Here is a 54,361-nt window from a genome sequence, read left to right as displayed (position 1 = left end):
CCAGGCAAGCGTCGACTAAGCCATGCAGCGTGCGCGGGCTCTCCCGACGGGAAACGAAAAAGCCCGGTTTCAAACCGGGCTCGAACGAACATGCCTATTGACAATGGCTTTCTCATATTAAAAATAGGGCAGAGTCGCTTGCGCAAGTCCGCCCCTAAAACCGTGAAGGTTTTGCTATCTGCAGGCTATTCTACCAACCCGAGCGATTCTGTCAACCTGCGAAGGAACTCGAGCGCGGAGCGAGCTGCGGCGTCGGGCCCCTTGTCGGGCAGCGCCTCGGTTTCGCCGTCGGCCCTGGCGAACATCTCGGCGAGCTCGGATGCGGCGCGCGAGCGTGAGGAGCCCTCGGGTACCAAGCCGGAGTGCGCCACGAGCACGGTCGCGACCTCCTGCATGGCCGTATTCCCCATCCACTTCCTCCTGGTCGCCTTGGGAATCCCCACGGCGGCGACCCTTCGGGAGACGCCGCTGGACGCCGAGCCCCGGGCGGCGCCCCTCTCGGCGAAGCAGTTGATCAGGCACGAGCCGTGCGCGGCGCAGTTGCGGACGGACTTCACGCGCTTGAGGTCGTAGTGGGAGGCCTCGAGGCGCCTGTCGCCCCATCGCCTGGCGCAGAAGCGCACGAAGTCGATGAGGGTGCCGAACGAGGTGAGCTCAAGGAAGGCCCAGGCAGGCATGTCGCCGGAGTACTTCGCGTAGAGGCTCGAGCTGTAGGGGCTGCGGCCGCTCATCTTGAGCTCGCGCAGGCGGTACTCCCTGTTTGCAGTGGTAAGCGATGCCATGTAGTCGGCCACGATGGCGTAGCCGTCCTCTCCACGGTCCTCCATCTCGCGAAGCAGTGTCACCTTCTGGAAATGCTCGATGTCGAGCGTCATGCCGAGCAGGGCGTGGCGCAGCTCCTGGTCGAGCGCCGCGAGCAGGCGCAGCTGGCCGAAGTCGAGGTCTACGTAGCGGCCGTCGCGCGGGCCTCCCTCGTATTTCGAGAAGAGTTTGCGGTAGGATGCGAGCTTGAAGAAGTTGCACTTGTCGCGCAGGTAGTCCGCGGCCTCTTCCTCGGAACACAGTTCGAAGGCTACGCCCTTCTGCTTGAGGTGCTCTATCTGCTGCTCGATCGTGAGGATCGGCTTCCTATCGTGGGGTTCGGCCATGCTCGGTCTCCTGTCATTGATTTGAGAATCCTATTCTACCAGCATGTTTGCCCTGAATCCTGAAGGCCCGTTCGCCAACTCATAAGCAAGCCACCTGAGACTACTCACTTTGTTCACGAATGGCGAAGACCTGCGACCTGGGGTTTTGCAAATGGCGCGCAAGCCACCCGCGTTAATTCACTTGCGATTGCAGCTGGCGGCTTGCGGGCAAAAGGGCGGTTGAGTTTCAAAACGGGCGTTTTCGGCGCCATCGAGCCTCCAAAGGCGACCCGCCGCGCACTTTGGGACAAAAACAAAAACTCAAAGCCCTGAGTTTGAAAAAAGTTTTTGAGGTTGTCCCAGCTTTTGTCCCCGAAGCCGACGAAACGCGACATCGCGTCATTCGGCGGCACGCGTTCCGTGTCGATGCCGAAAACTGGGTGTAACTGGAGTGACGGGACGGCAGAACCGACGCCATCGAGTGGGAATAGAACAGACGTTCGATAAAATAATATAGTATCAGATAGCGGGCACGGTTTCAATCGAATCCGTGCCCGCTGCTGTATGTGTGTTCTTGCGCGCTCAATATGCGCCGTAAAAGCCGTCTTCTTCAACGTCAAAGTGAGCGTGCTTCATTTTTGTCTCTCAAAATCTTATTTTCACGATTTGCATTTTCATCCCGTTGTCACCGACCCTTGCGAGAAACCGGAAAAAGCCGCTGACAGAAGGGTCCCTCAAATCGTTGTAGCCCAGCATATAGCCGCGACTTGTGACCTGCAGACGGCTGTCCCACGTGCCGATTTCCTTGGCGGCATCCGAAACCGCAAAATATGCCCCCACATCCTTGATTCTTGCAGTCTTAAGCCATGTTTTTGCAATCATCTTTACTGCCGTCCGATTGGCAGCATCAAAGACCAGCACACCGCCGGGGAAAGCGTCCGCCATTCCCCGCACCAGTTCCCGGACCTCCTGGGTCAGAAAGTAATAGAACACCCCGGAGGCAAAGAACACCGCACCGCCGGAGGCATCGATTTTGCCAAACCATGCGGTGTCTTTCAGGTCGCAGGGGATATTTTGTTCCCGATCCCCGGCGGGCAGTAGCTGCTGCCGCAAGGCAATCACATCCGGGAAGTCCAGATTGTAGATCTTGCATCTACCGTTGTCGCAGGCTCTGCCGGTGTTGTCCAACCCGCAGCCCAGATTGACCACCGCCGCATTGGGGTGGCCTTTCAGGTAATCCCGCACCTCGAAAGCAAGATCACTCTGCCGCATGGCCACCTCCAGCGCACCAAAGCGCTGCATCAGGCTGCGGGAGTTTTTCTCTGCCTCTGAAAAGTCGTAGTCGATCTGGTCGAGCAGACGAACCGCTGTTTCATCCCTGTAAAGGTTCGGATACAGCTCCGTACACAGCTTTCGGGAATACAGCGGGAGGATCAGCGTCTCCTGCACGGTGTTTTTCTCAATTTTACATTTCATAGGTTCCTTCCTCAGTGAATAAATCCTGTCATAACTGCCGCCAGCACAGCCGCTATGACCGTCATGCCTATCGCCATGTGCAGGATGGATGCAAAAATGCCCGTGCTTGATACCCTTACTTCCGCGCCGTGACGCAGAGCCACCTTTTCTTTTTGCGTATCTGCACCTCGTGAAAACCCGCCTGCTCCAGACACGCCTTTAATTCAATGTCCTTGTAGATGGTCATGCCGCCGATGATCTGTGTCCCCCTCTCGTCTTTGTCCGTATCGCCATTGCTCTCGTTGCAGATAAGAATTGTCCCGCCTGGCTTCAGCGTTCGCCAGACCTCACGGAAGCATCGGGGTAAATCAGGCCAAAAATAGACGGTCTCAAAGGCCGTGGCGGCATCGAAACAGCTATCCTCAAATGCCATATCCGCCACACTGCCTTGCAGAACGGCGCAGCGCCCCTCCTGAATTGCAATTCGGTTGAGCTTTCTAGCCTTCTTCACGCTGACGGGCGAATAGTCGATGCCCTTGACGACGCCATGCGGGCATTTTTTCAGCAGCCGTTTTATGTTCGCCCCGCCGCCGCAGCCGCAATCCAGCACCATGGCATTTGGCGCAAGTCGCAGAAATCGAAGTCCCCACCGCGCCACAGGGCTGTGGCCCAGATTCATCATGGCAACCATAAGTTTTCCGCCGAGGCCCACGGGCTTGCGGGTGTTTTCAAAGAATGACATCCGGCCCCTCCGATTTCGTGCATTCCGCATAGGTCAACGGGAACGAGGCCTTCAGCACCGCGCTTTTCTGCACCGCCCAGCCATTTTGGCGCAGGAAACGTAGGTATTCCTCGCTCGTCCACCTGCTGTGGAGGGGGAATCCCGCCATACTCATGAAAAAGGCTTTTGCCTTACCGGAAACCGAGTTGTCCGCGTGGGTGAAGGTTGGCGCGATGAGCACGCCGTCGTCCTTCAGCACCCGCCTGATTTCTTGCAGGGCCTTTTCCGGATGCGGCACTATGTGAAGCGCGTTGGACGCGATCACCACTTCGAAGGACTTCTGTGCATAGGGCAGGCGGAACATATCTTGTACGGAAAAGTGCAGCTTTGCGGATTGATTGTCCCGTTTTGCTTCAAGGATCATCTTTGCAGAAGCGTCCGTAGCCTCGATGTGCGCCGCCACATTCACGATGCTCTTTGCGATAAGCCCCGTGCCGGTGGCGACTTCCAGCACGGTTTTTGCTTTCACCACCGGCCTGATCAGCTCATACATCTTCTCATACGCCGCCCGGTCCTTTCGCATGAAACGGTCGTACCGACCGGCATTCTTGTCCCAGAAGTCCTTGCGTTCGTGCATGGCTATCGCCCCCAAAAAGTTAGAGCCATCTAACCATAACACACGAATCATGCAGTAAGATAAGGCTAACCTCATTTTCCTGGCTAAGACGCATCTCTTCGGTTTTCGCTTATAGCGGCGCGAGTCAGATACAAGGCTGGAGCTGAAGAAGGAGCTTGACGGACAGGTAGGTCGATACCGGTTCCCGGAACGGTGATCCAGCCAATTACACCAGGGCTCTAGTCATTGAGTGGGAATAGAAAATTCCTTAGTTATGGGGGTGTAAATTTGATTCCCTTTAGGATAAACCCCCATAACTATATAAATTGACCTGCTGACTCCAATGAAGATTGGAGGGTAACGGCCAGGGGTGACGGCCCGGCGAGTGTTATTTTGCGAGCTATGCGCATTGAAAGCGACCTTTCGTGGTATAAACTACTTGCTGGAAGCCGCGGCTTTCAGAGTACGGCTTACGTGTACGTTTAACCTCCGTGGGCGACGGGGTGCCGCAAGGCGTAGAATATCGCCCACCTGTAGGGGCCCGCAGCGATGCGGGCCCCGCTTCGTATGAAGGGGGCGTAGCCGATGAAGATCGTATCCATCCCCAGGACTTCTTCGACCTCGTCGAGGGCGACCGCGAGCTCATGCTTAAGCACAATCGCCCCTGCATCGTGGTGGTGAGGCTGCGTTTCCACGGAAAGTGCAGGGACTTCGCCGTGCCGCTGCGTTCCAACATCGCCCCTAACGTGCCCAAAGACCAGCACTTTGCGTTGCCACCCCGCCCCACGACGCGCCCCGGCTGCCGCCACGGCATCCACTACATCAAGATGTTCCCCATAACCAAGGCCTACCAGCGCCGCTTCAGGACCGAGGGCTCGGCCTACTACGAGACACTCCAGCGCATCATCGACGGCAACACCAAGCGCATTGTCTCCGAGTGCCAGGCATACCTCGACCGCTACGAGCGCGAGGGAAGGCCTCGCTTTGCCGTCGCCATCGACCGCATCGTGGGGCTGCTGGAGGGCGAGAAGTAGGGCACCTCGGCTCAGTCTCGAGCCATGCGGAGTCGCTCCGCATTTTTGAACGCCGCGTGTGCGTCCCAAATACTTGAGAAACAAGCTGTGAAGTGCGGTGGCGCGCCCGTGCCCGCGCATAGCCGTTACCATCAACGTCTACGCGGCGTCGGCTTCAAGTGGAACTGGCGCCGCTGCTGTATATGGTTTGCCTTGCTGCAAATGGCAATCAATGCCCACGATGCTTCTGCTTGCGCTTCAGCTTTCGCTGCTCGAAGCGCGCCTCCGCCTCATCCGCGCGACGCTGGCTTCTTGCTTGAGCCGACTCCCGTTTCATCGCTTCTCTCTGTGCCGCGAGAGTCTGTTGTGCCACATGTTTTCACAATCGGGCAAAAACTCAGAAGGCTCCTCGTGAAAAACGAGGAGCCTTTCTGTTTCCTTCGGCGCGGGCTGATCGGGATCCACTGCCGATCTAGAGGCACTCGGTCAGAATCTGGAACACCTCGCTGCGCTCCAGTTTCTTGGCGCAGCCGCCGGTGAGCACGCAGGTGTCCGCAACCTTGTGCAGCGTCTCGTCGGACGCGTCGGAGCCCATCTCGGCGAAGCTCGTGGGAAGCCCCATCTCGCCGATGAACGTCTGCAGGCGGTCGACGCCCTCGAGCGCCACCGTAAGGTCGTCTTTGCCCTTGGCGTCGACGCCCCACACCTCGCTCGCCCAACGGGCGAACTGCGCGGGCGCCTCGGGGGCCAGGTGGCGGTAGAGCGCAGGGTGGATGACCGCGAGGCCCATTCCGTGGTTGGTGTGGGTGTACGCGCCGTACTGGTGCTGGATCATGTGCGCCTGGAAGTCCGTTGACTTGCCGATCTTGAGCACGCCGTTCTCGGCCATGGCGGAGTCGTATACGAGCTCGCTGAGCGCCTCGAGGTTCTGATTGTCGTCCGCGATGATCCGCATGTTGCGGATGACGTTACGCTGGATGGCGAGGTTAATGTCGTCGGTGACGTTGCGTCCGCGCGGGCTTCCGAAATAGCTCTCCATGCAGTGTGAGAGCGTGTCGAACGCGCAGCTCATGAACTGCGCGTGCGGTACGGTGAGCGTGAGCGCCGGGTCGAGTGCCGCCCACATGGGCATCGCCCCCAGATAGGCGCCCTTCACGTGTGTCTCCTCGTTGGTGATGACGGCCCCGTTGTTCTGCTCGGCGCCCGTGCCGGAGAGTGTCACGATGCAGCCCATGGGGATGAACGAGTTCGGCATCTTGCCGTCGACGTGCTCGAACGTCTCGATGTCTTCGTCAAGCATCGCCTGCGCGGAGACCACCTTGCAACAGTCGAAGGCCGACCCGCCGCCGACGGCGAGAATGAAGTCGACCTGCTCCTCGCGTGCGAGCGCGGCGCCTTCCTGGCACTTCTCGTAGGTCGGATTGGGCATGATGCCGCCGAAGTCCACCACGCGCTTGCCCGCGCTCGTGAGCTTTTCGGCCACGTGGCCGTAGACGCCGGTTCGCTTGACCGAACCTCCGCCGTAGGCGAGCATCACTGTCTTGCCCATGGCACCCATCTCGGCGTCGAGTGCCTGGTCCATGGCCCCCTCGCCGAAGTAGTTCCTGACCGGGTAGTCGTACGTGAATGAGTTCATGGCAATTCCTCCTAGTAAGTTATCAGTGCGGTCTGACCGCTCGTCTACACGTTGCGCACGAGCTCGGACAGCCATTCGATGGTGGCGGGGTCGTGGTGGTCGAAGAACGCGCTGCGCCCGGTGTCGAGCGCGGCGATGGCGACCATCTCGTCGTCGCCCAGCGCGAAGTCGAAGACGTCGAAGTTCTGCTCCATGCGATCGCGGTGCGTGCTCTTAGGGATGCAGACCACACCGCGCTGCAGCAGCCAGCGCAACACGACCTGGGCGACCGTCTTGCCGTGCGCTTCGCCGATGCGAGCGAGGACCTCGTTGCGGAAGAGGTCGTTTCTGCCCTCCGCAAAGGGTGCCCAGCCCTCCATGGCTACCTCCTTGCCGGCCATATACTCCTGTGCGTCGCGCTGCTGGAAGAACACGTTGCACTCGACTTGGTTCACGGCGGGGGCGATGCGGTTGAACGAGATGAGGTTTGCGAGGTGATCGGGGTAGAAGTTAGCTGTGCCTATGGCGCGGATAACGCCCTGCTCGTAGAGCTCCTCCATGGCGCGCCACGCGCCGAAGACGTCGCCGAACGGCTGATGGATGAGGTAGAGGTCGACGTAGTCGAGCCCCAGCCGCTTGAGCGACGCGTCGAAGCCGCGCTTGGCCCCCTCGTAGCTCGCATCCGACATCCACAGCTTGGTCGTCACGAACACCTCGTCGCGCGGCAGGCCGCTCGCACGAATGGCGGTCCCGACCGCCTCCTCGTTGCCGTAGCTCGCGGCCGTGTCGAGCAGCCGGTAGCCGACCGAGAGCGCGTCCTCCACGGCGCGCTGGCATTCCGCGACGTCTGGGATCTGGTACACGCCGAAGCCGAGCTGCGGCATCCTGACGCCGTTGTTCAAGGTGATGTAGTCCATGGTACCTTCCTTCCTCGCAACTTGACGTATCCACCATACGAGGGGCGCCGCGCCGGCGGAAGTTTCCGTTGGTGAGGGTTCTATAACGCTGGGGTGCGCACGGGGTTATAACCCGCAGGTTCTAGGCGTCACCTCAAAAAGATCGGCGCCGAGCTCGTCGGCAATGGCCTGAGCTACGACAGCGGTGTGGCTCTGTGCCGAGTAGTAGGCCACGAGGACGTTGCCGTCTGCAGCGGGCACTGCGGCGGGCTCATCCTCGACAGTCGACTGGTCCTCGGCGGCGGCTTGGTTGGTCCGTTGTCGTCTGAGTGCTACTCCTGCGCGTTGAAATCGGGGCGTATGGCCAGGTAGCCCGCGAGTGCTTCCTCAGTGGCGGTGTAGTAGGTCATGGTCCCGTCGAGCTTGGCAATCTCGGCCATCTCGTCTTCGGTGAGGGAGAAGTCGAAGATGTTCGCGTTGTCGGCGATGTGGGCGGGGTTTTTGGAGCCGGGGATGATGGAGGTGCCCATCTGTACGTGCCAGCGCAGGATCACTTGGGCCGGGGTCTTGCCGTACTTCTCGGCGAGAGCGACGAAGACGGGCTCCTCCAGAAGACCTTTGTCGCCGTGGCCGAGCGGGTACCACGCCTCGATCACCGTTCCGTACGGCGCAAGGTAGGCGCGCAGGTCGCGCTGGGCGTGGTAGGGGTGGCACTCAACGGTCACGAGCTGCGGCTTGATGTCGGCGACCTCGATGACCTCGGCGATCTTGTCTTGCGGGAAGTTGGAGAGGCCGAGGGCGCGCACCTTGCCTGCGCGGTACGCCTCTTCCATCGTGCGCCACGCGGCCAGGTAGTCGCCTACCGGTTGGTGCAGGATGAGCATGTCGACGTAGTCGAGCCCCAGGCGCTGGAGCGTGGCGTCCACCGCCGGCATGACCGCGTCGTAGACGCTCGGCCAGAGCTTGGTGGAGACGAAGATCTTGTCGCGCGCGATGCCGCTCTTGGCGATGGCACGGCCCACGGCGCGCTCATTCATGTAGGCGTTGGCGGTGTCGATGTGTTCGTAGCCAGCCGCAAGCGCGGCGGTTGCGGCTGGCTCGGCCTCGGTCGGGGTCATGAGGAAGGTGCCCAAACCCTCGATGGGCATCTCTACGTCGTTGTTGAGCTTCAGATACTCCATGGTCTCCTCCTTAATGGTGACTTTTCTAATACAAGGCTACGGCGTTTACTGACGTGCGAGAAGTTCACGTTGGAATGATAGATATAACCATGGGGTATATACGGCACATAATGCGTGACAGGAGGATCGATGTACAACCCACAGCTTGACACTTTCATCCGTGTGGCGGAGGCGGGCAGCTTCTCCAAGGCGGCACAAGAGTCCTTCATCACGCCCACGGCCGTCATCAAGCAGATGAACCTGCTGGAGTCGCGGCTAGGCCTTACGCTGTTCCACCGATCGCATCAGGGGCTTTCGCTTACGCGAGCAGGCAGGTCGCTGCTCGCCGACGCCCGCCATATCGTGCAGTACTCTCAAGAATCAATCGCACGCGCCCGCGTCGCCGAGCGTGGAGAAAAGCGCATCATCCGCGTGGGAGTGTCGCTCATGACGCCCAGCACGCCGCTCACGAAGCTGTGGCCGAAGGTGAAGGAACGTTGCCCTGGCATGAGCCTTCAGGTGGTCACGTTTGAAAACACACCCTCGGCGGCGCGCGGTTTGGCGAACCTCGGGCAAGACATGGATATCGTGGCGGGGATTTTCGACGATGCCTTTCTTAAAGAGCGCGGGTGCCTGGGCCTCGAGCTTTCGCGCGAGCCGCTCTGGTGCGCCGTTCCCGTCGACAATGAACTCGCCAAACGCGACATCGTCACATTCGACGACCTCCACAATCACAGTCTTATGCTTATACGCCGGGGCTGGAACGCCGAAATCGACCGCGTGCGCGACGAGATACTCTTGCATCATCCTCAAATCGCGCTCGTAGACTTCCCGCAATATCGGGCGGAGGTGTTCAATCGCGGCGCGAACGAGGACCTCGCGCTTGCGACGCTGCCGTTGTGGGCCAACGTCCACCCCATGCTCAAAACCGTCCCTACCGATTGGGACTGTCTCGTGTCTTACGGGCTGCTTCATTCGCCGCACCCCGCAGACCATGTGCGTGAGTTCCTCGATGCGGTGTCTGCCGTGCTCGAGGCAAAGCATCGATAGGCAATCGCGAACAGATGCGCTTATGCCTATGGGAATAACGGGAACTGGCTTCTGAGCTTGCGTTTTGATACCGTCGAGTACCGCCCGATGTTGTTTCGGCGTCGCCATAGAGCAAAGCCATCAGCGAAATGACGGGAATAACAGCCTCCGAACCTTCTGTTCGGAGGCTTTCTTTTTGCATGTCTGCCTAAACGACTCCTTGCCAAAGCCCCTTGAGCATCGGGCGGCATTATTGAGCGTGGGCGCTATCGTAGGTATCTTTGATCTCTTCCGGCAAATCGTCGGGAATCAGCGCCTTCACTCTATCCTCGTTGCCATCTTGGATCGCCTGCTCGTAGTACCAGCATTTGAACTTCAACATATCCAGCGCACGGTTCATGTTCGCGATTTCCGATTCCATGTGGGCCTTCCGCTCCTCGAACATGGCCTTGCGCTTGGGATATGTCGATGGGCCCTCCGCGCACCATTCCATGAACAGCCGGATGTCCTTGATCTCCATCCCAGCCTTCTTTAAGCATTCGATGACCCGAAGCGCCTCGAGTTCCGTATCGCCGAATCGGCGAATGCCGGATGTCCGCTCCAATTCCGGGAACAATCCCTGCTTGTCGTAATAGCGCAGCGTGGAAACGGGCAGACCGAACATATCCGCCACCTGTCCGATTGTGTACATGGTTCCTCCGGACAAATCTCGAATTTACTCCTTGACCTAAAGTTAGGTTTAGGTATTACCTTTATTTTCGTCAATATATATAAGGAGTGCAAGGGATTTTCGCCAAAGGCGCGCGCTTGCCGGAACGGTTTTCGCCGGCGGCGTGAACGGCGTGGGCGAAATCGCCGGGCATCCCGCTCTGGAGCAGGCGCATCGAATGGGCATGGAAATCTAGGCGCGGCTTAGCTGCGCGAAAGCAGTTTGTACTCAAAACCATCGACAGGAGGAATCAAACATGACGATTAAGCAGACAGCGGGCAGGGATGCCCTGGGGGACTTTGCCCCCAAATTTGCACAGCTCAATGACGATGTGCTGTTCGGCGAGGTATGGAGTCGAGAAGACGGGCTTTCCCTTCGAGATCGCAGCATAGTGACGGTGGTTGCCCTAATGGCGCAGGGCCTGACGGACTCTTCGTTTCAATATCATCTGATGTCCGCAAAGAACAATGGCGTGACCAGGGCTGAGATAGCGGAAATCCTTACGCATGCGGCGTTTTATGCGGGATGGCCCAAGGCGTGGGCGGCCTTTCGCATGGCGAAGGAGGTCTGGGCGGATGACAATGCCGCTGATGCAAGAGCTAAGCATCAAAACGAGATGGCCTTTCCCATCGGTGCCCCCAACGACGCATTTGCGAAGTACTTTATCGGGCAAAGCTACCTCGCGCCCCTTTCCACCGAGCAGGTCGGCATTTACAACGTTACGTTCGAGCCAGGCTGCCGCAACAACTGGCACACCCATCACGCCAAAAGCGGCGGCGGGCAGATTCTCGTCTGCGTGGCTGGTCGAGGGCTTTATCAGGAATGGGGCAAACCGGCACAGGAGCTGTGCCCTGGCGATGTAGTAAATATTCCCGCGGGCGTAAAGCACTGGCACGGTGCGGCGCCCGACAGCTGGTTCTCCCATCTCGCGATGGAGGTTCCGGGCGAGGAGGCCTCCAACGAGTGGTTGGAGCCCGTGAATGACGAGCAGTACCTTAAAGCGACTGACAAGGAGGCTTAGGCATGGAGCAGTTGAAACTGACGCAGGAATGGGACAAGGTGTTCCCCAAAAACGACAAGGTTGAGCACAGCAAGGCGACCTTCCACAACCGATACGGCATCACGCTGGCTGCCGACGTGTACGTGCCTAAGAACGCGGATGGCAAGCTGCCCGCCATCGCTGTTAGCGGCCCGTTTGGCGCTGTGAAGGAGCAGTCCTCCGGTCTGTATGCGCAGAAAATGGCGGAGCTGGGCTTTTTCGCAATTGCCTTTGACCCGTCCTATACCGGCGAGAGCGGCGGTACACCCCGCCATGTGGCATCGCCGGACATCAACACCGAGGACTTCTGCGCAGCGGTGGATTTCCTCTCTGTGCAGGAAAGCGTTGACCCGGAGCGTATCGGCATCATCGGTATCTGCGGTTGGGGCGGCATGGCAGTCAATGCGGCGGCCATAGACACCCGTATCAAAGCTACCGCGGCTATGACCATGTACGATATGACCCGCGTGACCGCAAACGGCTATTTTGACGCCGAGGATTCCAAGCAGGCGCGCTTTGAAAAACGGAAAGCGTTGAACGCGCAGCGCACCGAGGACTATAAAAACGGCAGCTATGCGCTGGCGGGCGGCGTGGTCGATCCGCTACCGGAGGATGCGCCGCAGTTTGTGGCGGACTATTACGCCTACTACAAGACTCCGCGAGGCTATCATCCCCGCAGCCTGAACTCCAACGGCGGCTGGAATGTGACGTCCTCGCTGCCGTTCCTGAATATGCCGATTTTGCAATACAGCAGCGAAATTCGCTCTGCGGTACTGCTGGTGCATGGCGAAAAGGCGCACTCCCGCTATTTCAGCGAAACCGCGTACGGCAAGCTGACGGGGGACAACAAGGAATTGCTCATTATCCCCGGCGCCAGCCATACCGACCTTTACGATCAGATGGACGTCATTCCGTTTAAAAAGCTGAAAGCGTTCTTTGAGGAATATCTGCAATAAGGCGCACCTTGATTCAATACCAAGCCCCCAGCAACGATTCTTCTAGTCATGGTCACAGCATACGACTTCTGACCTGCGGAAACGCGCAGGGATAAAGCCGCTAGCTATGATTCCTTCCTCGAAATGGGTGAAGAGGGGCTGAAATGGCGAATCCATGCCCTCAGCCAGGATGTCTGCAACCTGTAATCCTGCCTGTTTTTGTCCCTGAGACAAAAATGAAACTGCGGGCCTTCGATGGCGAAAAGTTTTCTGCGTTGTCCCACGTTTTGTCCCAAACGCCTACGCGAAGACACACGGCGGGATTCGGTGGCAAGATGGCCAAGACTGACGACCAACCTAGAATCAACTGGATTAGCGTCACTGCAAACGCATGTGAAAGAGTGGGAGTAGTCTGACAGGGTTCTGACCTGTATTTTTGAGTGCCGCACTGTGCTGCTGAGTTTCGTTTTGTACGAGAGTCACGGCAAAGCCGCCAGCGACATTGGTGAGTAAATCCGATTATCGAGCCTCTGTTCCCGCGTCGGAACGGAGGCTTTTTCTTTGGCTATTTACTCCCTTTCACCTGCAATTTCGCGATTTACTCCCCGTGTTTCGAGACGGCAAGGCACGGGGCGGTATTCGGAGGAATGGGAGTAAGGATTTATCCCGAGTGAGTAGACGCGCGATTTTTGTCCCCGAGAACGAAAAGGGGCCGTTTTAGGTCCTTTGAAACTCAAATCGAACTCAATAGGCCTTTTGACGGTCTCTGTGCGGCGTTTTCCCAGGTCGTTAATGGGGAGTAAAGAATCTCACCGTCTCAAGGAAAGCGGGAGTAATCAGGGGAAATGCCGCGGGGTACCGCCGTGTGCCGCCATGTAAGCCACCGCGTCATTTACTCCCCAGGTGCGCCGAAAATGCCTTTGCATGCAATGGGGAGTAAAAACTCAACATACGCAGGCGTGAGCGGCGCTCACCGCCTAGCTTGGCGTCCTGATTCGGTTGCGCTGGTTGCGAAATGCGGGGAGCCGCTACAGCGAGGCTTTCCAGTCCTCGTATTCGTCGGCGTCGATCTCGCCGTTCTCGAGCTGCGCGCGCTTCTCTGCCCACAGCTCGATCGCCGTCGCGGCTTTGGGCGCGTGCGGAGCCTTGGGGTTCAGGGAGAGGCCCGTGCCGTCGGCGGAGGGAACGATGCCGAACGAGTCCTCGAGCCGCACGAGCAGCGACATGAGGTCGCCCGCGGTCTCGACGCCATAGTCCTTGAGGGCGTTGACGGACACGCCGAGCGCCGCGGAGATGGACTCGAGCAGCTCGGGCTTGACGGCGCGGATGCCGCTCTCGTAGTGGCGCACGGCCCCCTCGGTCAGGCCGACGGCCTCGGCGAGTTGAGCCTGCGTCATGCCGCGCGACTTGCGGTACCGCCTTATGTTTTTGCCTACGGACATGCGCCCTCCTCCTGGAATTACGTATCAGCACATCTTATCAGCGTACGTAAATGTACGCAATTCTATTGACAGTACAGATACGTACGTTTACTCTGAATCTGTAAACCGTACGTATTCGTACGCCATTGATTGGAGGAGCCATGGACGAGAAGGTGGCGAAGACGCCGAGGCCGCACATGCTGGACGCCGACGAGGTCGCGGAGCTGCTGAGGATCAAGAAAGGCAGCGCCTACGAGGTGATCAGGAAGATAAACGCCGAGCAGGAGGCGCGCGGGCGCGTGGTTATCCGCGGACGCGTCCGGAGCGACGTCTTCGACGCCCTGTACTTCCCGGAGGTGGACTGACATGCCCGTGTACAAGGATGGCAACAACGGCACGTTCTACGTGCAGTGCTACTACCGCGACGCCCGCGGCTCGAAGCGCCACAAGACGAAGCGCGGCTTCTCCTCCGAGGTGGAGGCCGCAGTGTGGGAGAGCCAGTTCAAGAGCCTTAACGGCGGGGCCATGGACATGACGTTCTCCGAGTTCGTCGAGGTGTACGCCTCCGAGGTGAAGCCGCGCGTACGCGAGCACACGTGGATCACCAAGGAGTACATCATCAACGACAAGCTCGTGCCGTTCTTCGGAGACATGCGCATGTGCGACGTGAGGCCGATCGACCTCATCAGGTGGCAAAACGAGCTCACCGAGCACCGGGACGCCGACGGGAAGCCCTGGGCGCCGACGTACCTGCGCACGGTGAACAACCAACTGAACGCCATCTTCAACCACGCCGAGCGCTACTACGGCCTCACCGACAACCCGGTGCGCAGGGTCGACAAGATAGGCTCGAAGAAGGGCGGCGAGATGCAGTTCTGGACCAAGGACGAGTACCTGAGGTTCAGCGAGGCGGTCATGGACAAGCCGCTGTCGTTCCACGCCTTCGAGCTGCTGTACTGGACGGGCATACGCTGCGGCGAGCTCCTGGCGCTCACGCCGTCCGACTTCATGCTGGATAGCTCGCGGCTGCGCATCAACAAGTCGTACCAGAGCCTCCACGGCGTGGACACCGTGACCGACCCCAAGACGCCCAAGTCCGTGCGCACGATCGTCATGCCCGCCTTCCTTCGCGACGAGATGGCGGACTTCATCGAGATGCGCGACGACGTCGCCCCCGACGAGCGCCTGTTCGCCGTGACCAAGCACTTCCTGGCCCACGAGATGGAGCGCGGGTGCAAGGCGTCGGGCGTGAAGCGCATCCGCATACACGACATACGCCACAGCCACGTGAGCCTGCTGATCGAGATGGGCTTCTCCGCGCTGGCCATCGCCGAGCGCATGGGCCACGAGGCGGTGGACATCACCTACCGCTACGCGCACCTGTTCCCCACGAAGCAGGACGAGATGGCCGCCGCGCTCGATGGAGCGAGGGGGTAAGCAAGATGCCGTGCGAGAACAGCGCCCGCAAGCGCAGCAAGACGATGGCGTTTCGCTGCACGCCCGAGGAGCACAAGCTCATATGCGAGATGGCAGCCTGGAGCGGCATGAGCAGGCAGGACTACATCATCGCCAAGCTCACCGATACCCAGGTCGAGGTGAGGCCCTCTGTAAGCGTGCAGAAGGCGTTGAAGGACTCGATGGCGGAGTTGTCCAAGGAAGTACGGCTGGCGGCCTCCTACGGCGAGCTGAGCGAGTCCCTGCAGCAGAGGATCGAGCTCGTGATGAGGTTCTTCCTGGCGCTCGGCGAGGGGGTTGAGGCACCAGTGACGGAAGCGCCACCGCAAACCTCGCATTTGGAAGAGCCGACAACATCCGTCATGGATGCGGGCTCCGACACCGCAAGCATCTTCGAGATGGGGCGCATGTAAGGTTTAACGCCAGACCTCCAACGCCTTGTCCGCAAGCCATTCGGCGCGATCGGCGATATCGCCCTCGTCCCAAGACTCCTTCTCCAGGGCGCCGGCCATGGTCGCAAGGCCGGCGGCGCAGAGGGCAAGACCGTCCTTGTATCCCTTTCCCTGCTTCTTGGTGGGCCAATCGGCATCGCGGATGGAGGCGTTGAGCGAATGCGTGATGATGGCGAGGTTGCCGAGCGTGAGGAGCTTCCTGTCCCTTCGCGTGGCAGCCTCATCGTCGAGGGCTCCCCATTTGTTGCGCCACTTCTTGGGCATCATGTGTTCGAGGGTGTACTGGTTGAACCCGAGCAGGGCCGTGCTGCTCATGCCTGGGCGAATGGCGCTTTCCAGCAGATAGAGAACGCCCTTGGACTGAAGGTTGTACAGACACGATTCCTCGAACGCCCTTCGAACCTCGTCATCGCCGGGCATGTACGTCGTCGCCTCTTCGTTTGCTTCAAGAGCCTTCCTCAGCGTCTCCGCGTCCTTCACCTCGTTCAGGATCAGCGAGGTGAACAGCCTGTTGTAGTTCTTCGTGGTCGCCTGAACCAGCGTTCGGCGGACGATGTAGCTCTCAAGCAGGGCGAAGACCTCGGATTCCTCGCCCGAAGACTCCGCGTTCTTGCGAACGTAGAGCACGTACGGGATGAGCGTCGAGTTCTTGAGGCCGAATATCAGCACGTTCAGGCGCTCGACGCCGGGAGCGGAGGGGATGTCCGCGTCGCAGTAGCCGGGGTCGAACGTGGACTCGAACACCTCGGCATACGCCTTCATGCTGTCGAGGATCTCGTCCTTGTCTCCGTTGCAGTACCTGCCGATGAAGTCCTTGTAGGACTGGAAGAGGTTGGACGTGCGCGAATAGAAGAGCTTGTCCTCGGTCGTGACGCCGCGCTTCTTGTCCTGAACCAGGATCTGGAGGAACGCGTCGAAGAACAGGTCGACGAGCGTGCGCTTGATGCGCCCGGTAACGACCTCCTGCTCCCAATACTCCCTCTTCTCCGCCGTGGGTTCGAAGACGTCCTCCCAGCACTCCTTGAACGCCTGCTCGTTCTCGCGGTTGAAGAAGTAGTTCTTGAGGAGCTCCGCCGTCGTCAGGCGCACCCCGAGCGAGTTGATGGTGTCGAATATCTGCTGCTCGTCCTCGCCCTCGGTGAGATCGATGCAGACGAACTGGACGTTCGACTTGATCGTGTTCCTGTCGACCTTCTCTGGGTCGATGTTCTTGAGGAAATAGTTGTAGGCAAGGACGATGGACGAGGAGCCCTCGACAGGTTCGCAGCCCGTGGCGCTGACGACCTTCTCGAAATCCTGCCGGTCGTACTTGCCATGTCTCAAGGCGACTTCGCCGGTCTCCAGGACGAAATCTCGCTCGAACAGCCTATCGGCGTCGATTCTCGCGCAGAGTGCCTTGAAGAAGATGACCATGGTCGTGAGGCGCTGCTGGCCGTCGATGACTGTGCGAACCTCGGACACCTCGGACCAAGTGTTGCCGGAGGAGGCTTGCTTCAGGATGATCGAGCCCAGGAAATAAGGTCGCTTCGAAGCCGTGACGAACTCCATGTCGCCGAGGAAGCGCTCCCATTGCTCTTCTCCCCAGACGTACGCCCTTTGGTAGAAAGGTATTTCGAGCAGGCGCGATCCGTTGAACACGCCGCTTATCGTAGATTTTCCTGCATCCATCCTTAAAGCCCTATCTTTCCTTCGCAGTTGTTACTTATGAGCCAATATCGTCAGTGCGCCGTTCGGCCTCTTAGTATTCCAGGCTCTTGGCATCTTCTCCCAGCAGGCGCTCGAAGACGATACGCAGGTCCTCGTCATCGAGGTAGCCGCCCTCAAGGCAGCCGCGGTCGATGGCGTCGAGCATCGTCTGCTCCTTCTCCTTCAAGCGGTCGTAGATCACGGCGTCGAGGGATAGCTCCCTGCCGTCGCGCATGAACTTCTCGCGCATGAAGTAGTAGCGCGTCTTCTGGTCGTCGGGCAGGCCCAGACGGTGTATGCGGTCCTTTGACTGCAGCAGGTGCACCAAGTTGTAGCTGTACTCGAAATACACCGCGTCGTGGCAGACGCTGTGCAGAGAGACCGACTCGGCAAGCGTCTGCGGGTTGGTCACGAGCACCCTGAAGCGCCCCGCGCGGAAGTCGTCCAGAATCTCGCGTCTCTCTTCCTGTGGCGTGGCGCCGTAGATCGCCTCTGCCGGAATCCCCATGGCGGCGAGGTCGCGGCGGAGGTTGCTGATGCTGCGTACGAAGATGCACCATACTATGACGGGGCGGCCTTCGGCGACGATGCGCTCCACGAGCCGCTCGCACGCCACGAGCTTCGAGCTCGGGCGGCTTCGCTCGATGGCCTCGTAGAACGTCTGCGAGAAGTCGACGTAGTCGATATCCGAGTAGTCATCGCCGACCTGGTCGAGCACGTACTCGAGGTCGCCTGGGTCCACTGCAGAGCAGAGCATCTCGGGGTCGCTCTCGAGCTGCAGGGTGCGTATGATCCTCGCGAGCGCGTTGGGGCAAGACGCGTACAGGACTCGCAGCAATGTGTCCTCATCGGGCGTCGCCTCGACCTCCACGATCTCGTCGGGCTCCGGGCGCGGCACGCCGAGCTCGTCCTTGTTCGTTCGGCAGAAGAAGGGCGCCAGGCTGTCGTTGAGGCTTGCCTGGAGGTCCGCATCGGGCGCGCGGAGCTCGCCCGGCTCGTAGCCGAAGAACGTGTCGTAGTCCTCGGGGTACAGGATGTGCAGCAGGTTGTAGATGTCCTGGTAGGTGTTCGGGATGGGCGTTCCCGTAAGGGCGATCACGAACTTCGCGCCGTCGGCCGCCTCGAGCGCGGCTTCCGCGCGCCTGCCGCCGATGGCCTTCACCCGGTGCACCTCGTCGAAGACGAGCAGGGTCTGGTCGGGGATGATGGCATGCAGCTCCCGCACGTAGCCCGAGAGCGACTCGTAGTTGAACGTGAACAGGTTGCACGCGCCGCTGTCGAGCGACAGCGCGTTGCGCCTGCGCTCGGTCGACATCGCCGCTATGGCGGGGTCTCCCAGCGAGAAGCAGCTCAAAGGCAGCTTATCCCCGAAGGTGGCGACCCACTCCTTCTCCCACGACTCGAAGCCGTTCTTGGGGCAAACCACCACGATGCGGCGCGCGAGCCCCAAATGGCGAAGGTAGGCGAACACGCCGAGCACCGTCGCGGTCTTGCCGGCGCCGGGCACCGAGAAGTCGGCCGCGCGCCCAACCGTCGCCATGAAGAAGGCGTCGAGCATCTGCCGGTCGCGCAGGGGACGCACCATCGAGGCGTTCACTACGTCGCGGAACTCCCGGAAGCGCGGCCCCAGCTGGGGGTCGTCGGCGATGCCCTCGGCGGTCTGCGCCTTGATGGCCAACCCCACCTCGGAGCGCTCGCGGATGTAGGTCTCGCCGGCGTTCACGAAGGCGCCGAAGCTCGGGTCAACCGCGACCTCGACGCCGTGGCCGTCGGCCTCCATGATCGCCTCGAGCATGTCCTGGCACTCGCGAAGGCCCATGCCGCCGTCGAGTAGGATGCGGTCGCGATCGGTGCCGTCGACGGCGCTCGCCGGGTAGTACAGCCAGGCGCGCCATGCGGCCGAGGCCATGAACGAGGCGATGTCTTGCCCCTCGATGCGCAGGTACATGCCGGGGCGCGCCTCGTCGTAGCAGACGACGGCCCTAGGCGCGCTCATCGATCTCACCGATCAGCTCTTCCACCTTGTCGGCGACGGCAACGAGGTTGCGGCGCACCTTCTCGAGCTCGTCGGGTCCCAGCACGTCGAGCATCTCGGGAAGGATCTTCTCGAGCTCGGAGAGGCAGTCGGCGGATTTCTTGGCGGGCGTGTCCATGAGCTTGACGCGGCGCACGGTCTCTCTTGCGCGGTCGCCTGCGCGCTTGAAGCCGTCGACGAGGTTGCCGTCCGAGCGCAGCTCGCTCACCTTCTCGCGCGTGAGGGCGTCGGGACCCATCTTCTCGAGGAGCTCGGACATGGCCTGCAGCTCGGCGGCCTTGAAGTCGGCCTCCGCATCCGTGCCTGCCACGCTGCCGAAGTCTCTCACGTATCGGGTGATGTCGCCCTCGGGCTGCACCACCATGTTGGCGAACATGAGTCGTTTGACAAGCTGTTTGTCGCGCCTGTTGTCGTACTTCTTCAGCACGCGGCTGAACTCGCCCAAGGGGCCATCGACCTTGAGGGCGCGGGCGAGGTGGTACTGCTCGGGGGCCTGGCAGAATTCGAGGAACTCCTCCATGTACTGGGCGCGGTCGACGAGTTTTTTCACCTCCGCCTCGGTCATGCCCGTCGCGTTGCCGTACTCCGCAGGGGTTATGAGGTGGTTCTTAACCACGTCGCGGTATACGCCGACGAGGCGGTCGACGGGATCGTACGCCACCTTCTCCTCTTCGCCGATTTGGATGGCGAGCTCGAGCAGCTTGATGCGCTTGGGGTCGCTGCCTGTGGCGTCGTCGAGGATGGCGGCCTCGAACCAGCCCGCCTCGTTGTTCGCCCGCGCGAGGCGGCGGACGCAGGTCAGGCGTCGGTTGCCGTCGATGACGCGTCCGTCGTTGAGCACGATGCCCGGCCTAAGCTGGCCGCGAAGGGCGATGCTCTTCTCGGTCTTCCTGAGCGCGCCGGGGTTGCTCTCGACGATGAAGTCCTCGATGACGCCGTTGTACTCGTCGCGGCCAAGGGCGAGCAGATCCGCGCCCTGCGCGGAGTTGTACTCGCTTACCCAAGTGGCGATGCGGTCGTTCTGGTCGTTGTAGAACAGCAGATCGCACTTGATGCGGTAGATGTCGAAGTCGCGCGTCACGTTGTCGATGGAGTGCTTCTCCTTGCGACCCGTCGGCAGGACGTTGCCAGTCGCGATCCCTTCCTCAAGCAAGCTCATTTCGTGCCTCCTTCTTCCATGCCTCCATGGATGAGTAATATGCGTCCCCGATGTCGTCGTAGTAGACGTCGGAGTTGTAAATGGTCGTCGTCAGAAGCGGTGCCGGGCACGTGATGCCCAGATCGTTCGCGAGCAGTCTCGGCAGGTCATCGCGCTCGATTCCCTCATGGTGGGCGACGATCCACTCGATGAGGTCGGCTGCGGAAAGCCGCCCCTCGCCTCCGGCGACGAACACCTTGGTTCCGGCGAGCGTGCAGCTGCGCAGGAGCCCTCCCGCGTCGAGCAGTCCCTCGTAGAAGTCGTCGGGCATGTCCAGCCCGTACAGCGGATGCGGAGTGGCGCCGCCCGCGCGCAGGCTCGCCACGGTGAAGGGCTCGCCTTCGGGCGCATCCACGCTCACCGCGGGCGCGTACGACTCGATGTCCGCCATGCGCGCGCCTAGCACGTCGTGCAGCCGCGAGAACGAGATGTAGCTGTCGCCCTCGTAGAGAAGTAAGCGGTGGTCCGAAAGCGCCTGGCGCAGCACCTGGCGGAAGGCGGGGTGCTGCCACACGGCGTTCTCGAAGCCGGCGTCGCCCTTCGCGAAAGACGGATGCTCGGCCAGCAGCCGCGTGAAGTGGTCGTTCGGGGTGCTCCCTTCTCGGAAGAGCAAGCCGCGGTCCTCGTAGTAGCCCGCATCCTCGATGCCGCGGTCGAGCGCTTCGGGCGGATCGTCGGGAAACTCGAAGGCGAAGCGCCGACGCACGAGGCCTTCGTCGCAGATGCGGCCGGCAAGCTCCCGGGCAAGGAAGCCCTCGAGGGTGGGTGCCTCGCGCTCGGTGTCGTGCGCTACGGGCACATCCGCACGGGAGGCCGGGGCGCCCGTCGGGCATTCAGCGACCTCGACGCCAAGCCACTCCGAGAAGCTCACGTCCGCGGGCTCGGCGAACAGGTCGAGCCATATCGCGGCGATGCCTGCGCTGAAGCCGTATTCGCGCTCGTAGGCTTTCGCGGCGACGTTTCTGGGCTCGTCCGCATGGCGCTCGGCGAAGGCGCGCACCTGACGGCGGCGGTCGACCTTGCCGAACCCGACAGAGAGGTGGTCGCCCAGGGTGACGCCCTCGTCTGCGTTCCAGAAGACCTGCTTCAGCTCATCGTAGAGAGCGATGGGCGTGGTGATCCCCACGCGCCTTAGCTCATTGCGCGAGACGCGAAAGACTAGACGGGCGCAAAGTTCGGTATCCTCACGCCGTGCCGCACTCACCGCCGCTCGCGCAGCCTCTGCACGCCCATCCTGTTTGCTGTCGACTACTTCCGCCACGCGCTACGCCTCGCCCAGCTTGGGCCCGAAGACGCGCTCGACGTATGCCTCCAGCGTGCCCTCCTTGGCGAGCTCCGCGGCGTCCGCGAGCTCGAAGTTAGAGTCACATCCTTGGCCGACCTCGTCGTGGAAACCCAGGATGAAGTGGGTGGCAATCTCGTAGATAATCTTGGTGGGCGCGATGCCGAACACCTGATGCTCCAGGATGTGGTCCAAACGCTCGCGGTCGTCCGGGAAGGCGGCCTTCATGCCCTCGCTTCGGTACAGGCGCTTGATGATCTCGGTGATGTAGAGGCCAGACTTCATATACAGGTCGGCGAAGGTGTGGCTCGGGTCATCGAAGCAGCCCGGGTTCTCCTTCTCGAAGAGGTCCACCATCTGAACCACGACGTTGCGCGGCGTGAAGATCTGATTGGTCTTCTGGGGCGGCACGTAGTCGAAGATGTCCTCTGTCTGGGACTCGTCGAAGTAATTGGCCAGGCGTTCGCGCAGCTTGATGAACTCGCTCACGGAGTCGTTGAATACGACCTCGTCGAAGAGGTGCCCAACGAAGCGCTTTACCTCGCCGGTCTCGCCATCGGTGTAGTCGCCGCCATCACGCAAAAAGCGGAACTCATCAACGGTGATGCTCGTGACGTCCTGGAAGACGTCAGCGGGGATCACGGTGTCGAAGTTCGCGAGCGTCGTGCCCTCTTCGCCGTAGGCCATGAGGAACGACGGGATGGTACGCGAGAAGCCGCGCAGATGAGCGCGCACCTTGTCCTCGATGCCCTGCTTCTCGTCCTCTTTCTTCGCCGTCTCCACCTCGCGCACCACGGTCTCGCCGGCGCGTTGCACGAGCTCCTCGCGGGAGTCCTCGAGCTTCTGGGCGAGCGTCTGGAACGCCTCCGCTTTCTGCTCGTCATGGCGCTTGTTCACCTCGGCGCGCTCGGTCTCGCTTGTCGCCGCCTTGAGCTCGTCCTTGCGCGACTGCTCGATGCGGCGCGCCTGAATCTGGTAGTCGCCGACCTGGCGGTTGAGTTGGATGTCGGCGTCCGCCTGGACCTTGCGCTCGATCTGCTGCTGCTGGCGCGGCTTGAGCTCGCTGCCGTAGCTCTCCTTGGCGGCCTGTACCAGAGGCGCGGTCACGCTCTGCTTGAAGGCCTCCTTGAGGTTGTCGAGCATCACCCGATCGTCGTCATCGGCCTCGTGGGCTTTCGCGATGTCGTCCATGTGGCCTGAGAATTCGACGGCGATGTCGCCGTAGACCTTCGGCCCGAAGATGTCCGCAGCCTTGCCTACGACCTGCTCGTCGGGAATCTCCACCTCGCCCTCGTCGTTGATGGAGAGCTCGTCGGCCGTGCCCTCATCGATCTCGACCTTGTTCTTCTCGGCGTTCTGTGCCTTGCCCTGCTCGTAGGGATCGAAGCGCTGGATGATCTCCACGACCTCTGCCGGCGCGCGGAAGACGCTCGCGATGTTCTGGAACAGGAAGTTGCTCATAAAGCCGCGCCTGACCACCTCGCGGGCATGGATGCGCCTCGGCACGCTGAGCACCTGCTCGGCGTCGAGCTCGACCATCTGCCCCTCTTCGTCCTCGCCGTAGACGGGGAAGAAGTTCAGCAACTGACGGATATGGCGCTCGCGCGTTTCGACATCGCCGCCGCCGCGCGCGGTCTCGCCGTACAGGTCGTTGGCGAACTGCTCAAAGATAGTAAGCGTGCGCGCCGGGTCGAAGTCGAAGACGTAGGCGTTCTCCTTGCGCGCGTAGTTGCCGCCGCCCAGGTCGAACAGGCACGGGTTCTGGCTGCGGAAGGCCGCCTGCATGTACAGTGCGGGGCTCGCCATGTTCGAGAGCATGAGCACGGCGGTCCACTCCGGCACGGTCACGCCCGTGGTCAGCTGGCCGACCGAAAGGGTGATGGTCCTGTCGTGGTCCTTGATCGCGCGGCGTACCTTGTCGAGCGATTTCTCGTTCTCGTCATCGGCGTCGATCTTGCCGTCGCCAGCAGCGAGTACCACCTCGTAATCCTTGAAGACGGGGTGCGCCTGCAGCTTCTTGGCGAGGGCGCGGGCGGAGTCGACGCGGTTGAGCATCCAGAACGTGTGACGCAGCTCGTCGCGCAGCCCGGGTGTCGAGAACGGGAACTTCTCCTGCGTGGTGAGCGCGTCGAGGAACTTATCCACGTCGGCGTCGTGCACGAAGCCGCCGTTGTGCTTGGTCGAGAAGAACTCGTTGAGGTCGAAGGCGAACTCGGTCTGCTCGCCATCAATCTCCATGCCGCCGCGGGCCTCCTGCTCGACGATGTCGCTCATCTGGTAGGTGAGCAGGTTGAGCTTGGGGAGGTTGGCGTAGGGGTTCGGCTGCTCAGAGTCGGCAGGCCAGTCACGCTTGGCCTGCTGCTCGTCGGCATAGGTCCAGTTGTAGATGGCGTCGTCGGCGAACTTCTCGTTTGCGATGGCCTTGAAGGGCGTGCCAGAGAGGTGCAGCGTGAAGCGGCGCTTGATGTGGTCGAATGCCACGTCGGTCTTGAAGGTGTCCACGCCCTCGTGTGCCTCGTCGATGATGAGCACGTCCCAGGTGAGGTCGGCCACCTCGTCGAGCTTCTGGTACACGCCGCCGAAGCGGATGGAGCCCTTGAGGTCCTGAAGGCTCACGAACTCGATGAACCCCTTGGGGCCTTCCGGGTCGTTGCGGATGGCGCGCAGGTACTCCTCGCGGCTGAGGCAGTAGGGCTTGCCGGTCAGAGCGTCCACGCCGCTGATGAAGCGGTAGCCGCCCTCCAAGCCCACGAACTTCACGTAGTCGTCGTACCAGGAGTTGGCGATGGCAGGGCGGTTGGTGACGATGAGCACCTTCTGCGCGCCGATACTGCGGCACAGGTCGTATGCGGTGAGCGTCTTGCCGAAGCGCGGCTTGGCGTTCCACAGGAACTCGCCGCCGTGCGCGCCGCCCTCGTCCCAATGGGCGCGGGCGAAGGCTCCCGTCTGCTCCACTGCGCGCTGCTGCTCGGCGCGCAGGGTGTAGGAGGCAGCGCCGGGTGCGTCCAGCACGCCGTCGGTGTCGCGGAACCGGTAGAACTGCTGGTGAGACTCCTCGCCGCTAATCTTGAACCATTCCTTCTTGGGTTCGCGCTCGACGCCCTGCTTCTCGAGGTAGGCGTGGAAGTCGGTGTCATGGAACGTGCCCGCACGGTGCTCCCACGTGGCGTTGCCGCTCCACTCCAGATGCCACTGCACGTCGGCGGTGTGCGTTTGCTGTTTGATTCGCTCGCGCACGTCCTGCTCGGTGTAGCCGATCTTGGTCCAGCCGTTGTGGCGGACGATCTCGGGCGTGGTGTGGGCATAGATCTGCGGCACCGCGGGAGCGGTGGTCTCGATGATCTGGGAGATGTCGATGCTCGCCATTGCTAGTCCATCTCCTTCACATGGGATTCGATGAACTGAATCTCCTCGTCGTCGAGGCCGTACTTCGCATAGAGCTGACGGTCGATGTCAGCAACAGACTGCGACCAATCGATGTCGGAGTCAGAAGTAAAGTCCTGTAGGGGGACATACTTCCATTTTGGTGCGGGATTGTGCTGCGTAATCTTCAGAATTCCGAGCATGGTCCGAGCGAACTTCGATTTTATGTATTTGAGGAGAGCCGTAGCTTCCGCTTCGGAATTGAAACTGCCAATGCTTATGAAGGACTGCGTATGCCCTATTAAGGGCCGCCCTATTAAGGGCGTAGAAAGCACTTCTCCAAGCGCGCCCGATCCGTTGGCGGCAGGAACAAGTACTTTCCATTTGTCGAGGTTCGGATGCGGAGCGATATATCTGGCGGAAATGAACTTGTAAGCTCTTCCGGCGCGACCTCTGCCAAAGATTCTGATGCAACTATCTCCGTCGCCAGGCATCTCGTCAAAGAAAACTACATTGTTAAGGTTGTCGAGAACGTTTGTCTTAAGGTCATAGTCGTGGTTCTTGCTCAACAGACCATGGTCGTCGTCAACATAACGAATCTCGGGATGGTCTTCGTGCATGGCTTCAGTGAAGTGGTAGCTATCGGCCGCGAAGATGATATCGCCGAGGGGTTGGATGCCATGTTTTACAACCTTCTCTTTGATGGTACGAAGCTCATCGAAATGTGTGAACACTTCTATCGCACCGAAATCCCGATCAGCATCTCGATAGGTAACGGCAACACCGCCCTTGATGTCGGTATTCGGAAAGGCGCTGGACGCATCCGCTTTATAGCTCATCACTTTGAAATGGGGGTCGTTAAGCATCTTCCTGTTCCAGGCCTTTGGGGTTGAGCCGGCGTCAAATAGGAATCTAGCGGGAGTGACAAGCTCCACCTTGTCGGAAACCTTGAACGCCGAGTCCATAAACTCGTGATAGATGGGCGGTGCATAGGTCTTATTGCCAGAATCTTGTTCCGCCACTGAAAGCTGATATGGGGATTACCGATTACCGCATAGAACTTCTTTCCCATAATTGCTGCCTCACCTTTCAATGCGGCGAACTCGAAGGGCTCGCCGTTCTGCCAGTCGTATATCACGCAGAGGGGAACCGTTTCCCTTGGCTCCTCTTCTTTGGTCTCTTCGGTTGTCTCGTCGGGGAATACGTCATCGAACAGGTCGAAAAGCGACGGTTGCATCGGCTCCGGCTCGGGCTCCTCGAACGTCCCCAGGGTCGACTCCACCTCGGCGCCCATCTTGTTGGTGGGCACGGCGTCTGTGAAGCCGTTCATCTGCCAGAAGTTCCAGGAAACGATCCATGCCGCCTGCTCGAGCTCGTCCTGTTGGGGGCCCGACCCCCAGCGATTGCGGAGATGCTCGACGAACGTCTCGAGCACATTGACGCGAGCAATAAGCAGGTTGTCGCCCTGGTACTCGAAGCCGTACGTCGCGCGCAGCGCGTCGAGGGCCCGGCGCACCCATTCCTTGCGAGTCTTGGTCTTCTCGGTCACAACGCGAAGCTTGCGGTCAAGGAAGCCTACGCGCTCGCTTACGGGTAGCTCGTCTCCCGTCACGGTGTCGTAGCGCGAGCACACAAACGGCGCCTCGCCACACGTGATCTCGAGCCGCGTAGCCTCCACGTATGCGCGCCAGCCGTGTCCCTTTGACTTTGGAAATTCGATTGGATCACTAGTCGGCGTCCATGTATTGGCGCCATCATCCGCAACGATCTCGGTGTTGAAGACATCGCGCCGGCCGAACCAAGCCTCGTCCAAGTCGTTGTTCATCTGATTGCACAGCCATGACGGGGTGAACACCTCGGCGCGGCTCTTGGTGCGCTGGGATTGCTTCTCCTGCTCTTTGGCGATGCGCGGCTTGATGACGCCGGAGTTCATGCCCGTGATCTTCTCGACGGTCATCTCGTCATCGCCCATGTAGCCGTCGCCTAGGGCCTCGTATTCGTTGTCGGCCCATATGATGTTGCGCCCCGTAGTGCGGTCGCACAGCAACGTCTTGAGAATGAAAGTCGGGTATCGGCGGTCGAAGGACTCTATGAAGCCTTCGACCGAGATGTCGTGCATTGGCTCCGTCACGGGCTATTGTCCCTTCTTCGCGAGCTCTTCGATCATGCAAGTGCGCACAAAGGCGGAGAAGCTCATGCCGCGAAGGGCAGCCTCCTCCTTCGCCGCGTCGCGCAGGGTGTCGGGGATGCGCAGGGTCACAGATACCTGGTCGCCGTTTACCAGGAAGCTCCTGATCTCGGTCTCGCCGGGGTTACCCTTGATGAGCTCCTTATAGCCGTTAGACATTCGCGCCTCTATCCCTCGAAATGCAATACAAATGCGTTTTCTGAATTATAACGCAGCGGTACGCCGCGGCACTGGGAATAGGGGGACATCAGCCGCTCGGACACAATGCGACACCGGGCGGCGGAGAAGATCATCCGGCCGGAATCAAGGAACAGTTTCCGGACCGGGTTTCGTTCCTCAGTTATCGCGCGGTTTGACTTTGGCCCGCTCCTCCGCATAGAGGACCTCGTTCTGAGCCTCCAGGATGCGCGCCGCGTCGCCGATGCGCTCGGCACACCTCTCGCTTATAGACCTCAGGGCCAGGACCCCCTCGACGTCGAGCGGGTCCAGCTGGTCGGCGTGAGCCAGGGACTCGAGCAGCTGGTCCAGGCCCCTCGCCAGCCTCCCGGCATCTGCCACCGCGTCGAGCAGTTCGAGGCGCTATATCTTTTCTTCGTAACCCAACATCTGCTTGTCTCCTTCTCTCAATGCTCATGTACGGTAAGGAAGCAAGCAACCGAAAACAAGAGATAGACCGCCAGCACTACACTATTCCGAACCAAAGACCAAAAGATAAGCATTGTGGGAAAATCTAAACTTTTGGATTTTCCTACAATGCCAACTACGGCGGAATCCCTCCCACTCCTTATATCTTTCTGTATACATTGAATTTGTATTTAGTAAAATGCAGACAACACCACGGATCGGCTTTTGGTTGGACAATTCCAACCAAACACCACAGCAGACAGCAGAAAACATTCTGAACGCTAGGAAGCCGGTATGATTGTTACATATAAGGGGAAGAAAAATTTCTTTTAGGTACTTGCTTTCCTAAAACTGATGTGATACAATGATTTAATCCAGAAAAGGAGTAAAAAATATGCGGCAAGGTATTCTTAAATAAAATTTGATAATGGGCGCAAAAATGATTGCCCCTTGCAGGGGCTTAGTTTTTGTACCCAATTTAAGAATACTTTTGCCTTTTTAGTAAATATCGTGACGGACAGCGGCTCATGTAAGCCGTCATACTTCTGTTTGTCCGAAGTCATGATCCCCAGCGGTAAAAGTATTAGCCGCTGGGGATTTTTGCGCCCATTTGGGCCTTGTATGGAGGATAGACATGAACATTATCAATATCGGGATTCTTGCCCATGTAGACGCTGGAAAGACAACCTTGACGGAGAGCCTGCTATATGCCAGCGGAGCCATTTCAGAACCGGGGAGCGTCGAAAAAGGGACAACGAGGACGGACACCATGCTTTTGGAGCGGCAGCGTGGGATTACCATTCAAGCGGCAGTCACTTCCTTCCAGTGGCACAGATGTAAAGTCAACATTGTGGATACGCCCGGCCACATGGATTTTTTGGCGGAGGTGTACCGCTCTTTGGCTGTTTTAGATGGGGCCATCTTGGTGATCTCCGCTAAAGATGGTGTGCAGGCCCAGACCCGTATTCTGTTCCATGCCCTGCGGAAAATGGACATTCCCACCGTTATCTTTATCAATAAGATCGACCAGGCTGGCGTTGATTTGCAGGGCGTGTATCAGTCTGTTCGGGATAAGCTCTCCGCCGATATTATCATCAAGCAGACGGTGTCGCTGTCCCCGGAAATAGTCCTGGAGGAAAATACCGACATAGAAGCATGGGATGCGGTCATCGAAAATAACGATGAATTATTGGAAAAGTATATCGCAGGAGAACCAATCAGCCGGGAAGAACTTGCGCAGGAGGAACAGCGGCGGGTTCAAGACGCCTCCCTGTTCCCGGTCTATCATGGCAGCGCCAAAAAGGGCCTTGGCATTCAACCGTTGATGGATGCGGTGACAGGGCTGTTCCAACCGATTGGGGAACAGGGGAGCGACGCCCTATGCGGCAGCGTTTTCAAGGTGGAGTATACAGATTGTGGCCAGCGGCTCATCTATTTGCGGCTATACAGCGGAACGCTGCGCCTGCGGGATACGGTGGCTCTGGCCGGGAGAGAAAAGCTGAAAATCACAGAGATGCGTATTCCATCCAAAGGGGAAATTGTTCGGACAGACACCGCTTATCCGGGTGAAATTGTTATCCTTCCCAGCGACAGCGTGAGGTTAAACGATGTATTAGGGGACCCAACCCGGCTCCCTCGTAAAAGGTGGCGTGAGGACCCCCTCCCCACGCTGCGGACGTCGATTGCGCCGAAAACGGCAGCGCAAAGAGAACGGCTGCTGGACGCTCTTACGCAACTTGCGGATACTGACCCGCTTTTGCGCTGCGAGGTGGATTCCATCACCCATGAGATCATTCTTTCTTTTTTGGGCCGGGTGCAGTTGGAGGTTGTTTCCGCTTTGCTGTCGGAAAAATACAAGCTTGAAACAGTGGTAAAGGAACCCACCGTCATTTATATGGAGCGGCCGCTCAAAGCAGCCAGCCACACCATCCATATCGAGGTGCCGCCCAACCCGTTTTGGGCATCCATCGGACTGTCTGTTACACCACTCCCGCTTGGCTCCGGTGTACAATACGAGAGCCGGGTTTCGCTGGGATACTTGAACCAGAGTTTTCAAAACGCTGTCAGGGATGGTATCCGTTACGGGCTGGAGCAGGGCTTGTTCGGCTGGAACGTAACGGACTGTAAGATTTGCTTTGAATACGGGCTTTATTACAGTCCGGTCAGCACGCCGGCGGACTTCCGCTCATTGGCCCCGATTGTATTGGAACAGGCATTGAAGGAATCAGGGACGCAACTGCTGGAACCTTATCTCTCCTTCACCCTCTATGCGCCCCGGGAATATCTTTCCAGGGCTTATCATGATGCACCGAAATACTGTGCCACCATCGAAACGGTCCAGGTAAAAAAGGATGAAGTTGTCTTTACTGGCGAGATTCCCGCCCGCTGTATACAGGCATACCGTACTGATCTGGCCTTTTACACCAACGGGCAGAGCGTATGCCTTACAGAACTGAAAGGGTATCAGGCCGCTGTCGGCAAGCCAGTCATCCAGCCCCGCCGTCCAAACAGCCGCCTGGACAAGGTGCGCCATATGTTTCAGAAGGTAATGTAAAGATACCTACCGTCAACGCCGAGAAATTTATGGGCATTGTCCGCAAGCACCTTGCCTTTGAAGAACTGACCCCCACTCTCTTGCGGGAAATGATCGAGAAAATTGTGGTGCATGAGTGCAGCTATGATGAGAACGGCACCCGCAGGCAGGACATTGAGATTTATTACAGCTTTGTCGGCAAGATTGACTTGCCCGAATAACCGCCCGACCTATCCGACACAATGGCCAAGTGTCGGATAGGAACGGCAAAATTTTTTGCACTTCTATTGCTTCTTTATCACACATAAGCAAACGGACGTGTCGCGCAGCACCGTAGCCGTTCCGCGCAACGAAAAGCCTCACCGCCAGCGATCTCGTGCGCACATCGGCCGCAAGCGGCACGGGAGAGGCCGTCCCGATTAGGGTAGCGGCGCCGCGACTCGGAAACGCGCCTCCGTCCTCCACGCGACGTCCCGACGTAACCCTCGCGAGCGCCCCGGCAACCGCCGACGGGCCGCATCCCATGCCCGGAGGGTCTCGGCGCCCATGGCCGGTTCCATGCCGCACGCCTCCGCCCCTCCGACCCGAAACCCGCCCCGGCGCTCCTTGGACGCGCAGGGTCGCACGCCGGCAGGCGGCCCGCAAGGGCCGCGACACTTTTTCGGGTTCTTCGCCCCATGCGCTGCGCGCGCGAACAACGCGAAAAACTGACGTCGGGAGATTTCTACAACCACGTCCGACTTCGCTTCCTCCCTTGCCGGCACGCCCGCGCTGCATGCGACTCACGCGACGCAAGGCACGCCACAGGGGCGGGCCTCAGAGTCTAAGGAGCAAGACATGAACGACATGAAGGAAAAGGCGATGGGCGCGGTCAAGGCCTTCCTCGAGCGCAAGGGCTACGAGATCGTCGACGAGGCCTGGCAGGGGCCCGAGGGTATCGGCGGGATCGACCTCGTGGCGGTGGACGAGGACGGGACCCTGGTGTTCGTCGACGCCACGGCCCGGATCGGGACGGACGGCTTCCCCGAGGCCCACAGGGCGCGCGGGCTGCGCGAGGCGCTGGCGGCGACGTGGCTCGCCGGCAACGGCGACGACTACGCCGACACCCCGGTCCGCTTCGACGAGGTGGCGATGATGGTCGTCAAGGAGAACCGCGCGCTCCTGCGCCACCACGTCAACTGCTTCGGCGAGATGGAGCCGCTCTCCTAGGCGGCGCGCCCGGCCCCGGGCTCCCGGGGCCGGGTTTCCCCGAAACTCGGCCCCTGTACCACGAAAGCGTACATATCCGTACGTTTTCGTGATACACTCCGCTTGTCGGACAAATCCGTACGATTTTGTCCCGACGCTCCGAGACTCGGGGCGCGCCGGACCGGATGCGGCGAGGCGCGCCCCACGCTAGAGAGGACGCGACCCATGCGCACGATAGCCATTTCCAACTACAAGGGCGGCGTCGGCAAGACGACGACCGCCGTGAACCTGGCGGCCATCTTCGCCGCCCGGGGCCTTCGGACCCTGCTCGTCGACCTCGACCCGCAGGCGTCGGCCACCGACTTCTTCGGCCTCTACGACCGGGCCGCCTCCGAGCGGCGCACATCGGTCGAGCTGCTCTACGGCGGCGCGCCCGTGGAGGAGATCGCCTACGCCGCCGGGGAGAACCTCGACGTGGTGGCCTCGACCATCGACCTCGTCGACCAGAACGAGATGCTCCTGCGCGAGCAGCGCCTCAAGTTCGCGCTCGACGACGCCTCGGGCTCCTACGACGTCTGCCTCATCGACTGCAGCCCCGTGATGCGCAGGCTCGCCTTCAACGCCTACCTCGCCGCCGCGGAGGGCGGCATGGTCGTCATCCCCGTGAAGCTCGACTCCACCGTGATGCGCGGCACGGCGCTCACCGTGGAGGCGACGCGCTCAATCGCGGACGCCCTGCGCATGCCCACGCCCAGATGGAAGATACTGCGCACCTGCGTGCCCGGCCGCATGACCAACGCCGAGACCACGGGCGCGGCCGTGCTCGACGGGTTCTTCCCAGACGAGCAGTTCGAGACGGTCATACACGCGAGCAGCAAGGTCTGCGAGGGCAGCTGGCAGTGGAAGCCGGTGGCCGCCTTCGAGCCGGGGAGCCGCCCCGCGCGCGACTACGAGGCCCTCGCCGACGAGGTGTACCGTGAGCTCGCCTAGCCAGGTGGCCGCGGGATTCACCATCACGGGGCTCCTCGACGGCGCGTCCCGCACCCGCGGGCGCTACCCGGTGTCCGAGATCGCGGTGGCCGACATCGCCGACCACCCGGCGAACGCCGCGTACTCCATGGACCCGGCCGGCATAGCCGAGCTCGCCGAGTCGATACGCCAGGACGGCCTCACCGACCTGCCGCTGGTGCGCAAGGTCGGAGACGGCTCGTGGCAGATGGTCTCCGGGCACCGCCGCAAGGCCGCCTACGCGCTGCTCGCCAAGGACGACCCCGCCTACGAGAGGATGCCCTGCCGCGTGATAGAGGGCATCGACGACGAGCGGGCGGTGACGCTGCTCCACGCCGCGAACTACTTCACCCGCGCGCTCACCGTGACCGAGCGCGCCGCCGCGACCGAGGCGCTCAGGGGCGACGCCGTGCGCCTGCGCTCCGAGGACCCGTCGCTTTCCGGCATGCGCGTCGACGACGTGAAGGCCGCCATCATCGAGCGGCAGACGGGCCGCAAGGTCTCCGGCAAGACCATCGCGCGCGAGGAGAGGCTTGCCCGCAGGATCGCCGAGGACCTCTCGCCCGAGTGGGCCGCCGAGGCCGACCGAGGCAACCTCAGCGCCGAGGCGGTGCGCTCGCTCGCGGGCATGCCGAAGGAGCGCCAGGCGGAGATGCACGCCGCGATGGAGCCCTGGCGGCGCACCAAGCGGGAGCTCTCCGACTACGTGAGGAGCGAGAGCAAAACGCAGGCCGGCCCCGACGGGCGCATCGCGAAGGCCGCGAGGCTCGTGGCCGACTTCCTCGAGAGCCCGCCCGAGAGCCCGAGCGCTGCCGACCTCTCGCTGCTGCGGGAGATGGCGCTCATGACCGCGCCCTACGCGGAGGCGGGCGCAGGAGCCCGGAAGGTCCGAAGAAGGGCCTCGCATTCGAAATCCAGCAAGTAGCCTATGGCGTCCGACATCGCGTCGGGCGTCCATAGCACTTGGGGACCGGGCGGCTTCGGACCCGTCATGCCGCGGGCCGTTGGGGAGCCCGCTTTCGCGAGGCCCGGTCCCAGAGGCGGCGCCCGAGCCGGGCCGCCGCCTGCGGGGGATTCCCCGCGCCCCTAGAGAGACGCGCCCGCCGCGCGGCGGGCCCGAGGAAAGGAATCCGCCATGGAAGAGGAAGCCGGCGCCGCCAAAGGCAAGGAGCGCCGCGTCACGTTCCGCATGGAGGGAGGCGACTACGACGCGCTCTGCGAGCGGTGCGAGCGCGCCGGCCTCAGCAAGTCGGAGTACCTGCGCTACCTCGTTCGCATACCGCTGTCGACGGAGGCCAACGCGGGAGACGAGCACCGCATACTCGTGGACCGCAGGGCCCTGTGGGCGATGTCGCGAGAGCTCACGAAGTGGGGCTACCACTACAACCAGGCCGTGCACGCGATGAACCTCATCAACTTCCACGCCCGCCACGGGCACGTCGACCGCGACCTCGTCGCGGAGAGCGTCCCGACGATCGAGCGCGAGCTCGCCGACGTGAACGCCGCGGCCCGAGAGATGGCGGCGGAGCTCGGTCGCATCGGCGCCGACTCGCTCGTGGAGGGCTCGCCATGCCGATCCTGAAGCCAATAAGCGGCCACGGCTCGACGGGCGGCATTCGCCGCTACCTCGAGAAGGGAGGCCGCGCCCTGGCGCGCGACCTGTTCAACCTGAGCTACGACGAGCGCGACGCCGGCGCGCTGGGGGAAGACGCCAAGGAGGCCTGCGCCTGGGACGCCGAGATGGATGCCACGCGTGCCGCGTTCGGCACGGACGCACCCTGGAGGGGCAAGCCCGCACGCACGTTCAAGCACTTCGTGCTCTCGCCGGACCCCGGCGACGACATCGACCTGGCTGCGCTGCGCGAGCTCGCGTGCTCGTGGGCGCTCAAGCACTTCGGCGACCACGAGATCGCCATCGTCTACCACGACGACAACGCCCGCGGCATACCGCACGCGCACATCGTCGTGAACAACGCGAACCTCCGCACCGGCTACCGCATGCAGACCCAGCACCCCGAGGACCTCAACCGAGACCTGCAGGACATGGCGCGCGAGCGCGGGCTGTCGGGGCTCTCCAACGATCGAGCTCCCGAATCGCCGTCGAAGGCGCGCGGGCATGCCGGCGCGGGCGGGCCCAGGAGCCGCAGGAGCGTCTACCTGGGCCGGGCCGAGAAGGAGATCATGCGCTCGGGCGGCTACTCGTGGGTCGGCGACATCCGCGCCCGCGTCGCGCTCGCCAAGACCACGGCGCGCGACGAGGCGGAGTTCCTCGGCATCCTCGACGCCCTGGGCGTGCACGTCGCCGACAACTCGGCCAAGGCGCGGCGGGACGACTGGGTGTTCAGCCTGGCGGAGGAACCGTCCAAGAAGGTAACCGGCGAGCGCCTGGGGTTCGTCTACGGCAAGGAGATGCTGCGCCGGCGCTTCGAGCGCGAAGGCGCCTACCGCCCCACGGACGCGAGCGCCGCGCGGATCCGCGAGGCCGCCGAGCGAGCCCTCGAGCTCAACGACCTCTCGGAGCTGAGCAGGCTCTCCTCGGCGCTCGAGACGTGCGCGAAGTTCGACGTCGAGTCCATCGAGGAGTTCGGGCTCAGGATGGCGACGCTCGAGCGGCGCGGCCAGGCGGGCGGCGAGGGGTACCGCCGCCTCGAGGCCGCGCGCGCCTACATGGCAGAGAACGGGCTCATGCCGCTCAAGACCCGCTACGGGGACGGTGAAGGGCGCGACGATGCCAGCGGCAATTCGCGCCAGTGCCACCGAGCGGACGAGCAGCAGCGCATCCTCGCCGCCGAGCGGCAGCGGGCCCAGCAGGACCAGCGCAGGGAGAGGGGCCGGAGATGATGGTGAGGATAGAGTACGAGGGCGGCAGGACGACGCTGTTCGACACGCTCTCGTTCACGGAGGGGTCACCGTTCTCCGGCGCGAACATGCTCACGGAGTTCGAGCTCGAGATGCGGGAGGAGCCCGAGAAGGGGCTCTGGCTCACGGCGAACTGGCACCAGGTGCGCGACGACTGGCGCGCCGACGCGCCCGCGGATGGCGTCCCGGCGGCGCGCAGGTCCCGCGGTTGGCGCTTCATGCTGGCCTCGGAGGCCGAGCTCGGGCGAGCCCGCCGCGTCCTGCTCGACGGCGACGAGGCGTTCACCCGGGTGCGGGGCTTCCTGTGCGACGCGGCCGCGATCGGCGCCTGCTACCGCGAGCACGTAGGCCCTCCCTCAAAACCGCTGAAGTCGCAGATAAGGGACCTGCAGCGCGCTCTGAGGAGGGCGGAGGTCCCGGGCGTGCCCGACGAGCTGGCGAGGCTGCTCGCGGAAGAGAAGGAAGAGGGCGCCGACGAGGGCGCCCGCAAGGTCAAGGAAGATTGGGGTGACGTCGATGAAGAGGCTTGGTAGGTTCCTCATGGCGGCGCTTAAGGTCACGCTGGGCTTTTTCGTCTGGCTGTTCCGCGCCGTGTTCAAGTGGGTGATGTGAGAAGAGGCGGGCAATTGCCCGCCTCTTTCCGTTGTGCGATTTCGATTTCCCACGGCTAGTCCCGGTCGTCGCCGCCGGCTGCGCAGCAGGCGTAGGCCGTGAGCGCGAGGAGCCCCCACGAGGAGCCCTATTCCGAAGGGCGCGAATCCCATGCTTCCACCTCCTTCGCGTAGACGACGGTGCGCGAGTTGCTCGTCTGGTAGCTGCAGGTGACGAAGGCCCAGGCTTGGGCGACGTCTTTCGGCTCTTCCAGGACGACCTCGCATCGGGACAATTTGTCCCCGAGGTAGGCGTCGAGCGCCGCAGCGTCTGCGAAGTCGGTCCGCTTTCCCTCCGAGCTCGCGTCCACCACGTCAGCCGCGAAGACCTCGAGCTCGATCGCCTTCTCGCGGGTGAAGACCTGGATGGTGCGGTGCCCCTCGGCGAAACCGCGCGACGAGTACTGCGCGAGCGGCGCGAACATGGTGCCGTCGGACATGTGGTGCCCGTACACGATGACGAGCGGGCTTTCGGCTCCTTGCGCACAGCCTGCGTCGATGTAGGGAGCGCCCCATGCGGAGCGCTCGCCGTTAGCATCGTGCGTGAGGTAGAAGTCGGGCGATTCCGGCCGGCCCTGGACGATCGGGTAGTCGACGGTCGTGCCCGGCACTCGCACCCATGCGACGACGGAGGCGGGAAGGGCGTCCCAGTCGATGCCGCCTCCTGTCTCCTTCACCTCCATCGTCGCGTCCTCTTCCGCAGCGGGCACCTCGTGCACCACGTACGGGTTCCTCTCGGGCTGCGGCAGGACGGCGAGCGCCGCCAGCGCCAGCAACGCCACGGCAATGGCGAGCGCCGTGGCGGCTTTCCCCTTGCTCATGTCCTCCCCCGTTCGCAGGGGAGGCCCCGGGCGGGCGCCCAGGGCCTCCGGTTCGGTGTCGATGCGCTGCCGCTACTCTTCCGGCTTTTCGGCCGCCTCGTCCTTGCTCGCGGCCGCCTTGCGCTTGCGGTACGCGAGCGCTCCGCCCGCGCCCGCCGCAGCTGCCAGAGCGATGCCCGCGGCCACGGCGTAGCCGGTGCCGTCGGGGGCGTCGGCCCCGGTCTTGGCGTAGGGCTCCTCGGGGACCTCGGGCGTGTCGGGGTTGTCCACGACGACGCTCTGCTCGGCGGAGTCGATGTCCTCGTGGGCCGCAACGACGTTGCCGGCGGAGTCCAGGACCTTCTCGAAGACGACGAGCTCGTCTCCCTCGGCCAGGCCCTCGGTGCCGAACTCGAAGGTCACCTCGACGGTGCCGGAGGGCGCCTCGGGCTCGAAGGGCGTGCGCGCGGTCACCTCGTTGCCGTCCTTGTCGAGGAACGGCTCTCCGGTGCCCTTGTCCATGAGCGTGCCCACGGCGATGTAGGTCTCGCCGGGGACGAGGCCCTTGTAGGCCACCGTGTCGACGACCTTGGCCTTGCCGGCCTCGACGACCTGGTCGCCGTCGGCGGCGTCGGCCGCCTGCGTGCCCACCTCGACGGCGACGTGGACGGTCTGGCCCTCGTCGGAGAGGTCCGCGTGCGACGCCACCTCGGCTCCGTCCTTGCGCAGGCTCTCGAACACGACCAGGTCGCGGCCGCCGAGCAGGCTCGCGTCGAAGGAGATCTCGACGTCCCGGCTGCCCGTCGAGAGCGCGGGGGCGAACTCGGCCTTGGCCTCCACGGGCATGCCCGAGGCGTCGGCCACGGGCTCGCCGGTCGCCTTGTCGACGAGGGTGGCCGAGAGCTCGTACTCCTCGCCTGCCTTCAGGCCCTCGTAGGCGACGGCGTCGACGACCTTGGCCTCGGCGTCGGCCGAGACGTCCTTGTCGCCGTCCGCCCCGTCCTTTGCCGTGGTGGAGATGCGCGGGCCCTCCTGGTCGTCGAGGCCCATCCACACGGCCTTCGCGACCGTCGAGTCGCGATCGATCCAGAAGCTCCTCGTGATGAGCTCGAGGCCCTCGTTGGCATCGCAGCGCATCTCGGTCATGGTGTAGGCGCCGTACGGCAGGGCCGCCAGCGAGTCGTCGACCGGCGCCGAGGAGCCGTCCTCGCCGAGCGAGAACCAGATGCCGGCCTTCGGGTCCATGTCGGCGGCAGCAATCGGGCCCTCATGGCCGAGCAGGGCGTCGTTGGCGTTGGTGTCCCTCGAGTGCCTGTTCCAGCTGCTCGCGGTCGACGCGTCGCCGTTGCGGTCCGTGACCAGCACGTGAGTCTCGCCGGTGGCCGCGTTCTCGATGGCGAACGGGGCCATGAGGCCGGCGTTGTCGGACTCGCTCTTCTTGGAGAGCTCGAGGTCGTTGCGCACCACCTGGTCGCGGAACTCGAGCGCGGCGCCGTCCGCGGAGGCGCTCACGACCTCGCCGGCGGCGCGGACCTCGAAGGCGCGGGGCTCGCCGTCGGTCAGCAGGTAGCTCCCGTTCGTCGCCGTCTCCCGCACGTCGTAGGTCCCGTACGGCAGTGCGTCGGCCGCGGTCTGCGCGGTGTAGGCGCCGGCCTCGTCGTTCCATGCGGTGGTCAGCGTGGCCACGGCCTCGCCCGGCTCGCGCCACTCTCCGTCAACGAGGACCTTGTGCGCCGAGCGGTTCGTGACGGTGAACTCGATCCCGTCGAGGCCGGGGTGCTCGCCAGGCGCCTCCTTGTGGCCGCTGCCCGCGAGCGCCTCGGACGCCTGCAGCTCCTTGTCGGACTTGGTCACCTGCACGCCGCCGCGGAAGACCTCGTCGGTCACGGGGTCGCCCGTGAGGTCGCGCACCTCGCCGGCCTTCACGGTGAACGCGACGGGGGCGTCGCTGGCGTCGTAGCCCTCGGGCGCGCCGGACTCGACGATGCGGTAATTGCCCGCGGGAAGCGCGTCGGCGCCGGTCGCGGCGACGTGCGACCCGTCCTCGGGCGCGGTCTTGATCGTGGCGCAGACCTCGCCGTCGGCGTAGTACTTGCCGCCGACCAGCACGTAGCGGCCGGTCTCGTTCACTACGGAGAAGCTCGCGCCGTCGAGCGAGGCGTCGCCCTGGGGCTCGGCGCCCGCCTCGGAGTCCTCTTTGGCGACCTTGACGCCGCCTGCGGACCAGCTGAAGCTCACGAGCGTCTGGGAGCCGCCGCCGGTCCTGACGCAGAACGCCTCGAACCCGGCGGAGACCTTGCCGGCGCCCGCCTTCATCTTGGCGAAGGTCCCGCCGATCAGCTCGGATTTCGCCCAGGAGGAGAACTCGGAGCTCGTGCCGTGCGTGGCCGCCGACTCGGACCCCGAGTAGGCGTAGGCGATCAGCACATGGCTCGCCGCGGCGTACTTCGCGTCGTCCCAGCCGCCGCCGTCGTACCAGCTGCCCGGGAACATCGACGCGTCGAAGCCGGGAGAGCCGAACGAGTACCAGATGGCCGCGGTCACGTCGCCGCTCGGCACGGGGCTCGTCGAGTAGGAGCCCGGCGCGGGCGTCGGGGACGAGGGCTCGGCGCAGTAGGCGATGTTCCCGTCGGCGCTCATCCACGTGGTGGCGAAGCCGCCGTAGGGGATCTTGCCGCCGATGGACACGTCGACCGTGCTCGGCGCGGCGTAGGCGGGCGAGGCCGCCACGGAGGCGAGCAGCGCCCCCGCCGCCAGGATGAGCGCCATGGCGCATCGGAGGAGCTTTTCCTGCAGGGTGCAGTCTTTCGCTGCGTTCATCTTTCCGCCTCCCTATCTCTCGACGCTTCGCTGGGCGCGGGGCGCCTCGTGCTCGGCGGCGCGGCTCGCCTGGCGGGCGTGCTCGGCGCGCTCCGCGAGGTAGCGCGAGCGACCTGCGTCAACGGCCTCCTTGAGCTGCGCCGGCATGACCTTCACGGTGTCCTTGACCGCGCGGCCGCCCTCGTCGAGCTCGGGCTGGCCGTCCGGGCCCATCACAGTCTTCCTCAGCCACACCTCGCGGTTCGCGAGCAGCGGTATGTCCCGGAAGTCGGCCCCCTTGAAGCGGCTCTCGTTCACGAACATGGGGCTGAACTCGTAGCCTCCCACGTCCACGCCGTCGACGACGGTGCCCTTGGGAAGGGTCGCCGAGTTGAAGGTCCTGGCCTCGCCGGTCGCGCGGTCGGTGTACTCGATGCCCTCGCGCACGAAGCTCTTGTGCAGCGAGAGGTACACGTTCTTCCTCTCTTCCATGTCTTTCCTCCTTTTCGTTTTCAATCGGTCCTTGTCTTCATCCGCCGGGACGCGTGCCCCGGCGCGGCGCCCCTATCTCATGGCGACCGCCCCCTTCCTCGCTTTTCCGCTAGAAGCCGCTCACGATGTCGCGCGCCCAGGAGCCGCTCTTCACGAGGGCCAGGATGAGCAGCACGCACATGGCCAGGTACTGCAGCGCGTAGGTGAGCCCGTTCGCGACCGCGTCGGCCGGGGTGCCCGTCCCGGGGTTCGCCCCGGTGAGCCCGCCGAGCACGAGCGGGAACGATATGAGCAGCACGAGGATGATGACGCCGGCGATGCAGACCGCCCCGAAGCTCTTCAGGTAGCCAAGGCCTATCTGGCGCGTGGCGTCCATGCCGAGGAACGCCAGCGGGATCGGGGCGAACGCGGCCATGATGTAGAGCTGGAGCGCGCGGGCCCAGCAGACCACGAGGGCGACGACGTAGGCCGCCAGCACCACGACCCAGCTGATGAGGCTCACGACGAGCATGGCGATGAGCGACGGGACGTCGTCGTCGGTGGTGACGACGGACACCTCGGGCAGGTCGAGCGCGCCTCCGGCGCCGAAGAGCGCCTCGACTCGGTCGATGGCGAGCCCGCAGACCTCGTAGATCGACGCCATCAGGTCGAAGCTGTTCTGTATGAGGAACAGGAACACGGCGAAGAACACGAGGAGGAAAACGACCTCCTTGACGCCGGGAAGGCTCTGGCTGCCGTCCATGCGCTGGGAGATCTCGATGAGCTTCAGGGTGAAGACCAGGCCGAGCACCCCGCACCCGATCGGCAGGATGGCAACCTGCCATACGCCCCGGGCGACGTCGTGCATGGTCAGGTCGCTCGAGCTCGTGAGCATGTGCGCGAAGTCGGCCGAGAGGATCCCGTTCGCGCCGATCGACCCGAGCACGCCCGTTTGCGCCTTGAACATCCAGTTGCAGCAGTCGCGCAGGAGGCCGCACAGCCACTCGTTGACGTCCCCGGCGATGTCGGCGTATGCCGGCTGCGCGGGGACGAGCAGGAGCGCGCAGAGGGCGAATGCCGTCGCGGCGGAGATGGCGAACGCCCTTCGGCGTCGCGATTCAAGCGCCCGCACGGCTACATCGCCTCCAGCGAGCCGCCGCGCGAGACCACGGTGACCACCGTCGAGGCGGGGTCGTCGAGCGTGAAGGTCGTCGACGCGACGTTCCCGGCGTAGTCGAGCCACACCTCCTTGTCCCAGGAGGCTCCCGCCGCCTGCGGGGACACCTCCGCCGCCTTCCCGGCGACGGCCTCCTCGATGGCGGCGGCATCCGCGCCCAGCGCCTCGGAGAGGCGGTCGTCGGTGCCGGTCACGGAGAACGCTCCGTCTTGCGCCTTCTGGGGCACGTAGGCCTGCGTCAGGAGGTCGCATGCCAGGGTGCGGGCGTCCCCGTCGCCCGAGACCTGGATGAGCGAGAGCCCTCCCGCCTTGTCGCCGGCTCCCTTGACCTCGATGGGCACGCTGAGCACGCCGCCGGCCTCGGAGGGCTCCTCGGCCGAGAAGAACCAGGCGCGCTCGGAGCCGCCCGCGCACTCGACCATGGCGCCCTCGACGATCCGCAGCGTGGCTGTCGGGTCGTCGGCGCCCGTCCACGCGGTGTTCCAGAGCGCCTCGGCGCCCGAGGCGGCCTTCCCGGTTGCCGCGTCGGCGCCTGCAGCCGCGGGCTGCTCTTGCTCCTGGAGACTATCCTGCGCGCCTTCCTGCGGGGCGATGGCGCAGCGCGCCGCGCCCGCGCCGAGCGCCACGACGAGCGCGCCTGCCGCGACGGCGGCCATGACCCTTGACTTTCCCTGCATTGGTTTCTCCTATCTCGCGGTGAGCGCGCAGCTGAAGCTGCCGATGCCGCTCGCTATACGGCACACGTCGCCCGTTCGCGGCTCGTGTATGTACCTGTCGTCGCCGATGTAGATGGCCACGTGGCCCGAGCGGTAGAGGATGTCGCCGGGCTTCGCCTCCGAGAGCGGTATGCGCCTGAGCTCCTCGTACTGGGAACCCGTGTAGTGGCTTATGCGGATGCCCGCCTGCGCGTAGCAGTACTGCGTGAGCCCGCTGCAGTCGAGCGCCTTGCCGGGGGTCGAGCCTCCCCACACGTAGGGCACGCCGAGCTGGCTGTACGCCGCCTCGACGATCGCGTTCCCGTTCGCGGCCGGGTCCTTCAGGTCCTCGACCGTCATGGAGTCGAACCTGTAGAGGCCCCATTGCGCCATGATCGACTTCAGGGACTCGACGTAGGACGAGTCGGTCGCCCAGCCGGCGTCCTTGAGCCCCTCGGCCATCCTGTCCGAGTCGTGCCTCTCGATCGCCTCGCGGATGAGGGCGTTGCCCGAGTAGCGCTCCGCCTGCAGGAAGACCCTGCTGCGGAAGCGGATGCAATCGGCGTCGCCGGTGAAGCGGATGAAGCTCGCCGTGATCTGGGTGTGCTCGCCGGGCACGTACTCCTCGCTGGTGGCCCAGTTCGCCTTGCCGGCCACCTCGGGGCAGCCCGCGTAGCCCGACCACCACTTCATGCCGAAGAGGTTGTGGTCGCGCTCTGCGAGCCGGCTCATGCGGTCGCCCTGGCCGGACTCCTGGATGATCTGCGCGATGGTGCAGCCCGCCGGGTGCCCGTACTCCTCCTGGCACTCGAGCGCCGCCTCGACCATCTCGTAGGTGATGTAGGGCGGCAGCCCCTCGAGGCCCTGCTTGGAGGCCGCGTCGTCCCAGAAGCCGAACAGCGCGCTCAGCAGCTGCGCGACGGCGAGCGCGCAGGCGACGAAGGCCACGATGCCGGCCACCGCCCCGAGCAGGGCGGGCGCCGCGCCCGAGACCGCGCCCGCGATCGCGGAGGCGGCGCCCTTCGACCCCGCGGCGCGGGCCGCCTCGCCCGACGCCTGCGCGGCCGCCTGGGCCGCCTGGTGCTTGGCCGGGGCGGTCGCGCCGGCTGCCTCGGGGCCGCGCGCGCCTCCCTTTGGGGCGCCGAGGGCGGTCGCCGCCTTGCGGCTGCCCCGGGCGGCTTTCTTCGCCTTCCTCTGCCGCAGCCCTCCCGCGGCCTTCTTGGCCGCACGCCCCGCGTCGTACATGCCCGAGGCGCCCTCGAGCTCCTCCGAGTCGTCGAGCTGGGAGACGGCCTCCCTGGCGATCGCCAGCTTCGCCGCATCGACGCGCGAGCGCATCGCGGCCGCCGCGCGCCGGTCGCCGGCTGGTTGGGACAATTTGTCCCCGAGCCCGCCTTCCGGCGCGTCGGGCCTGGAAGGGCGCCCCTCCGCCGTTGCGGCGGGGCCTCCCGCCTCGTCGAGCGGGCCGGCGCCCTCCGAGACGTTTCCCAGGGCGTCGCGCTCGGTCTCCGCGACGTCGCCCGCGGTGAGCACGTCGCGGCGCTGCGCCCCGACCACCTCGAGCATCCCGCCGCCCTCGCTCGGGCCGGCCATTCCTATTCCTCCGCCTCTCGCGCCGCTCGGCGCATCTCGCGCTCGGCGACCTCTGCGGGCTTGGTGTTCCACAGGTCGTAGAGCGGGCCTTTCGGGAAGTCGTCGGTGATGGGCACGCGGATCCCGGCGCTGATGAGCAGACCCTCGCCGGGCTTGACGGCGTCGCCGATGTAGCCGCGCTCCGTGGCGGAGAGCTGGAGCATCTCCGCCCATGCGTCGAGGTCGGCGGTGGACTGCTTGTGCAGCAGGAAGAACTCGGAGTTGAGCACCATGTCGCGGGCCTCGGCGTTGGCCAGCATGTGGCTCGTGTTCTGGCTGATGCCGGTGCAGATGAGGCCGAACTTGCGCCCCTCGCGCCACAGGCGGGCGAAGTACTCGACCACCGTCGGGTGCGCGAAGAGGCTCTGCACCTCGTCGATGTAGAGCCAGGTGTAGTTGGGGCGCGGCGGCGTGACCATCACGCGGTTGCGCACCATCTCGAGCGCCGTGATCATGCCGAACACGCGCATGTTCTGGCCGAGGCCGTGCATGTCGATGTTGGTGATGCGGTTGTCGAGCGCCACGTTGCTCTGGCCGTTGAAGAAGGAGAACGCGCCCTTCACGTAGCGCTCGTAGCGCAGCGCGATGTCGGCGGCCTCGGGCTCGGGCTGAGCGAGCAGCGCCGCGTGGAAGTCGCCGAGCGTGGGCAGGCGGCCGTCCCTCGCGCACTCCCGGTACGCCTCGCCGACGCAGCGGGCGATGATCGAGCGGTCGCGCTCCGGCAGGCCCTCGCGGCCCTCGGCCATGAGCGCGCTCGAGAGCGCGAGCACCGCGTCGGTCTTGTACGCGAGCTTGGCGGCGTCGGCGCGGTCCGCGACGTCGGCGGTGTCGAGGGGGTTGAGCACCGCCGAGCATCCCGGGGCGAGCTCGACGTTCGCGCCGCCGAGCGCGCCGACGAGGTTGCCGTACTCGCCGGCCGGGTCGAAGATCACGACCTCGTCCTCGGGGTGCGCGAGCACGGTGTTGGTTATCTCGCGCTTCACCGAGAAGCTCTTGCCCGAGCCGGGCTTGCCGCACACGAAGCCCATGGGGCTCGCCAGGCGCTTGCGGTCGCACAGCACCAGGTTCCCGCTCTCCTTGGACTGCCCGTAGTAGCCTCCGCCCGCCTCGTCGAGGCTCTGGCTGGCGAAGGGCATCTGCATAGCCACCTGCCCCGTGGTGAGGTAGCGGCTCACGGCGACGTGGTTGTCCCCGAGCGGGAGCACCGAGTTGAGAGCCTGGCGCTGCCGGAAGTGGAGCGGCTCGAGGCCGATCGTGCAGCCCTGCGCGACGCTCGTCACCTGCTGGACGCGGCGGTCGAGCTCCTCGAGGCTGTCGGCCCAGGTGTAGACGAGGCCCGTGTAGACGAACAGGCGCTCGGACTTGTTGCGCAGGAAGTCGAGCAGCTCCTCGGCCTCCTCCTTCGAGAAGCGCAGCTCGGGCGGCAGGATCTGGTAGTCGTAGCCCTTCTTCACGGCGCTCATCTGCTCGTCGATGATCTCCTTGTCCATCCAGTCGATTTGGCGCTTCACGAGCGCGAGCGCCTCGCTCTGCGCGATGGGCTGCACGTGCAGCGTCACGTTGAGCGGCAGCGGCAGGTCGATGATGGAGGCGAGGTAGGTCTCCTCGATGACCGACCCGAAGCTGCGCACCGCGAGCACCGCGCCGTAGCGCCCGTCGCTGCAGAAGCAGTCGGACCTGCCCTCGGGCTTGAAGTCGAGCGTGGAGGGCATGACGAAGTCCTTCGTGCGCGCGCCGGACGTCGGGGACAATTTGTCCCAGGAGAACTCGAAGCGCGACCCCGGGCGCAGCTGCCCCTGCAAAAGCTCGAGCCTCTCGGCGCCGTCGAGGGCGCGCGACGAGCAGCGTATGCGCGCGAGGGTCTGCTCCACGTCGCCCCGGATGCGCGCGAGCTTGGGCACCGCGGCGTCGACGTCGTCGGCGCCCACGGCGTAGGTCAGGTAGCGGTGGCGCACGAGGTTCGAGACCCCCTCGCGCATCTTGTCGTTGAGGACCCGGTTGTACTCTTCGGCGAGCCCGGCGGTGGCGCGCTCCCCGGGCTCGAAGAAGACCTTGCGGCCGACCTCGTCGGCGGGGATGGGCGCGTTCACGACCTGGAGCTGCACGTGGGAGTCCGCCGGGAAGTAGTTGAACAGCGAGCTCATCACGGTGAAGGCCGTCTCGCGCGCCTCCTTGCGCGCGGACTGGTAGCTGATGTCGGAGAACTCGACCGTCTGGCTGAACACCCCCGGCATCACCTGGGCGATCCCGTCCCTGTACATGGCGTCGTAGCCGACGTAGGCGGCCATCTCGCGCGAGCGGTCGCGCTCCCGGCGGCGCCTCTGCCGCTCGGCCTCCGCGCCCTTCGAGGCGTCCTTGCGCCCGCCCGTGCCGCCGAGGAGCAGCCCGAGGGTGCTCGGGCGCTTCGGCCTATTCTCCTTGCTGGTTCTTGCTCGGCTCATAGAGCTCGGCTCCTTTCTTCCTGGCCCTGCGCCTCGCGCGACGCCCCGGGCGGCCCGGGCGCGGCGAGCCCTCGGGGAGGCTCGCGGCGAGGCAGGGCTCGTACGCGAGCAGCTGCGGGGAGAGCTCGTGGGCCGCCAGGAGAGGCAGCAGCTCCTCGGCGCGCATGCCGAAGGGCCGCCAGAACCCGGCGAGCCAGAACGGCATGCTGCAGAGCATGATCGGGAAGGCCACGTCCGCGACGTCTGCGCGCAGGCCCAGGTGGACGAAGGCCGCCGCCCCGACCGCGCTGCCGAAGCCGAGCGACACGCAGGCGAGCGTGCGCAGGCTCATCTTCCCGACGATCTTCTCCTCGTACTCCCCGATGTCCTTCTGCACCGGTATCCTGAGCGCCATCCGCGACGCCCCCTATGCCGGCAGCCAGGACGTGTCCAGCTGCCCGAAGTAGACCGACGCGGCGATGATGATCGCGCCGCCGGCGATGGTGGAAATGGCGGTCGCGATCTGCGGGCCGCCCTGCTGCTCCCTGATGGCCAGGCCGAGCGAGACCGCTCCCCACACGACCAGGAAGCCGCCGAGGAAGGTCACGCAGCCCGACACGAGCTTGATGACGTTTGCGAGCATGCTGCTCTCCTTTGCTTTCGGTTGACGATGTTCCTTTCTGCTCCTCCCCCGCGGCGGGGGAGGCCCGCGCCCTTCGCGGCCCCGTCACGAGAGGCCATCCTTCCGCCTGCGGTACTCCGCGAAGTCGAACGGGCCGCGGCGCGCGGCCTGCTCGAGCAGGCGCGAGCGCGAGTGGCGCTCGAGCCGGTACTTCCGGTCCATGAGCGGCATGCACCCGTTCACGAGCACGAGCGCGTCCTCGCGCGGCATGCGCGCCACCTCGGCGGGCTGTATGAGGTCGCGCTCGGAGACGCCGCGGTTCACGGTCCGGGTCCAGCCGGCGCCCCGCGAGTCGCTCTGCGTCTCGCTCGCCACCGTCTGCTTGCCGGCCATCTTGCTGATCTCCTCGTTGGTCTCGTTCGCCTTGCCGCCCAGGTAGAGCAGCGTGTCGCAGGCGTTCACGATGGTCTCGGCGTTGTTGTCGCCGTAGGTCTCCTTCAGCTGCGAGAGCGACTGGGCGATCATCGAGACGGCGATGTTCCTGCTGCGGGTGACGGCGATGGTGCGCTCGAAGTCGGGTATGCGCCCGATGTTGGCGAACTCGTCGAAGACGAAGTGCACCGTCGTGGGCAGCGAGCCGCCGTGCGCCTCGAGCGCCTCGGCGCAGAGCGCGCTCACGGCCGTGTCCATGAGCAGGGCGAACAGGAAGTCGAAGGTCGAGTCGGTGTCGCTCATCGACGCGAAGAGCGCGACCTTGGCGCCCTCGTCGCCCATGTGGGCGAGGTCGAGCTCGTCTTTGGAGGTGAGGTCGCGCACGGCGCGGATGGAAAGCGGCTTCAGGCGGACGTTGCAGCTCGAGAGCATCGACTTCATGGTGTCGCCGGCGGCCACGCGGAACTCGCGGTAGCTCGCGAGCGCGAAGTCGTCGGGCGGCGCCGGCTCGCGGACCTTGACCCACTCCCACGCGCCGTCCTCCTCGGCGAAGCCGCGCAGCGATCCGCCCTCCGCCGAAGCGCCGCCGCGCCTGACGTAGCGCTCGCCGGTCTCCAGCTCGCGGAACACCATGTCGAGCGGGCTCATGTAGCCCGGGTCGTCGCGGGCATCGGCGAGCGAGAGCAGCGTGAGCAGCCCGTCGAGGTTTCGGTCGGCGGGCTCGCAGTGCATGACGAGGTAGGCCGTGAGCGCGGTGTAGACCAGCCGCTCGGCCTTCTCCCAGTAGGGGTCGCCCTTGTGGTCGGCCTCGCCCTCGGTGTTGGCGACGATGCCGCGGGCGAAGCGGATGACGCCCGCCTCGTCGCGTATGTAGGCTATGGGGTTGAAGCGCATGGAGCGCGAGAAGTCGATGGTGTCGAACGCGCGGATCTCGTAGCCGAGCTCCGCCAGCGCGCCGCCCATCTCGCGGATGAGCGTGCCCTTCGGGTCGGTCACGAAGAAGCTGGCGTTGGCCTGCAGGAGGTTCGGCTTGACGTAGTAGCGCGTCTTGCCGGTACCGGGCCCTCCCACCACGAGCACGTTGTCGTTGGTGTCGGTGGAGAGGTCGAACCTGCGGCTCACGAGGCGGATGCGCGCGTTGTCGGTGAGGATGATGTTGTTGTCGGGGTCCTTGGGGTCGCCGAAGGGCGCGATGTCCTTGCGCGTGGCCCACCTGGAGCTACCGTGCTCCTCGCCGTCGCGCCGGGCCCCCTTGGTCCCCAGTGAGCGGGCCCAGGCGAGGAGCGCGCCGCACGCGCAGGCGGTCCCGGCGCACAGGGGAAGCGCCTCCGCAGAGAAGACGCGCCCCGCGCGGAGCGCCGCGGGGATCGCCGCCATGGCGGCCTCCGGGTCGAGGATCGGGTTCGCGCCCGACGCCGCGATTGCCGCGGCCGCGAAGTCTCCCGCGGCGAACGCCGCCGCGGCCAGCGCGGCCGCCGCCTGCCACCTCATCTCTCGGGCCCCTCGATCTGGCGCGGGCCGCGGTCCCGGCCGATGCCCTGGCTGTGGGCTCTCGAAGCCTCGCGCGCCCGCTCGGCGCGCTCGGCCAGCCGCTCGGGCGCCTGGCGCCTCTCGGCTATCTCGGAGAGCCGCTCCCTTGCGCGATCGGCGGCCTTTCCCGTCTCTTGCTCCAGCTGGCGGAAGGCCTCGTCGACCTCGGGCGCGTCCTCCACCTTGAAGAGCAGCCAGTCGCGGCCCTCGCCGGGGATGATGTGGTGCTCGACCGACGCGGCGCGCAGCTTGTCGGAGACGACCTCCTTGATCGTCGCGTACTCGGGAAGCCCAGAGAGCTCCTCGAGGCTGAGCTTCGCGTAGGTCGGCACGCCCTCGGCCGCGATGGCCTCGGCGCGCCCGCCGGCGATGGTCCCGCGGATTCCCGCGAGGCGCTCGGAGAGCTCCCTCGCGCTGCGCGCCATTGCCTCGGCGCCGGCCTCCTGGCCGATCCTCAGCATCCAGTCGAGCAGCTTGCCGCCCGCCTCGTCCCCGTAGTCGCTCGCCATCCCGCGCCTCCCTTCCAGTCGAGATGAAAAAGGGGCGCCTTCGCGCCCCGGTCGTCCCTATTCGGCCCCGACGGCCCTCTCGCGCGCCATTGGGGCGCGTGCTTCCTGCCCGGCGTGCGCGCGGCTCGCCTCGCGGGCGGACGCGGCGCGCTTCGCCAGCGGCTCGGGCGCCTTCTCGTGCAGATGGGCCCACTCGCCGCTGCGGCACTGCTCGGGCGTCGCCTCGCACATGTCGCGCATGGCGCGCTCGAACCGCTCGGGCTCCTGGGCGATGGCGCCGAAGCTCCAGCTCTCGAAGCCGGTCCACGCGTCGCCGTCGCGCTTGAGCGTCCACCACTCGTCGCCGCCGTTCACCTGCTGGATGAACGCGAGGTCGCGGTAGCAGAACCCCTGGCGTATGGCCCAGTTGCCCGAGCCGAGCGCCTCGCGGAGCCTGTCGACGCTGTCCGTGCGGGAGAACTCGTAGGGGTGCTCCTCGAGGAACGGGTCGTCCTGCCAGTCGAAGCCGCCGACCTTGAGCCAGCCGTTCTCCTGGCACTTCTCCACGAGCCCGTCGTGCTCGCGGCCGGTTATCCTCTCGAAGCCGTCCATGGGCCCTCCGCCTTTCGTTTCTCGTTTGGCGGGCGGCGTCCTCGCGATGGGGGCACGGTGCGAGTCGGAGCAGGCGCGCGTGCCGGCGCGTCGGCGCCGCCCAAGACGTGTATAGCGATTTCGATTGCGGTAGAGAGTGGGGCCGCCCGCGACGGGTCGAGCCGGGTCGAGCCGTCCGCGCCTCCACGGGAAGCGCACAAGCTAGCCGAGGCGGCGCCTGTCCCTTCCGCCCAGGTAGACGGTCCTGCAGGTCTGGGAGATCCTGCTCGCGATCGCCTCTGCCGTTACGCGCTCGCCGCGCCTCGCGAGCCTGTCCGCCAGCGCTCCGGGCGCGTAGTTCGACGTGACGATGGTCGGGCGCATGTCCTCGTAGCGCGCGTCGAGCACGCTGAACACGGTGCCGACGGACCATTCCGTCGCGTCCTCCTTGCCGAGGTCGTCGAGCACGAGCACGTCGCACTTGGCGTACCGCGCGACGGCGGCCTCGGTGCCGCCCTCGTCGAACGTCGCCTTCACGCGCTCGAGCATGCCCTTGGCCGTCGTGAAGGCGACGTCGTAGCCGGCCTCGGCGAACAGCCTGGCCATGGCGGAGGCGGCGTGCGTCTTGCCGGCGCCGACGCCCCCGTGTATGTAGAGCCCGGCGCCCCCGTTGCCCGCAAACGAGGCGATGTACTCGGCGAACTCGGGGCGGTCGGCCTCGGCGGCCCAGTAGCGCCTGGGGATGCCCGCGCGCGAGAGCGCCTTCTCCCGGCGGGCGGCCTCCTCCTTGGCGGCGAGGGCCGCGCGCCTTCGCGCCTCGGCCTCCCGCTCGCGAGCCGCGCCCTCGCACGGGCAGGGGGCGGCGGAGACCCAGGCGACCCTGCCCGCCAGCGCCGCGCCGAGCGGATCGAGGGCGGCGCCGCAGTGCGGGCACGCCCTCGGCTCCGGCTCGTCGAAGGAGAGCCCGGCCGCGCGGGCCTGCTCCAGGGTGATGAGTCCCGCTCGGTCCATCGGGCGCCCCTTCCTTATCTTCTGAAGTCCTTGTTGTCCCTTTTGCTTATTGGGTGGCATATCGTCAGGGGTTTCCCTGTCATCTCGTCAGGGGTTCGGGCTGCGAACCCTGACGGTTCGTCATCCTTGTTCTCGGCGAACCCTGTCATTTCGTCACCCTTTCGCGCCGGGAACCCTGACGATTCGTCAGGGGTTGCCAGCGCTCCGGGCGGCAGCCTCTCGCGCACGATGCGGTACCGCTTGGTGGCGTGCCCGCGCGCCGGGGCGTGCATGCCGCACTCTTCGATGAGGCCCCGGTCGAGCAGGTCGCGGATGGCGCGGTGGACGCTGCGCTCCTGCACGTTGAGGAACCGGGCCAGGCCGCCCTTGCTCTCGAAATAGCCGCACCCGGCGTCGCAGAAGCCGAAGATGCGCGCGTAGACGAGCAGGGGAAGGCCGGAGAGGCCCAGGTCCGCCATCATGAAGTGCCGTACCGTCGTGAACTCGCGCGGGGAGGGGCCGTCGCGCCCCTTCGGGCCTGTGGCCGCCATCGGCGCTAGCCCCTTCTGGGCGAGCCGACGATGCTGTTCCGCTCGACCCATGCGACGAGCTCGTCGTGCAGCACGATGCCGTCGCGTGTCTTGCCGCCGATGTAGCGGATCGGGAACGGGTCGTCAGGGTCCTTGGCGAGCCGGTACATGGCGTCGCGGCTGATGCGCAGCATCGCGCACGCCTCGTCGGCGCCGAATATCGCGTTGGTCGATGCGATGAGCCTCACCTGGCTCCTGCTAGTGCTCTTGGTCATGGTCGTCCTCGAGCTCCTTTCGTCTCGAGGCTCCCTCGCGTGCCCGGCCGCGGGCGGCTCCCGGGGCGGTCGCCGCCGTCATCTCCTGCCGCTCCTCGACTCGATGTAGGCGTCCACCGACGCCCTCGACACCAGGAGCTTCCTTCCGAGCCTGTACGAGTCGATCTCTCCCGACCAGATGAGGTCGTACGCCTTGTTTCGGCTCGCCCTCATGTACTCCTGCATCTCGATCACCGTCATCCATTCGTCCCGATCTTGGCTTCCCTCGGGCGCGGCGCATTCGGCTGTGCGTGCCATGGTTCCTCCAATCTTCCCGTGCGGCACCGCGCGGGCACCCCGCACGGCACCGTGTCCCTTTTCGTCTGCGCGACGATTGAACCGCCTGATGTCGATTGGTGAGCACGGCAGGAGAGGAGACGGGTCGAGGTGGGTCGAGCTGGTCGCGTCTTCACGAAACGGCCATGAGCCGCGTGTCTTAGCCGGCAGCTAAGTCCCTGAAAAGTAAAAGGCGCCCATGCGGGCGCCTGCCTAGTAGCTGGAGTTGTTCGGTTGCGGTCGGAATGCTCGTCTTCCGCGGTGCTGTCGTCCGGGGTCCGGCATCTGTCGTTCGCCTCTTCTGTCGTGTTTGATGTTGCGTGTTATGCGAGCGACCTTGCGCGGGCCTGCCGGCCCGTTGCCCCAGGTGCACCCGGATAAATGGTACCCATCCGTTGGGACACGGGCACCGCGGGAGGGCCGTCTGGGCAAGCTGGGATGGACGAGCGGCGGGGCTCAAAAGGCAATAAGTCGAGCTAAAGGGCCTTGCGCTCTATTTTGTAAAACGCGAGGGCGCAATCAACTCGACGATTTCCCCGAACCCTTTCTGAACCAATGGGGAGCGAATGCGGAAGCCATTGAGGCATGCAAGAAATAGGGGCAAAAAAATAGGGCAGAATCGCTTTCACGATCCCGCCCCGCAAACCCGAGGGTTTCTAACTGGAACCTATTATGCAGCTAAGTGGCGTCTTATCAACACCCCCCCCCGCGTAACAGACTCCATTGTCGGTAAACGCTCCGCCAAGGGCTGATCGCCTCTCTAGACGAGCTTCTTGCGCGTCTCCTTCAGTATGCCCTTCTTGAAATCGGACCACTTGCCGAAGAACTTCTCGTCCGTCGCGGTGGCGGTGTGCTCCGCGTATTTGATTGCCGTGAGTTCCATGGTGCAGATGTAGTCCGCCGCCTGCGAAAGCCGGTACTCGGAGGGCTGCGCCGATCGGTAGACGACGGCGTCCTTCGACAGCGCGTACTCGATTGCGCGGTGCAGCGACTCGGCGATGGAGCGCCGGCCGTAGTCATAGTAGACCTTGACCATATCGTAGGATTGCAGCTCCGCGAGGTTGTCGAACAGGAAGTTCACGATATCCCTTCGCATCGCCCCCGCGAGCTTGTCGAGCGAGGCGAACTGCTTGGTCGCGTATGCGAGGGTGCGGTACCTCACAGGCGTGTGGCGGAAGAAGACGCGGAACGAGCCGAGCATCATCTTGCGCGTCCTCAGGTCGAGCCCCGAGTACTGGTCCTTGCCGTTCATGAGCGGCGACGCATGGAAGGGTATGTCCGGGAGCCCCTTGGCGCGAAGGGCGCCCTCATATGCCGCGATCGAATCCGCGATGCTCTCGGATTGGTCGTGCATGACGACGGTGAGCAGGTAGTGGCGGTCGGAGAGGCCGTCGCTTCCCGACTCGTCGACGAAGATGCTGAGTTCCCGCATTGCTCTCATGGATAAGAAAAAAGCCGGGAAAAACGTCCCCGGCACTTGGAAGCCTTCCTAACGGAAAACCAATTACCTTGTATCATGCACTGTCCGAAAATTCAAGGACACTCGAATTTTCAAATTAGTCTTTGCAAATAACCTTTGAGCCTTCACCATCAATTACAATTCCCTGACGGTTGTTAATTGGGCATAGATTCAAATCCGAAAACTCAGTCATTATTTTCTCGGTAACCTTCTTAAATGGTGCCGTAAGATAATGCGGAAGAACATAGAAATCGATCAAATCAAGCCCTGCATCATCTTCCTGTGAGTAGTCCTCCGGCTTTTCATCCATTTGCTCAATATATTGGATGGTAGGAGCGCATATAATCGCACCTGCCGATTCACCGATCATCAGTTTTCCCTTTGCCAATTCCTTCTTCAACAGCTCATCCGTTCCCGTTTTACGGAGCTGGTCCATAAGGAAGAAAGAATTTCCACCGGTAAAATAAATCACATCCGCATCTTCAAAAACGGACTGTATCGTTGAATAAGCCTCCGTTGAAATATCAATTTCAGTTACGGTTGCTCCCAGTGTATTAAATAGCTTTCGAGCCGAGCCGACATAACCGGTGTAGCCTTCACGCAGCGAAGCTGTGGGAATAAATGCGACTTTCTTGTTATCAATTTCTTCTTTTATCAAACTTCCTACACTTGAAAAGTGCGAACATAAAAACAGCTTCATCCATGTTCTCCTTTAGGTAGCCCGGAATTGCTCGTCGAGAAGAGGAATGTGCGAGCAAAAGACGATATGAGAAAGCCATTGGGGCCGCCTCCCCCGCGGCGCAGCTTCTTTCCGCGGGCTCGGGGTGCCACAATGGGCTTTGAGTATCGGCCCGTGCGGTAGCCCTTACCGCACCTGC

At 63.6% G+C, this 54,361-nt stretch carries 52 protein-coding genes and 1 pseudogene; 15 read left to right on the top strand and 38 right to left on the bottom strand.

All coding sequences use genetic code 11. The annotated features are described in order from the left end of the window. Positions 1 to 185: 185 nt before the first annotated feature. The 5 genes from NBH09_RS08395 to NBH09_RS08375 form a co-directional block, all read right to left on the bottom strand. Complete coding sequence (locus tag NBH09_RS08395; protein WP_075844146.1) at positions 186 to 1,148, bottom strand: Abi family protein; 963 nt, start codon at positions 1,146 to 1,148, stop codon at positions 186 to 188. A 113-nt stretch (positions 1,149 to 1,261) separates the two neighbouring features. Continuing rightward, positions 1,262 to 1,747: a hypothetical protein gene (locus tag NBH09_RS08390; protein WP_250787688.1), complete on the bottom strand. Its 486-nt coding sequence runs from the start codon at positions 1,745 to 1,747 to the stop codon at positions 1,262 to 1,264. Between the two features lie 25 nt (positions 1,748 to 1,772). Beyond that, positions 1,773 to 2,603, bottom strand: coding sequence for a class I SAM-dependent methyltransferase (locus tag NBH09_RS08385; RefSeq protein WP_250787687.1), 831 nt, complete (start codon positions 2,601 to 2,603; stop codon positions 1,773 to 1,775). Between the two features lie 115 nt (positions 2,604 to 2,718). Then, a complete protein-coding gene (locus tag NBH09_RS08380) occupies positions 2,719 to 3,324 on the bottom strand; it encodes a class I SAM-dependent methyltransferase (protein WP_250787686.1) in 606 nt (201 codons plus the stop codon). Further along, positions 3,311 to 3,940 (bottom strand): class I SAM-dependent methyltransferase, encoded by a 630-nt coding sequence (locus NBH09_RS08375; protein ID WP_250787685.1) that lies wholly within the window; start codon positions 3,938 to 3,940, stop codon positions 3,311 to 3,313. The genes NBH09_RS08380 and NBH09_RS08375 overlap by 14 nt, the downstream gene beginning before the upstream one ends. A 482-nt stretch (positions 3,941 to 4,422) precedes the next feature. Between NBH09_RS08375 and NBH09_RS08370 the strand changes: the two genes are divergently transcribed. Continuing rightward, positions 4,423 to 4,953: a hypothetical protein gene (locus NBH09_RS08370; protein ID WP_250787684.1), complete on the top strand. Its 531-nt coding sequence runs from the start codon at positions 4,423 to 4,425 to the stop codon at positions 4,951 to 4,953. A gap of 208 nt (positions 4,954 to 5,161) precedes the next feature. Here the strand turns inward: NBH09_RS08370 and NBH09_RS08365 are convergent, their stop codons facing one another. The 5 genes from NBH09_RS08365 to NBH09_RS08350 all read right to left on the bottom strand — a co-directional run bounded on the left by NBH09_RS08365 (position 5,162) and on the right by NBH09_RS08350 (position 8,624). Beyond that, positions 5,162 to 5,305, bottom strand: coding sequence for a DUF2992 family protein (locus NBH09_RS08365; RefSeq protein ID WP_350446091.1), 144 nt, complete (start codon positions 5,303 to 5,305; stop codon positions 5,162 to 5,164). Between the two features lie 99 nt (positions 5,306 to 5,404). Continuing rightward, on the bottom strand, positions 5,405 to 6,568 hold the full coding sequence (locus NBH09_RS08360) for an iron-containing alcohol dehydrogenase (RefSeq protein WP_250787682.1): 1,164 nt from the start codon (positions 6,566 to 6,568) through the stop codon (positions 5,405 to 5,407). 44 nt (positions 6,569 to 6,612) lie between these two features. Beyond that, on the bottom strand, positions 6,613 to 7,464 hold the full coding sequence (locus NBH09_RS08355) for an aldo/keto reductase (protein ID WP_250787681.1): 852 nt from the start codon (positions 7,462 to 7,464) through the stop codon (positions 6,613 to 6,615). A 105-nt stretch (positions 7,465 to 7,569) separates the two neighbouring features. Next, positions 7,570 to 7,704: a flavodoxin gene (locus NBH09_RS10040; protein WP_284703138.1), complete on the bottom strand. Its 135-nt coding sequence runs from the start codon at positions 7,702 to 7,704 to the stop codon at positions 7,570 to 7,572. Between the two features lie 71 nt (positions 7,705 to 7,775). After that, positions 7,776 to 8,624 carry an aldo/keto reductase gene (locus NBH09_RS08350; RefSeq protein ID WP_250787680.1) on the bottom strand — a complete coding sequence of 283 codons (849 nt, stop codon included), beginning with the start codon at positions 8,622 to 8,624 and terminating at the stop codon, positions 7,776 to 7,778. A gap of 129 nt (positions 8,625 to 8,753) precedes the next feature. Between NBH09_RS08350 and NBH09_RS08345 the strand changes: the two genes are divergently transcribed. Beyond that, a complete protein-coding gene (locus NBH09_RS08345) occupies positions 8,754 to 9,653 on the top strand; it encodes a LysR family transcriptional regulator (protein WP_161115261.1) in 900 nt (299 codons plus the stop codon). Positions 9,654 to 9,882: 229 nt separating this feature from the next. Here the strand turns inward: NBH09_RS08345 and NBH09_RS08340 are convergent, their stop codons facing one another. Then, on the bottom strand, positions 9,883 to 10,338 hold the full coding sequence (locus NBH09_RS08340) for a MerR family transcriptional regulator (RefSeq protein WP_230318629.1): 456 nt from the start codon (positions 10,336 to 10,338) through the stop codon (positions 9,883 to 9,885). A 259-nt stretch (positions 10,339 to 10,597) separates the two neighbouring features. Here NBH09_RS08340 and NBH09_RS08335 point away from each other — a divergent pair, with 259 nt between their 5' ends. Together NBH09_RS08335 and NBH09_RS08330 are read left to right on the top strand one after the other, a co-directional pair. Further along, positions 10,598 to 11,362: a carboxymuconolactone decarboxylase family protein gene (locus NBH09_RS08335; RefSeq protein WP_161115262.1), complete on the top strand. Its 765-nt coding sequence runs from the start codon at positions 10,598 to 10,600 to the stop codon at positions 11,360 to 11,362. A 2-nt stretch (positions 11,363 to 11,364) separates the two neighbouring features. Then, the gene (locus NBH09_RS08330) at positions 11,365 to 12,336 is read left to right on the top strand and encodes an alpha/beta hydrolase (protein ID WP_250787679.1); all 972 of its coding nucleotides are present in this window, start codon (positions 11,365 to 11,367) and stop codon (positions 12,334 to 12,336) included. 1,007 nt (positions 12,337 to 13,343) lie between these two features. Here the strand turns inward: NBH09_RS08330 and NBH09_RS08325 are convergent. Beyond that, a complete protein-coding gene (locus NBH09_RS08325; protein WP_129423098.1) occupies positions 13,344 to 13,757 on the bottom strand; it encodes a helix-turn-helix domain-containing protein in 414 nt (137 codons plus the stop codon). A gap of 140 nt (positions 13,758 to 13,897) precedes the next feature. Here NBH09_RS08325 and NBH09_RS08320 point away from each other — a divergent pair, with 140 nt between their 5' ends. The 3 genes from NBH09_RS08320 to NBH09_RS08310 are packed head-to-tail and all read left to right on the top strand — an operon-like array spanning position 13,898 to position 15,604. Beyond that, entirely contained in the window at positions 13,898 to 14,101 is a 204-nt protein-coding gene (locus NBH09_RS08320; RefSeq protein ID WP_006681531.1) for a hypothetical protein, read from the top strand. Between the two features lies 1 nt (position 14,102). Continuing rightward, the gene (locus NBH09_RS08315) at positions 14,103 to 15,173 is read left to right on the top strand and encodes a site-specific integrase (RefSeq protein WP_101677768.1); all 1,071 of its coding nucleotides are present in this window, start codon (positions 14,103 to 14,105) and stop codon (positions 15,171 to 15,173) included. 5 nt (positions 15,174 to 15,178) lie between these two features. Next, positions 15,179 to 15,604, top strand: a complete 426-nt coding sequence (locus NBH09_RS08310) for a plasmid mobilization protein (protein WP_099432718.1) — start codon at positions 15,179 to 15,181, stop codon at positions 15,602 to 15,604. 3 nt (positions 15,605 to 15,607) lie between these two features. On the opposite strand, the gene NBH09_RS08305 is transcribed toward NBH09_RS08310, so the two are convergent. The 8 genes and pseudogenes from NBH09_RS08305 to NBH09_RS08275 all read right to left on the bottom strand — a co-directional run bounded on the left by NBH09_RS08305 (position 15,608) and on the right by NBH09_RS08275 (position 27,554). After that, entirely contained in the window at positions 15,608 to 17,311 is a 1,704-nt protein-coding gene (locus tag NBH09_RS08305) for a DUF262 domain-containing protein (protein ID WP_101677769.1), read from the bottom strand. A gap of 70 nt (positions 17,312 to 17,381) precedes the next feature. Further along, positions 17,382 to 19,325 (bottom strand): DEAD/DEAH box helicase, encoded by a 1,944-nt coding sequence (locus NBH09_RS08300; RefSeq protein WP_101677770.1) that lies wholly within the window; start codon positions 19,323 to 19,325, stop codon positions 17,382 to 17,384. Continuing rightward, positions 19,312 to 20,523: a hypothetical protein gene (locus NBH09_RS08295; RefSeq protein WP_079535895.1), complete on the bottom strand. Its 1,212-nt coding sequence runs from the start codon at positions 20,521 to 20,523 to the stop codon at positions 19,312 to 19,314. The genes NBH09_RS08300 and NBH09_RS08295 overlap by 14 nt, the downstream gene beginning before the upstream one ends. Next, positions 20,510 to 21,688 (bottom strand): hypothetical protein, encoded by a 1,179-nt coding sequence (locus tag NBH09_RS08290; protein ID WP_101677771.1) that lies wholly within the window; start codon positions 21,686 to 21,688, stop codon positions 20,510 to 20,512. Before NBH09_RS08290 ends, NBH09_RS08295 begins: the two co-directional genes overlap by 14 nt. Positions 21,689 to 21,826: 138 nt before the next feature. Continuing rightward, positions 21,827 to 25,210, bottom strand: coding sequence for a DEAD/DEAH box helicase (locus NBH09_RS08285; protein ID WP_250787678.1), 3,384 nt, complete (start codon positions 25,208 to 25,210; stop codon positions 21,827 to 21,829). A 2-nt stretch (positions 25,211 to 25,212) separates the two neighbouring features. Then, the gene (locus tag NBH09_RS08280; protein ID WP_371736606.1) at positions 25,213 to 26,073 is read right to left on the bottom strand and encodes a class I SAM-dependent methyltransferase; all 861 of its coding nucleotides are present in this window, start codon (positions 26,071 to 26,073) and stop codon (positions 25,213 to 25,215) included. Positions 26,074 to 26,097: 24 nt separating this feature from the next. Beyond that, a pseudogene (locus tag NBH09_RS10130) lies at positions 26,098 to 26,172 on the bottom strand (hypothetical protein); the annotation flags it as partial. 1,169 nt (positions 26,173 to 27,341) lie between these two features. Continuing rightward, a complete protein-coding gene (locus NBH09_RS08275; protein WP_172596416.1) occupies positions 27,342 to 27,554 on the bottom strand; it encodes a YlcI/YnfO family protein in 213 nt (70 codons plus the stop codon). A 1,099-nt stretch (positions 27,555 to 28,653) separates the two neighbouring features. On the opposite strand from NBH09_RS08275, the gene tet(W) reads away from it, so the two are divergent. The 8 genes from tet(W) (at position 28,654) to NBH09_RS08235 (ending at position 36,140) form a co-directional block, all read left to right on the top strand. Further along, positions 28,654 to 30,573 carry a tetracycline resistance ribosomal protection protein Tet(W) gene (gene tet(W) / locus NBH09_RS08270; RefSeq protein ID WP_250787677.1) on the top strand — a complete coding sequence of 640 codons (1,920 nt, stop codon included), beginning with the start codon at positions 28,654 to 28,656 and terminating at the stop codon, positions 30,571 to 30,573. After that, positions 30,459 to 30,773: a DUF4368 domain-containing protein gene (locus tag NBH09_RS10125; RefSeq protein ID WP_430393067.1), complete on the top strand. Its 315-nt coding sequence runs from the start codon at positions 30,459 to 30,461 to the stop codon at positions 30,771 to 30,773. Before tet(W) ends, NBH09_RS10125 begins: the two co-directional genes overlap by 115 nt. Before the next feature lie 616 nt (positions 30,774 to 31,389). Continuing rightward, positions 31,390 to 31,761 carry a YraN family protein gene (locus NBH09_RS08260; RefSeq protein ID WP_075279297.1) on the top strand — a complete coding sequence of 124 codons (372 nt, stop codon included), beginning with the start codon at positions 31,390 to 31,392 and terminating at the stop codon, positions 31,759 to 31,761. Positions 31,762 to 31,965: 204 nt separating this feature from the next. Then, positions 31,966 to 32,730: a ParA family protein gene (locus tag NBH09_RS08255; RefSeq protein ID WP_075279298.1), complete on the top strand. Its 765-nt coding sequence runs from the start codon at positions 31,966 to 31,968 to the stop codon at positions 32,728 to 32,730. After that, positions 32,717 to 33,673 carry a ParB/RepB/Spo0J family partition protein gene (locus tag NBH09_RS08250; RefSeq protein ID WP_101677773.1) on the top strand — a complete coding sequence of 319 codons (957 nt, stop codon included), beginning with the start codon at positions 32,717 to 32,719 and terminating at the stop codon, positions 33,671 to 33,673. Before NBH09_RS08255 ends, NBH09_RS08250 begins: the two co-directional genes overlap by 14 nt. A gap of 210 nt (positions 33,674 to 33,883) precedes the next feature. After that, entirely contained in the window at positions 33,884 to 34,330 is a 447-nt protein-coding gene (locus NBH09_RS08245) for a CopG family transcriptional regulator (RefSeq protein WP_085829995.1), read from the top strand. Further along, the gene (locus NBH09_RS08240; RefSeq protein WP_250787676.1) at positions 34,318 to 35,589 is read left to right on the top strand and encodes a relaxase/mobilization nuclease domain-containing protein; all 1,272 of its coding nucleotides are present in this window, start codon (positions 34,318 to 34,320) and stop codon (positions 35,587 to 35,589) included. The genes NBH09_RS08245 and NBH09_RS08240 overlap by 13 nt, the downstream gene beginning before the upstream one ends. Beyond that, entirely contained in the window at positions 35,586 to 36,140 is a 555-nt protein-coding gene (locus tag NBH09_RS08235; protein WP_250787675.1) for a hypothetical protein, read from the top strand. Before NBH09_RS08240 ends, NBH09_RS08235 begins: the two co-directional genes overlap by 4 nt. A 206-nt stretch (positions 36,141 to 36,346) precedes the next feature. Here the strand turns inward: NBH09_RS08235 and NBH09_RS08230 are convergent, their stop codons facing one another. From NBH09_RS08230 to NBH09_RS08140, 18 genes are all read right to left on the bottom strand, one after another. Next, on the bottom strand, positions 36,347 to 37,078 hold the full coding sequence (locus tag NBH09_RS08230) for a class B sortase (protein ID WP_250787674.1): 732 nt from the start codon (positions 37,076 to 37,078) through the stop codon (positions 36,347 to 36,349). A gap of 72 nt (positions 37,079 to 37,150) precedes the next feature. After that, the gene (locus tag NBH09_RS10035) at positions 37,151 to 39,877 is read right to left on the bottom strand and encodes a VaFE repeat-containing surface-anchored protein (protein ID WP_284703137.1); all 2,727 of its coding nucleotides are present in this window, start codon (positions 39,875 to 39,877) and stop codon (positions 37,151 to 37,153) included. A 12-nt stretch (positions 39,878 to 39,889) separates the two neighbouring features. Continuing rightward, on the bottom strand, positions 39,890 to 40,348 hold the full coding sequence (locus NBH09_RS08215; protein WP_042433176.1) for a hypothetical protein: 459 nt from the start codon (positions 40,346 to 40,348) through the stop codon (positions 39,890 to 39,892). Positions 40,349 to 40,457: 109 nt separating this feature from the next. Continuing rightward, a complete protein-coding gene (locus tag NBH09_RS08210) occupies positions 40,458 to 41,459 on the bottom strand; it encodes a VirB6/TrbL-like conjugal transfer protein, CD1112 family (protein ID WP_250787673.1) in 1,002 nt (333 codons plus the stop codon). Between the two features lie 2 nt (positions 41,460 to 41,461). Further along, complete coding sequence (locus NBH09_RS08205; RefSeq protein ID WP_250787672.1) at positions 41,462 to 42,160, bottom strand: hypothetical protein; 699 nt, start codon at positions 42,158 to 42,160, stop codon at positions 41,462 to 41,464. A gap of 30 nt (positions 42,161 to 42,190) precedes the next feature. After that, the gene (locus tag NBH09_RS08200) at positions 42,191 to 43,792 is read right to left on the bottom strand and encodes a C40 family peptidase (protein WP_250787671.1); all 1,602 of its coding nucleotides are present in this window, start codon (positions 43,790 to 43,792) and stop codon (positions 42,191 to 42,193) included. 2 nt (positions 43,793 to 43,794) lie between these two features. Continuing rightward, positions 43,795 to 46,272: a VirB4-like conjugal transfer ATPase, CD1110 family gene (locus tag NBH09_RS08195; protein WP_250787670.1), complete on the bottom strand. Its 2,478-nt coding sequence runs from the start codon at positions 46,270 to 46,272 to the stop codon at positions 43,795 to 43,797. After that, entirely contained in the window at positions 46,241 to 46,666 is a 426-nt protein-coding gene (locus NBH09_RS08190; protein WP_250787669.1) for a PrgI family protein, read from the bottom strand. Before NBH09_RS08190 ends, NBH09_RS08195 begins: the two co-directional genes overlap by 32 nt. Before the next feature lie 12 nt (positions 46,667 to 46,678). Beyond that, positions 46,679 to 46,894 (bottom strand): hypothetical protein, encoded by a 216-nt coding sequence (locus tag NBH09_RS08185; RefSeq protein WP_006234636.1) that lies wholly within the window; start codon positions 46,892 to 46,894, stop codon positions 46,679 to 46,681. 84 nt (positions 46,895 to 46,978) lie between these two features. Further along, a complete protein-coding gene (locus NBH09_RS08180; RefSeq protein WP_284703139.1) occupies positions 46,979 to 48,682 on the bottom strand; it encodes a VirD4-like conjugal transfer protein, CD1115 family in 1,704 nt (567 codons plus the stop codon). Between the two features lie 110 nt (positions 48,683 to 48,792). Continuing rightward, positions 48,793 to 49,344 (bottom strand): hypothetical protein, encoded by a 552-nt coding sequence (locus tag NBH09_RS08175; protein WP_250787667.1) that lies wholly within the window; start codon positions 49,342 to 49,344, stop codon positions 48,793 to 48,795. Between the two features lie 57 nt (positions 49,345 to 49,401). After that, positions 49,402 to 49,935, bottom strand: coding sequence for a peptide ABC transporter substrate-binding protein (locus NBH09_RS08170; protein WP_250787666.1), 534 nt, complete (start codon positions 49,933 to 49,935; stop codon positions 49,402 to 49,404). A gap of 201 nt (positions 49,936 to 50,136) precedes the next feature. Further along, entirely contained in the window at positions 50,137 to 50,925 is a 789-nt protein-coding gene (locus NBH09_RS08165; protein ID WP_250787665.1) for an ATP-binding protein, read from the bottom strand. Between the two features lie 14 nt (positions 50,926 to 50,939). After that, positions 50,940 to 51,455: a hypothetical protein gene (locus NBH09_RS08160; protein ID WP_250787664.1), complete on the bottom strand. Its 516-nt coding sequence runs from the start codon at positions 51,453 to 51,455 to the stop codon at positions 50,940 to 50,942. Positions 51,456 to 51,460: 5 nt separating this feature from the next. Beyond that, positions 51,461 to 51,709: a helix-turn-helix transcriptional regulator gene (locus tag NBH09_RS08155; protein WP_250787663.1), complete on the bottom strand. Its 249-nt coding sequence runs from the start codon at positions 51,707 to 51,709 to the stop codon at positions 51,461 to 51,463. Positions 51,710 to 51,787: 78 nt separating this feature from the next. Then, positions 51,788 to 52,006 (bottom strand): helix-turn-helix domain-containing protein, encoded by a 219-nt coding sequence (locus NBH09_RS08150; protein ID WP_250787662.1) that lies wholly within the window; start codon positions 52,004 to 52,006, stop codon positions 51,788 to 51,790. 778 nt (positions 52,007 to 52,784) lie between these two features. Next, the gene (locus tag NBH09_RS08145) at positions 52,785 to 53,456 is read right to left on the bottom strand and encodes a DUF3800 domain-containing protein (protein ID WP_250787661.1); all 672 of its coding nucleotides are present in this window, start codon (positions 53,454 to 53,456) and stop codon (positions 52,785 to 52,787) included. 124 nt (positions 53,457 to 53,580) lie between these two features. Continuing rightward, entirely contained in the window at positions 53,581 to 54,183 is a 603-nt protein-coding gene (locus NBH09_RS08140) for a Type 1 glutamine amidotransferase-like domain-containing protein (protein ID WP_250787660.1), read from the bottom strand. Positions 54,184 to 54,361 lie beyond the last annotated feature (178 nt).

Origin of the sequence: Collinsella sp. BG-O-102 (assembly GCF_023656745.1) — a bacterium.
Lineage (GTDB): Bacteria > Actinomycetota > Coriobacteriia > Coriobacteriales > Coriobacteriaceae > Collinsella.
This window is presented reverse-complemented; position numbering and strand designations above follow the sequence as displayed.

Coding starts and splice junctions, on each gene's coding strand:
- NBH09_RS08260 (WP_075279297.1), top strand. CDS start 31,390: ATGAACGACATGAAGGAAAAGGCGATGGGCGCGGTCAAGGCCTTCCTC.
- NBH09_RS08195 (WP_250787670.1), bottom strand. CDS start 46,272: ATGAGCCGAGCAAGAACCAGCAAGGAGAATAGGCCGAAGCGCCCGAGC.
- NBH09_RS08305 (WP_101677769.1), bottom strand. CDS start 17,311: ATGGATGCAGGAAAATCTACGATAAGCGGCGTGTTCAACGGATCGCGC.
- NBH09_RS08205 (WP_250787672.1), bottom strand. CDS start 42,160: ATGGCCGCCGTCGCGGCAGGCGCGCTCGTCGTGGCGCTCGGCGCGGGC.
- NBH09_RS08215 (WP_042433176.1), bottom strand. CDS start 40,348: ATGGAAGAGAGGAAGAACGTGTACCTCTCGCTGCACAAGAGCTTCGTG.
- NBH09_RS08395 (WP_075844146.1), bottom strand. CDS start 1,148: ATGGCCGAACCCCACGATAGGAAGCCGATCCTCACGATCGAGCAGCAG.
- NBH09_RS08235 (WP_250787675.1), top strand. CDS start 35,586: ATGATGGTGAGGATAGAGTACGAGGGCGGCAGGACGACGCTGTTCGAC.
- NBH09_RS08170 (WP_250787666.1), bottom strand. CDS start 49,935: ATGGACGGCTTCGAGAGGATAACCGGCCGCGAGCACGACGGGCTCGTG.
- NBH09_RS08155 (WP_250787663.1), bottom strand. CDS start 51,709: ATGACCAAGAGCACTAGCAGGAGCCAGGTGAGGCTCATCGCATCGACC.
- NBH09_RS08140 (WP_250787660.1), bottom strand. CDS start 54,183: ATGAAGCTGTTTTTATGTTCGCACTTTTCAAGTGTAGGAAGTTTGATA.
- NBH09_RS08200 (WP_250787671.1), bottom strand. CDS start 43,792: ATGGCCGGCCCGAGCGAGGGCGGCGGGATGCTCGAGGTGGTCGGGGCG.
- NBH09_RS08330 (WP_250787679.1), top strand. CDS start 11,365: ATGGAGCAGTTGAAACTGACGCAGGAATGGGACAAGGTGTTCCCCAAA.
- NBH09_RS08375 (WP_250787685.1), bottom strand. CDS start 3,940: ATGCACGAACGCAAGGACTTCTGGGACAAGAATGCCGGTCGGTACGAC.
- NBH09_RS08350 (WP_250787680.1), bottom strand. CDS start 8,624: ATGGAGTATCTGAAGCTCAACAACGACGTAGAGATGCCCATCGAGGGT.
- NBH09_RS08310 (WP_099432718.1), top strand. CDS start 15,179: ATGCCGTGCGAGAACAGCGCCCGCAAGCGCAGCAAGACGATGGCGTTT.
- NBH09_RS08160 (WP_250787664.1), bottom strand. CDS start 51,455: ATGGCGGCCACAGGCCCGAAGGGGCGCGACGGCCCCTCCCCGCGCGAG.
- NBH09_RS08285 (WP_250787678.1), bottom strand. CDS start 25,210: ATGGCGAGCATCGACATCTCCCAGATCATCGAGACCACCGCTCCCGCG.
- NBH09_RS08325 (WP_129423098.1), bottom strand. CDS start 13,757: ATGTCCGTAGGCAAAAACATAAGGCGGTACCGCAAGTCGCGCGGCATG.
- NBH09_RS08175 (WP_250787667.1), bottom strand. CDS start 49,344: ATGGCGAGCGACTACGGGGACGAGGCGGGCGGCAAGCTGCTCGACTGG.
- NBH09_RS08295 (WP_079535895.1), bottom strand. CDS start 20,523: ATGAGCTTGCTTGAGGAAGGGATCGCGACTGGCAACGTCCTGCCGACG.
- NBH09_RS08230 (WP_250787674.1), bottom strand. CDS start 37,078: ATGAGCAAGGGGAAAGCCGCCACGGCGCTCGCCATTGCCGTGGCGTTG.
- NBH09_RS08345 (WP_161115261.1), top strand. CDS start 8,754: ATGTACAACCCACAGCTTGACACTTTCATCCGTGTGGCGGAGGCGGGC.
- NBH09_RS08255 (WP_075279298.1), top strand. CDS start 31,966: ATGCGCACGATAGCCATTTCCAACTACAAGGGCGGCGTCGGCAAGACG.
- NBH09_RS08355 (WP_250787681.1), bottom strand. CDS start 7,464: ATGGACTACATCACCTTGAACAACGGCGTCAGGATGCCGCAGCTCGGC.
- NBH09_RS08185 (WP_006234636.1), bottom strand. CDS start 46,894: ATGCTCGCAAACGTCATCAAGCTCGTGTCGGGCTGCGTGACCTTCCTC.
- NBH09_RS08145 (WP_250787661.1), bottom strand. CDS start 53,456: ATGCGGGAACTCAGCATCTTCGTCGACGAGTCGGGAAGCGACGGCCTC.
- NBH09_RS08275 (WP_172596416.1), bottom strand. CDS start 27,554: ATGTCTAACGGCTATAAGGAGCTCATCAAGGGTAACCCCGGCGAGACC.
- NBH09_RS08150 (WP_250787662.1), bottom strand. CDS start 52,006: ATGGCACGCACAGCCGAATGCGCCGCGCCCGAGGGAAGCCAAGATCGG.
- NBH09_RS08320 (WP_006681531.1), top strand. CDS start 13,898: ATGGACGAGAAGGTGGCGAAGACGCCGAGGCCGCACATGCTGGACGCC.
- NBH09_RS08240 (WP_250787676.1), top strand. CDS start 34,318: ATGCCGATCCTGAAGCCAATAAGCGGCCACGGCTCGACGGGCGGCATT.
- NBH09_RS08335 (WP_161115262.1), top strand. CDS start 10,598: ATGACGATTAAGCAGACAGCGGGCAGGGATGCCCTGGGGGACTTTGCC.
- NBH09_RS08385 (WP_250787687.1), bottom strand. CDS start 2,603: ATGAAATGTAAAATTGAGAAAAACACCGTGCAGGAGACGCTGATCCTC.
- NBH09_RS08380 (WP_250787686.1), bottom strand. CDS start 3,324: ATGTCATTCTTTGAAAACACCCGCAAGCCCGTGGGCCTCGGCGGAAAA.
- NBH09_RS08315 (WP_101677768.1), top strand. CDS start 14,103: ATGCCCGTGTACAAGGATGGCAACAACGGCACGTTCTACGTGCAGTGC.
- NBH09_RS08245 (WP_085829995.1), top strand. CDS start 33,884: ATGGAAGAGGAAGCCGGCGCCGCCAAAGGCAAGGAGCGCCGCGTCACG.
- NBH09_RS08300 (WP_101677770.1), bottom strand. CDS start 19,325: ATGAGCGCGCCTAGGGCCGTCGTCTGCTACGACGAGGCGCGCCCCGGC.
- NBH09_RS08190 (WP_250787669.1), bottom strand. CDS start 46,666: ATGGCGCTCAGGATACCGGTGCAGAAGGACATCGGGGAGTACGAGGAG.
- NBH09_RS08180 (WP_284703139.1), bottom strand. CDS start 48,682: ATGGCGGCGATCCCCGCGGCGCTCCGCGCGGGGCGCGTCTTCTCTGCG.
- NBH09_RS10125 (WP_430393067.1), top strand. CDS start 30,459: ATGCCTTACAGAACTGAAAGGGTATCAGGCCGCTGTCGGCAAGCCAGT.
- NBH09_RS10035 (WP_284703137.1), bottom strand. CDS start 39,877: ATGAACGCAGCGAAAGACTGCACCCTGCAGGAAAAGCTCCTCCGATGC.
- NBH09_RS08360 (WP_250787682.1), bottom strand. CDS start 6,568: ATGAACTCATTCACGTACGACTACCCGGTCAGGAACTACTTCGGCGAG.
- NBH09_RS08165 (WP_250787665.1), bottom strand. CDS start 50,925: ATGGACCGAGCGGGACTCATCACCCTGGAGCAGGCCCGCGCGGCCGGG.
- NBH09_RS08280 (WP_371736606.1), bottom strand. CDS start 26,073: ATGCTTAACGACCCCCATTTCAAAGTGATGAGCTATAAAGCGGATGCG.